Source organism: Marinobacter gelidimuriae (assembly GCF_000372805.1).
GTDB lineage: Bacteria > Pseudomonadota > Gammaproteobacteria > Pseudomonadales > Oleiphilaceae > Marinobacter > Marinobacter gelidimuriae.
Map to the genome: position 1 here is coordinate 57,672 of NZ_KB889886.1, position 57,671 is coordinate 115,342.

51 protein-coding genes, 1 tRNA gene and 1 pseudogene (2 of these 53 cut by a window edge) are annotated in these 57,671 nt (G+C 55.2%); 22 read left to right on the forward strand and 31 right to left on the reverse strand.

Going from position 1 to position 57,671, the window contains the following annotated elements; all coding sequences use genetic code 11:
• The 6 genes from paaD to A3OI_RS0109820 all read left to right on the forward strand — a co-directional run.
• On the forward strand, window positions 1-106 hold the final stretch of the coding sequence (paaD, locus tag A3OI_RS0109795; protein WP_018404102.1) for a 1,2-phenylacetyl-CoA epoxidase subunit PaaD. 452 nt of this gene lie to the left of the window's left edge; the window shows 106 of its 558 coding nt (coding positions 453-558); its start codon lies beyond the left edge, outside the window; its stop codon occupies window positions 104-106.
• A 12-nt stretch (window positions 107-118) separates the two neighbouring features.
• Window positions 119-1,198: a 1,2-phenylacetyl-CoA epoxidase subunit PaaE gene (paaE, locus tag A3OI_RS0109800; RefSeq protein ID WP_018404103.1), complete on the forward strand. Its 1,080-nt coding sequence runs from the start codon at window positions 119-121 to the stop codon at window positions 1,196-1,198.
• A gap of 17 nt (window positions 1,199-1,215) precedes the next feature.
• The gene (paaZ, locus tag A3OI_RS0109805) at window positions 1,216-3,261 is read left to right on the forward strand and encodes a phenylacetic acid degradation bifunctional protein PaaZ (RefSeq protein WP_018404104.1); all 2,046 of its coding nucleotides are present in this window, start codon (window positions 1,216-1,218) and stop codon (window positions 3,259-3,261) included.
• A 132-nt stretch (window positions 3,262-3,393) separates the two neighbouring features.
• The gene (locus A3OI_RS0109810; RefSeq protein WP_018404105.1) at window positions 3,394-4,389 is read left to right on the forward strand and encodes a TRAP transporter substrate-binding protein; all 996 of its coding nucleotides are present in this window, start codon (window positions 3,394-3,396) and stop codon (window positions 4,387-4,389) included.
• The gene (locus A3OI_RS0109815) at window positions 4,390-4,908 is read left to right on the forward strand and encodes a TRAP transporter small permease (protein WP_018404106.1); all 519 of its coding nucleotides are present in this window, start codon (window positions 4,390-4,392) and stop codon (window positions 4,906-4,908) included.
• Complete coding sequence (locus tag A3OI_RS0109820) at window positions 4,905-6,179, forward strand: TRAP transporter large permease (RefSeq protein WP_018404107.1); 1,275 nt, start codon at window positions 4,905-4,907, stop codon at window positions 6,177-6,179. The genes A3OI_RS0109815 and A3OI_RS0109820 overlap by 4 nt, the downstream gene beginning before the upstream one ends.
• On the opposite strand, the gene A3OI_RS23815 is transcribed toward A3OI_RS0109820, so the two are convergent.
• From A3OI_RS23815 to A3OI_RS0109845, 6 genes and pseudogenes are all read right to left on the reverse strand, one after another.
• The gene (locus tag A3OI_RS23815; protein ID WP_007349343.1) at window positions 6,164-6,868 is read right to left on the reverse strand and encodes an ABC transporter ATP-binding protein; all 705 of its coding nucleotides are present in this window, start codon (window positions 6,866-6,868) and stop codon (window positions 6,164-6,166) included. The two genes, A3OI_RS0109820 and A3OI_RS23815, sit on opposite strands and share 16 nt — an antisense overlap.
• A 210-nt stretch (window positions 6,869-7,078) precedes the next feature.
• Window positions 7,079-7,534, reverse strand: a pseudogene (locus A3OI_RS23820) (hemerythrin domain-containing protein); the annotation flags it as partial.
• A gap of 15 nt (window positions 7,535-7,549) precedes the next feature.
• Window positions 7,550-8,308 (reverse strand): ABC transporter ATP-binding protein, encoded by a 759-nt coding sequence (locus A3OI_RS0109830; protein WP_018404109.1) that lies wholly within the window; start codon window positions 8,306-8,308, stop codon window positions 7,550-7,552.
• Window positions 8,305-9,312, reverse strand: coding sequence for a branched-chain amino acid ABC transporter permease (locus tag A3OI_RS0109835; RefSeq protein WP_018404110.1), 1,008 nt, complete (start codon window positions 9,310-9,312; stop codon window positions 8,305-8,307). Before A3OI_RS0109835 ends, A3OI_RS0109830 begins: the two co-directional genes overlap by 4 nt.
• The gene (locus A3OI_RS0109840) at window positions 9,312-10,187 is read right to left on the reverse strand and encodes a branched-chain amino acid ABC transporter permease (protein ID WP_026224120.1); all 876 of its coding nucleotides are present in this window, start codon (window positions 10,185-10,187) and stop codon (window positions 9,312-9,314) included. Before A3OI_RS0109840 ends, A3OI_RS0109835 begins: the two co-directional genes overlap by 1 nt.
• A 76-nt stretch (window positions 10,188-10,263) precedes the next feature.
• Window positions 10,264-11,424 carry an ABC transporter substrate-binding protein gene (locus tag A3OI_RS0109845; protein WP_018404112.1) on the reverse strand — a complete coding sequence of 387 codons (1,161 nt, stop codon included), beginning with the start codon at window positions 11,422-11,424 and terminating at the stop codon, window positions 10,264-10,266.
• 443 nt (window positions 11,425-11,867) lie between these two features.
• On the opposite strand from A3OI_RS0109845, the gene paaX reads away from it, so the two are divergent.
• The 3 genes from paaX (at window position 11,868) to A3OI_RS19800 (ending at window position 14,268) form a co-directional block, all read left to right on the forward strand.
• A complete protein-coding gene (gene paaX, locus A3OI_RS0109850; RefSeq protein ID WP_018404113.1) occupies window positions 11,868-12,794 on the forward strand; it encodes a phenylacetic acid degradation operon negative regulatory protein PaaX in 927 nt (308 codons plus the stop codon).
• A 198-nt stretch (window positions 12,795-12,992) separates the two neighbouring features.
• On the forward strand, window positions 12,993-13,298 hold the full coding sequence (locus tag A3OI_RS23825) for a hypothetical protein (RefSeq protein WP_018404114.1): 306 nt from the start codon (window positions 12,993-12,995) through the stop codon (window positions 13,296-13,298).
• On the forward strand, window positions 13,255-14,268 hold the full coding sequence (locus tag A3OI_RS19800) for a DcaP family trimeric outer membrane transporter (RefSeq protein WP_018404115.1): 1,014 nt from the start codon (window positions 13,255-13,257) through the stop codon (window positions 14,266-14,268). Before A3OI_RS23825 ends, A3OI_RS19800 begins: the two co-directional genes overlap by 44 nt.
• A 68-nt stretch (window positions 14,269-14,336) precedes the next feature.
• Here A3OI_RS19800 and A3OI_RS0109860 read toward each other — a convergent pair whose 3' ends face one another.
• From A3OI_RS0109860 to A3OI_RS0109875, 4 genes are all read right to left on the reverse strand, one after another.
• The gene (locus tag A3OI_RS0109860; protein ID WP_018404116.1) at window positions 14,337-14,891 is read right to left on the reverse strand and encodes a DUF2478 domain-containing protein; all 555 of its coding nucleotides are present in this window, start codon (window positions 14,889-14,891) and stop codon (window positions 14,337-14,339) included.
• Between the two features lie 182 nt (window positions 14,892-15,073).
• Window positions 15,074-16,426 carry a dihydrolipoyllysine-residue acetyltransferase gene (gene aceF / locus A3OI_RS0109865; protein WP_018404117.1) on the reverse strand — a complete coding sequence of 451 codons (1,353 nt, stop codon included), beginning with the start codon at window positions 16,424-16,426 and terminating at the stop codon, window positions 15,074-15,076.
• A 10-nt stretch (window positions 16,427-16,436) separates the two neighbouring features.
• On the reverse strand, window positions 16,437-19,103 hold the full coding sequence (gene aceE, locus A3OI_RS0109870) for a pyruvate dehydrogenase (acetyl-transferring), homodimeric type (RefSeq protein ID WP_018404118.1): 2,667 nt from the start codon (window positions 19,101-19,103) through the stop codon (window positions 16,437-16,439).
• Between the two features lie 477 nt (window positions 19,104-19,580).
• The gene (locus A3OI_RS0109875) at window positions 19,581-20,444 is read right to left on the reverse strand and encodes a thioredoxin family protein (protein ID WP_018404119.1); all 864 of its coding nucleotides are present in this window, start codon (window positions 20,442-20,444) and stop codon (window positions 19,581-19,583) included.
• Between the two features lie 192 nt (window positions 20,445-20,636).
• Here A3OI_RS0109875 and lon point away from each other — a divergent pair, with 192 nt between their 5' ends.
• The gene (gene lon, locus A3OI_RS0109880; protein WP_018404120.1) at window positions 20,637-23,093 is read left to right on the forward strand and encodes an endopeptidase La; all 2,457 of its coding nucleotides are present in this window, start codon (window positions 20,637-20,639) and stop codon (window positions 23,091-23,093) included.
• 62 nt (window positions 23,094-23,155) lie between these two features.
• Here lon and A3OI_RS0109885 read toward each other — a convergent pair whose 3' ends face one another.
• On the reverse strand, window positions 23,156-23,653 hold the full coding sequence (locus A3OI_RS0109885; RefSeq protein WP_018404121.1) for a MarR family winged helix-turn-helix transcriptional regulator: 498 nt from the start codon (window positions 23,651-23,653) through the stop codon (window positions 23,156-23,158).
• A 241-nt stretch (window positions 23,654-23,894) separates the two neighbouring features.
• Between A3OI_RS0109885 and A3OI_RS0109890 the strand changes: the two genes are divergently transcribed.
• The 10 genes from A3OI_RS0109890 (at window position 23,895) to A3OI_RS0109930 (ending at window position 31,753) form a co-directional block, all read left to right on the forward strand.
• The gene (locus A3OI_RS0109890) at window positions 23,895-25,010 is read left to right on the forward strand and encodes a branched-chain amino acid ABC transporter substrate-binding protein (protein ID WP_018404122.1); all 1,116 of its coding nucleotides are present in this window, start codon (window positions 23,895-23,897) and stop codon (window positions 25,008-25,010) included.
• A 193-nt stretch (window positions 25,011-25,203) separates the two neighbouring features.
• A complete protein-coding gene (gene livH / locus A3OI_RS0109895; protein WP_018404123.1) occupies window positions 25,204-26,127 on the forward strand; it encodes a high-affinity branched-chain amino acid ABC transporter permease LivH in 924 nt (307 codons plus the stop codon).
• Window positions 26,127-27,398, forward strand: coding sequence for a high-affinity branched-chain amino acid ABC transporter permease LivM (gene livM / locus A3OI_RS0109900; protein ID WP_018404124.1), 1,272 nt, complete (start codon window positions 26,127-26,129; stop codon window positions 27,396-27,398). Before livH ends, livM begins: the two co-directional genes overlap by 1 nt.
• A gap of 6 nt (window positions 27,399-27,404) precedes the next feature.
• Window positions 27,405-28,160 (forward strand): high-affinity branched-chain amino acid ABC transporter ATP-binding protein LivG, encoded by a 756-nt coding sequence (gene livG, locus A3OI_RS0109905; protein WP_018404125.1) that lies wholly within the window; start codon window positions 27,405-27,407, stop codon window positions 28,158-28,160.
• A gap of 9 nt (window positions 28,161-28,169) precedes the next feature.
• Complete coding sequence (locus tag A3OI_RS0109910) at window positions 28,170-28,871, forward strand: ABC transporter ATP-binding protein (protein ID WP_018404126.1); 702 nt, start codon at window positions 28,170-28,172, stop codon at window positions 28,869-28,871.
• Window positions 28,872-29,267: 396 nt separating this feature from the next.
• Window positions 29,268-29,618: a hypothetical protein gene (locus A3OI_RS0109915; RefSeq protein ID WP_007352704.1), complete on the forward strand. Its 351-nt coding sequence runs from the start codon at window positions 29,268-29,270 to the stop codon at window positions 29,616-29,618.
• A gap of 262 nt (window positions 29,619-29,880) precedes the next feature.
• Complete coding sequence (locus A3OI_RS24800; protein ID WP_456085381.1) at window positions 29,881-30,063, forward strand: DUF7843 domain-containing protein; 183 nt, start codon at window positions 29,881-29,883, stop codon at window positions 30,061-30,063.
• A gap of 93 nt (window positions 30,064-30,156) precedes the next feature.
• Entirely contained in the window at window positions 30,157-30,375 is a 219-nt protein-coding gene (locus A3OI_RS23830; protein WP_267283295.1) for a lipoprotein N-acyltransferase Lnb domain-containing protein, read from the forward strand.
• The gene (locus A3OI_RS23835) at window positions 30,309-30,836 is read left to right on the forward strand and encodes a DUF7840 domain-containing protein (protein ID WP_228702942.1); all 528 of its coding nucleotides are present in this window, start codon (window positions 30,309-30,311) and stop codon (window positions 30,834-30,836) included. Before A3OI_RS23830 ends, A3OI_RS23835 begins: the two co-directional genes overlap by 67 nt.
• A complete protein-coding gene (locus tag A3OI_RS0109930) occupies window positions 30,806-31,753 on the forward strand; it encodes an alpha/beta hydrolase (protein ID WP_018404127.1) in 948 nt (315 codons plus the stop codon). Before A3OI_RS23835 ends, A3OI_RS0109930 begins: the two co-directional genes overlap by 31 nt.
• A 48-nt stretch (window positions 31,754-31,801) precedes the next feature.
• Here A3OI_RS0109930 and pnp read toward each other — a convergent pair whose 3' ends face one another.
• The 13 genes from pnp to ftsH form a co-directional block, all read right to left on the reverse strand.
• Window positions 31,802-33,922 carry a polyribonucleotide nucleotidyltransferase gene (gene pnp, locus A3OI_RS0109935; RefSeq protein ID WP_018404128.1) on the reverse strand — a complete coding sequence of 707 codons (2,121 nt, stop codon included), beginning with the start codon at window positions 33,920-33,922 and terminating at the stop codon, window positions 31,802-31,804.
• Between the two features lie 173 nt (window positions 33,923-34,095).
• On the reverse strand, window positions 34,096-34,365 hold the full coding sequence (gene rpsO / locus A3OI_RS0109940) for a 30S ribosomal protein S15 (protein ID WP_018404129.1): 270 nt from the start codon (window positions 34,363-34,365) through the stop codon (window positions 34,096-34,098).
• A 76-nt stretch (window positions 34,366-34,441) separates the two neighbouring features.
• Window positions 34,442-35,371 carry a tRNA pseudouridine(55) synthase TruB gene (gene truB, locus A3OI_RS0109945; RefSeq protein ID WP_018404130.1) on the reverse strand — a complete coding sequence of 310 codons (930 nt, stop codon included), beginning with the start codon at window positions 35,369-35,371 and terminating at the stop codon, window positions 34,442-34,444.
• Window positions 35,368-35,814: a 30S ribosome-binding factor RbfA gene (rbfA, locus tag A3OI_RS0109950; protein ID WP_018404131.1), complete on the reverse strand. Its 447-nt coding sequence runs from the start codon at window positions 35,812-35,814 to the stop codon at window positions 35,368-35,370. Before rbfA ends, truB begins: the two co-directional genes overlap by 4 nt.
• 15 nt (window positions 35,815-35,829) lie before the next feature.
• Window positions 35,830-38,364 (reverse strand): translation initiation factor IF-2, encoded by a 2,535-nt coding sequence (infB, locus tag A3OI_RS0109955; RefSeq protein ID WP_018404132.1) that lies wholly within the window; start codon window positions 38,362-38,364, stop codon window positions 35,830-35,832.
• An 18-nt stretch (window positions 38,365-38,382) separates the two neighbouring features.
• Complete coding sequence (gene nusA / locus A3OI_RS0109960) at window positions 38,383-39,876, reverse strand: transcription termination factor NusA (protein WP_018404133.1); 1,494 nt, start codon at window positions 39,874-39,876, stop codon at window positions 38,383-38,385.
• A gap of 103 nt (window positions 39,877-39,979) precedes the next feature.
• The gene (gene rimP / locus A3OI_RS0109965) at window positions 39,980-40,441 is read right to left on the reverse strand and encodes a ribosome maturation factor RimP (RefSeq protein WP_018404134.1); all 462 of its coding nucleotides are present in this window, start codon (window positions 40,439-40,441) and stop codon (window positions 39,980-39,982) included.
• A 317-nt stretch (window positions 40,442-40,758) separates the two neighbouring features.
• Window positions 40,759-40,843, reverse strand: a tRNA-Leu gene (locus tag A3OI_RS0109970).
• Between the two features lie 7 nt (window positions 40,844-40,850).
• Window positions 40,851-41,204: a preprotein translocase subunit SecG gene (gene secG, locus A3OI_RS0109975; protein ID WP_018404135.1), complete on the reverse strand. Its 354-nt coding sequence runs from the start codon at window positions 41,202-41,204 to the stop codon at window positions 40,851-40,853.
• Between the two features lie 18 nt (window positions 41,205-41,222).
• Window positions 41,223-41,981, reverse strand: a complete 759-nt coding sequence (gene tpiA, locus A3OI_RS0109980; protein ID WP_026224123.1) for a triose-phosphate isomerase — start codon at window positions 41,979-41,981, stop codon at window positions 41,223-41,225.
• Window positions 41,982-42,086: 105 nt separating this feature from the next.
• Complete coding sequence (glmM, locus tag A3OI_RS0109985; RefSeq protein ID WP_018404137.1) at window positions 42,087-43,430, reverse strand: phosphoglucosamine mutase; 1,344 nt, start codon at window positions 43,428-43,430, stop codon at window positions 42,087-42,089.
• A complete protein-coding gene (folP, locus tag A3OI_RS0109990; protein WP_026224124.1) occupies window positions 43,430-44,260 on the reverse strand; it encodes a dihydropteroate synthase in 831 nt (276 codons plus the stop codon). Before folP ends, glmM begins: the two co-directional genes overlap by 1 nt.
• A 100-nt stretch (window positions 44,261-44,360) precedes the next feature.
• Window positions 44,361-46,325 (reverse strand): ATP-dependent zinc metalloprotease FtsH, encoded by a 1,965-nt coding sequence (gene ftsH / locus A3OI_RS0109995; protein WP_018404139.1) that lies wholly within the window; start codon window positions 46,323-46,325, stop codon window positions 44,361-44,363.
• A gap of 374 nt (window positions 46,326-46,699) precedes the next feature.
• Here ftsH and yhbY point away from each other — a divergent pair, with 374 nt between their 5' ends.
• Window positions 46,700-47,011, forward strand: a complete 312-nt coding sequence (gene yhbY / locus A3OI_RS0110000) for a ribosome assembly RNA-binding protein YhbY (RefSeq protein ID WP_018404140.1) — start codon at window positions 46,700-46,702, stop codon at window positions 47,009-47,011.
• Window positions 47,012-47,097: 86 nt separating this feature from the next.
• On the opposite strand, the gene greA is transcribed toward yhbY, so the two are convergent.
• The 7 genes from greA to grpE form a co-directional block, all read right to left on the reverse strand.
• Window positions 47,098-47,577, reverse strand: coding sequence for a transcription elongation factor GreA (gene greA, locus A3OI_RS0110005; protein WP_081622905.1), 480 nt, complete (start codon window positions 47,575-47,577; stop codon window positions 47,098-47,100).
• A 4-nt stretch (window positions 47,578-47,581) separates the two neighbouring features.
• Window positions 47,582-50,800 (reverse strand): carbamoyl-phosphate synthase large subunit, encoded by a 3,219-nt coding sequence (gene carB, locus A3OI_RS0110010; protein WP_018404142.1) that lies wholly within the window; start codon window positions 50,798-50,800, stop codon window positions 47,582-47,584.
• A gap of 95 nt (window positions 50,801-50,895) precedes the next feature.
• A complete protein-coding gene (gene carA, locus A3OI_RS0110015; protein WP_018404143.1) occupies window positions 50,896-52,026 on the reverse strand; it encodes a glutamine-hydrolyzing carbamoyl-phosphate synthase small subunit in 1,131 nt (376 codons plus the stop codon).
• Window positions 52,027-52,253: 227 nt separating this feature from the next.
• A complete protein-coding gene (gene dapB / locus A3OI_RS0110020; protein ID WP_018404144.1) occupies window positions 52,254-53,057 on the reverse strand; it encodes a 4-hydroxy-tetrahydrodipicolinate reductase in 804 nt (267 codons plus the stop codon).
• Window positions 53,058-53,116: 59 nt separating this feature from the next.
• Window positions 53,117-54,244 (reverse strand): molecular chaperone DnaJ, encoded by a 1,128-nt coding sequence (gene dnaJ / locus A3OI_RS0110025; RefSeq protein WP_018404145.1) that lies wholly within the window; start codon window positions 54,242-54,244, stop codon window positions 53,117-53,119.
• 83 nt (window positions 54,245-54,327) lie between these two features.
• Window positions 54,328-56,253, reverse strand: coding sequence for a molecular chaperone DnaK (gene dnaK, locus A3OI_RS0110030; protein WP_018404146.1), 1,926 nt, complete (start codon window positions 56,251-56,253; stop codon window positions 54,328-54,330).
• 91 nt (window positions 56,254-56,344) lie between these two features.
• Window positions 56,345-56,953, reverse strand: coding sequence for a nucleotide exchange factor GrpE (gene grpE, locus A3OI_RS0110035; RefSeq protein ID WP_018404147.1), 609 nt, complete (start codon window positions 56,951-56,953; stop codon window positions 56,345-56,347).
• Between the two features lie 261 nt (window positions 56,954-57,214).
• On the opposite strand from grpE, the gene recN reads away from it, so the two are divergent.
• Window positions 57,215-57,671: the start of a DNA repair protein RecN gene (gene recN, locus A3OI_RS0110040; protein ID WP_018404148.1), read on the forward strand. It continues 1,220 nt past the right edge of the window; 457 of the gene's 1,677 nt are visible here — the first part of the coding sequence; the start codon lies at window positions 57,215-57,217; the stop codon falls past the right edge of the window.

Below are 57,671 nucleotides of genomic sequence, written 5' to 3' on the forward strand. Positions count from 1 at the left end.
CAGTAAGCACACCGAACGAGTCAGCGAATTCGGTTCTACAGCCTGCAAGGCGCTTTACCGCTGCCGCGACTGCCTTGAACCCTTCGACTATTTCAAATGCATATAGAGCCGATACGCCATGAATAAATTCTACTCACTGGCCCTCAAAGAGGTCAGGCCGGAAACAAGAAACGCCGTATCCCTGTGCTTTGAGCTGCCCGCTGAAGGGGCCGAAAAGTTCAAGTACAAGCAGGGCCAGCACTTGGTGGTGCGCACCACAGTTGATGGCGAAGAAGTGCGCCGCACCTACTCCATCTGTTCCAGTGTGAACGATCAAGAACTGCGTATTGCCATCAAACGTGTACCCGGTGGCGTATTTTCCAGTTTCGCTAACGACCTGCTGAAGCCCGGATCCGTTCTGGACGTTATGCCGCCGCAGGGCCATTTCTCCGTTGAGCTGGACCCAGAGCGGAAAGGCGACTACCTGGCGGTCGCCGCCGGCAGTGGCATCACGCCTATTCTGTCCATTATTAAAACCACTCTGGAAACCGAGCCCAGAAGCGAGTTCACCCTGTTCTACGGTAACAAGGGCACCAGCAGCACTATGTTCCGTGACCAGCTCCAGGATCTTAAAAACGAACACATGACCCGTTTCAATCTGGTGTACATCTTCACCCGTGAAGAACAGGACATTGATCTTTACAACGGCCGCATTGATTCAGACAAGTGCGACCGGTTGTTCGACCATTGGATCGACGCCAGGAACTTGACCGCTGCCTTCCTTTGCGGCCCCCAGATGATGACCGAAACCGTGAGCGATTCACTGGTACGCCACGGCATGGAAAAAGCGAAAGTTCATTACGAACTCTTTACGCCTGTTGGTGGCGTGCCCAAGGCACGCAAAGACCGCGCTGAAACCAAAGTCGACCTGCAAGCTGTCAGCGTTGTTACGGTAAAAGCCGATGGCCGCTCCCTGACCTTCGATCTGGTGCGCGATACCAAGAGCATTCTTCAGGCAGGCAACGACGAAGGCGCCGACCTGCCCTACTCGTGCCAGGCCGGCGTGTGTTCAACCTGCCGCGCCAAGGTCATTGAGGGCGAAGTGGAAATGGACCAGAACTTTGCGCTGGAAGATTACGAAGTGGCCGCAGGCTATGTGCTGTCATGCCAGTGCTACCCCGTTAGCGACAAGGTCGTTCTTGACTACGACGAAATGTAATTCTGGAGTTTTCTTACATGTCAGTTCTTAAAAGCTTTATTGCCGGTAAGTGGGTTGGTGAACGGCAGGCCAAAGCCCTTCCCAGCGCCATCAACGGCGAGATTGTGGCGCACACGCACGACGACACCCTGGACTTCAAAGAAGCCGCGGAATACGGCCGCAAAGTCGGTGGCAAAAACCTGCTGGCCATGGATTTCCAGGAACGTGCTCTGGCGCTCAAAGCCATGGCGATGTACCTGCAGGAGCACAAGAAAGAGCTGTACGCGTTGTCTATGCACACCGGTTCCAGCAAAGCGGATAACGGCTTCGACATCGACGGCGGCTTTGGCACTATGTTTTCCTACGCCAGTATGGGCCGCCGCGAGCTGCCGTCTGGCAACGTAGTGCACGAAGGCCCGGTAACGCAGTTGGGCAAGAACAACCACTTCGCCGGCACCCACATTCTGGTGCCCCGTGGTGGTGTTGCGCTGCACATCGACGCCTACAACTTCCCGGTGTGGGGCATGCTGGAAAAGTTTGCGCCAACCTTTTTGGCGGGCATGCCTTCCATTGTTAAGCCGGCCACCTCCACTTGCTACGTAACCGAACTGGCCGTGCGCCTGATGCACGAATCCGGTGCGTTGCCAGAGGGCAGCCTGCAGCTGATCATTGGCAGCACCGGCGACCTGTTCGAGCACCTGCAGGAGCAGGATGTGGTGACTTTTACCGGTTCGGCAAAAACCGCACGCATGTTGCGTAACCACCCGAACATCGTCCAGCGCTCGATTCCGTTCAACGCCGAAGCCGACTCGCTGAACAGCGCGGTTCTGGCCCCGGATGTTACCCCGGAACACGAAGAATTCGATCTGTTTGTACGTGAAATCGGCCGCGAAATGACCGCTAAAGCCGGCCAGAAGTGCACCGCGATTCGCCGGGTTATGGTTCCACAAAACCAAGTGCAAGCCGTGTGCAATAAGCTTACAGAACGGCTGTCGAAGATTACCGTCGGCGACCCTTCCGTTGAAGGCGTGCGCATGGGTGCTCTGGCGTCCATGGATCAACTGGAAGACGTGAAAGCCAACATCCAGGAACTGCTGAAAACCAGCGAACTGGTGATGGGCGGAGACGGTAGCTTCAAACCCACCGGCCCGGGCACCGACAAAGGCGCGTTCATCGAACCGCATCTGCTGGTGTGCCGTAACCCGGAAAACGGTTGTGGTGCCCACGACATCGAGGCCTTCGGCCCGGTTGCTACCATTATTCCTTACGATACCCTGGATGACATGGTGGAACTGGTCGCCAAGGGCCGCGGCTCATTGGTGACCACAGTCACCACCCGTGACCCGGCGATCATTGCCAAACTGGCACCGGCACTGGCCGCCTATCACGGCCGCCTGCACCTGCTGGATGCGGAAGCAGCCAAAGAATCCACGGGGCACGGTTCTCCCCTGCCTATGCTGAAACACGGCGGCCCGGGCCGCGCTGGTGGTGGTGAAGAACTCGGTGGCATTCGCGCGGTGCATCACTACCTGCAGCGCACGGCTATTCAGGGCTCGCCCACCATGCTGGCGGCGGTCACCGGCGAATACGTTCGCGGTGCCAAACTGATTGAAAACGACGTGCATCCGTTCCGCCGTCACTTCGAAGACCTGCAGATTTGTGAATCACTGCTAACACACCGCCGTACCGTCACCGAAGCAGATCTGGTGAACTTCGGCTGTTTGTCCGGCGACCACTTCTACATGCACTTTGATGAAATCGCGGCCCGCGAAAGCCAGTTCGGCAAGCGCATTGCCCACGGCTATTTTGTGCTATCTGCTGCTGCAGGCTTGTTCGTGTATCCGGGTGAAGGCCCGGTGTTGGCGAACTACGGCCTGGACACCCTGCGCTTTATCGAACCGGTAGCACCGGGCGATACCATTCGTGCCCGCCTGACCTGTAAGCGCAAGATTGATCAGGGCCGGATGTCACCAGATGGCCATCCACAAGGCGTGGTGGTGTGGGATGTTCAGGTCACCAATCAAGACGACGTGCTGGTTGCCAGCTACGACATTTTGACCCTGGTTGCGAAAAAGCCGGAGTAGCTTATCCGGCCATAAAAAAACCGCCAGCAGCGTTCAGCTCTGGCGGTTTTTTTGTATCATTGGACGCTGGGCTTTAAACTGCGCCGCTCTGGCACATCCTTTCGGATGCTTCATCACTTGAGGAAAACTACAATGAAAAAACTCGCGTTGAATACACTGGTGCTTGGCCTTTCCCTGTCGCTGGCCGCTACGGCTTTTGCGTCTGAATTTACCAACATGGATCCGATTACTCTGCGCTTGGCTCACGTGGTCAATGAACAGGATGGCTTTCATATTGCAGCCGTCAAATTTCAGGATTTGGTAGCAGAGCGAACCGAAGGTGCGGTGAACATTGAACTTTATCCTAACGCTTCGCTAGGTGACGAGCGCACCCTGCTGGAAGGCATGCAAATTGGCACCGTTGATATGGGCGTGATCACCAACGGCCCGGTCGCTAACTTTGTCGAAGAAATGGCGGTTTTTGAGCTGCCGTTTTTGTTTCCTTCACCGCAAGCCGCTTACGATGTGCTCGACGGCCCCATTGGTCAGGAACTGCTCGACAAGCTTTCCGAGGTCAACCTGAAAGGCCTGGCCTACGCCGAACGCGGCTTTCGTAATTTGACCAACAGCGAGCGCCCGGTCAACACACCAGAAGACATGAAAGGCCTGCGTATTCGCGTAATGGAAAATCCGGTGTATGTGGACACCTTCCGCGCATTGGGTGCCAACGCCATTCCGATGGCGTGGACGGAAGCCTTGACCGCCATGCAGCAGGGCACCATTGATGGACAAGAAAATCCCGCCAATGTCATTCATTCCTTCAAACTCTACGAAACCCAGGATTATATGACCCTCTCGCGGCATACCTACGCCCCGGCCATCTTCGTGATGGGTCTGCCGGTCTGGAATAAGCTTCCAGAAGCGGCACAGGCTGTGGTCGTCCAGGCAGCCCAGGAAGCCGCCGAACATGAGCGCCGGGTAAACGCCGAGATGGAATCCCAGCAATTGGCCGAACTGCGCGAAGCCGGCATGCAGATTAACGACACTCCAGATATAAAGGCTTTTCAAGCCGCCGTGGTGCCGGTCTATGCAAAGTACGGTGAGAAGTTCGATGATTACCTGCCACGTATTCTGGAGGCGCTCAAGTAAGTGACCATCACAACCCAATCGCTTTTAAAGCCACTAAAGCGAATTGAGCAAGGGCTGGATGCGATCATCCAGCCCTTGGTGTTTGCGGGCATGGCGGCGCTGATTGGGGTGATTACCCTGCAGATTATCTCCCGAGTGATGTTCAGCGCAGTCGGCTGGACCGAAGAAGTCGCTCGTTTTCTGTTGGTGTGGATCACTTTTTTTGCAGGCACCCTGGCTTTTCAGCGTGGCCGGCACATCGCCGTAACATTTGCCGTAGACGCCCTGCCCGTGCGCCTGCGACAAGCCGCGCGCATTGCCGGCACCCTGGCGGTATTGGCTTTTATGGTGGCACTGGTGGTGATCGGCTATCGTTACATGCAAGTTCAGAGCTTTCAGAAATCTGCTTCCTTAAGGCTCTCCATGACCTACGTTTACGCCGTGATTCCGCTCTGCGCGGCCGTGATGAGTTGGTACGCTTTGGTCGATCTATTGGAGCTTTTAATAGATGGCGAGCGTCGTGAGGAACCCGTTCCATGACGCTGCTACTGTTTGGGCTGTTCTTCGGGCTCATGCTACTGGGTATACCTATTGCCCTGGCGATAGGTGCCAGCACCATGATCGCGCTCAGCCAGGCTGGGGTCCCTTTGATGGTGGTTACCCAGCAGATGTTTCAGGGCATCAATTCTTTTGCCTTGGTGGCCATTCCCATGTTCATACTGGCCGGCGACCTGATGGCTCAAGGCAAGGTAAGCGAGAGGCTCGTCAATTTTGCCAACTCTTTGTTCGGCTTTCTACGGGGAGGCTTATCGATAGTTTCGGTGATGGCAGGGATGTTCTTCGCTGCAATTTCAGGCTCCGGGGCGGCGACCACAGCGGCGGTGGGAGCAAGTCTGGTGCCGGAGTTACGCAAAAAAGGTTATGACCCCGCGTCTGCTGCCAGCCTGATTGCCGCAAGCGGTACCATCGGAGTGGTCATCCCGCCGTCCGTGCCCATGATTATTTATGCAGTGATTGCCCAGCAATCGGTATCTGAGCTGTTCCTGAACGGCTTTTTGCCAGGGCTAGCCATGGGGCTGGGGCTGATGGCAATTGCCATTACCCAAGCCTACAAGCGCCAGTATCCCAAAGGCACGCCTTTCTCCCTGGCCACCATCTGGCGCACATTAAAAAGCGCGAGTTGGGGACTGATGACGCCCGTCATCATTCTGGGGGGCATATTCTCGGGAATCTTTACGCCCAGTGAAGCCGCGGTGGTGGCTGTCAACTACGCGTTGCTGGTCTCGCTGTTCATTTACCGTGACCTCAAGCTAAGCGATGTGTATCGCATCTTGATTCGCTCGGCGATTACCACCTCAGTGATCATGCTTGTGATCGCCACCTCGGCGGTGCTGAGCTGGACGCTATCCAGCTGGCAGGTGCCCGGCGCTATTGCTGAAGCGGTGCTGTCTATCTCCACCAACCCTTACGTGATCATGCTGTTAGTGGTAGGCATAATCCTGCTGACCGGTGTATTTCTCGAGACGGCCAGCGCATTGATTATTCTAACGCCGGTTTTGCTGCCGCTGGTGCTTCAACTGGGCATTGACCCGATTCACTTTGGCCTGATCATCGTGGTCGGGTTGGCGATCGGAATGATCACCCCACCGGTAGCGATCAACCTTTATGTGGCCTCCTCAATCACGCAGTTGCCTTTGGAGCGAATCACTCGGGCAATCATCCCTTACTTGCTGGGGTTGATCAGCGTGCTGCTAATGGTCGTGTATATTCCTATTCTGGCCGGCTGGTCAGGGCCTTACATACCCAGATAAGCCTCGCGCACTTTCTCGTTGCTCAACAACTCACGGCCAGAACCTTCCACCACTACGCGGCCCGTTTCCAGTACATAGCCTCGATCGGCCAGCGCCAGCGCCTGGGAGGCGTTCTGCTCTACCAAAAAGATGGTCATGCCTTCGTTTTTGAGCTCTTTGATGATATTGAAAATTTCTTCAATAATCAGCGGTGCAAGCCCCATGCTGGGCTCGTCTAGCAGCAACAGTCTGGGCTTTGCCATCAGCGCCCGGCCCATGGCCAGCATCTGCTGCTGGCCGCCAGAAAGTTCGCCCGCCAGGTTGCGGCGTTTCTGGCGCAGTATGGGAAACTTCTCGTACATGCGCTCGATGTCGTCTTCCACTTCGGGGCTACGGCCACGGGTATAAGCGCCCAATAGCAAGTTATCTTCAACGCTCAGATCTTTGAACACCTGGCGGCCTTCAGGCACCTGCACGATGCCGTTGGCAACCCGCTGATCGGTCGGTATCTTTAGCAGATCTTTGCCTTCAAAGGTGATGCTGCCGGCGTCTGTCGGTTGCAGCCCGGAAATGGTCATCAGCAATGTGGACTTGCCGGCACCGTTGGCGCCCACCAGTGACACAATCTCACCGCTGTTGATGCGGATATCAACGCCATGGAGTGCTTCAATCTGGCCGTAGGAGGTCTTCAGGCCCTTGATCGTGAGCATCTCCTCGGCAACGTGCTGCGCAGTTCGGCGTGGCGCGTGACGCAACCCCAGGCCACCCAGGCGCTCCGGTGTGTAGCTTACGATACGGTGCCGGAGCTCACGGAACTCATCCCGCACCCGCTCGCCAAACAGCGGATCATTGGCCTGATCACGGGATTCGGTAATCAGGCGCCAGTCGTCCTCACTGAGGAGCTTGCGCGCCCGCGGGATAACAACGCCTTCCTCTTTTTTAATGTGCTTGCGCAAGGCTTCAGTAAACCGTGCCAGCGCATGGCTAAATTCCTCACGGCCGTCGGGCCAGCGCTCCATGCACACCATCAACAGATGACGCAGCTCGTTGATTTTCTGGTCACCAATCACGTAACCATGAGCGAGCTTGTCTAGCAGCGGCTTGGTTTCCGGCGACTTTTCTCCCAGCAATCGATACAGAATTATCTCAGCGGGGGAGCTGTGTACGCGCCGTGCGAAGTGCTGTACGTAATCGAAAATGTTGTTGAACAGGGTCTCATCAGGCTGCTGTTCGTTGATGTTCATATCGTGCTGAAGCTGGTCCAGCAAATCCAGTATGCGCCACAGGGCCTGGTGTTCCTGCACGATGGTACTGATGGCCTGCACACTGAAACTGTCTTCAGGCGCCGTGTTGGTCGGTGTTTGTGTCATTGTCATTATTCCTCGCTCCGTTTAACCGCCCAAGTAAGCTGCAATTACGTCCGGATTGGCACGAATCTGCTCCGGTGAACCTTCCGCCAGCACGCGCCCGTAATTAAGTACCAGTAAACGGTCGGAAATGTTCATTACCAGCTTCATGTCGTGCTCTACCAACATCACGGTAATGCCCTGCTCGGCAATTTTGCGGATCAGATCCTCCAGTGCCGTGGTTTCCACCGCGTTCAAACCGGCTGCAGGCTCATCCAGAAGGATAATTTTCGGCTCTGCCGCCAACGCGCGGGCAATCTCCAGTCGTTTCAGCGCACCGTAAGGCATTGCCGAAGCCTCGGCATTGATGTACTCGCCACAACCCACAAACTCCATCAGTTCGGCGGATTTGGCGTGGGCGGCTTTTTCACCCCGGGTCAGCGCCGGCAAGCGGAAAAGCGTGGTCAGCAGATTGCTTTTCAGGGTCAGGTGACGGCCCAGCATCACGTTTTCAATCGCCGACATATTCATGCAAATCTGCATCTGCTGAAAAGTGCGACACATACCCCGCTCTGCGAGCTGGCTGGGCTCCAGTTTCGCGATGCTTTCGCCGTTCAGCTTTACGTCGCCCCCCGTGGGCGTATACAGACCGGTAATCAGGTTGAACAGCGTGGTTTTGCCAGCGCCATTCGGCCCAATCACCGAATACACTTGTCCCGCGTCTACCGCGAAGCTCACGCCTTCTACAGCATGCACACCGCCAAACGCCTTGGACAGGTCATTCACTTCCACCAGAGCCGTCATGCGTCACCTCCGGCGGACTTTGAGCGTCGTTTTGCCAGGAAATTAGCCACCGTTGGAAGCAGCCCTTTGGGCATGAAAATCATCGTCAGCATCAGAATCAAACCAAACAGCACCATCTCAAACTCTTGAAAATCGGCCAGCACTTGCGGCAGTAACTCCAGCACCACAGCGCCAATGATTACCCCTATGGTCGACCCCATGCCACCCAGCACCACCATCGTGATCAACAAAATGGAAAACTCAAAACCTGCCACCGCGGGCGTTATAAAGCCCTGAAAATGCGCGTAAAGCGCACCCATTACGCTGGCGTAAACCGCCGAGATAACAAACACCAGGCTCTTGTACTTCGTGGTGTTAACGCCCACCACGCTGGCTGCCACCTCTGAGCCGTGTACCGAGCGCAAGGCGCGACCGATAGGCGAGTCAATCAGGTTCTGTGCCAGCCAGACGGCGACCAACAGCACCACGCCTGCAAAAAGGTACCAGGCCAGATCACCGCTGATATCCATGCCAAACAGGGAGTATTGGCCAAATGGGCTAAGCTCCCAGCCAAACACATCAAAGGCAGGCACCGGCATACCATCCGGCCCACCCGTCATCTCCCGCTCATTATTCAAAATGATGGCAATAATGAAGCCCACGGCGAGGGTTGCCATAGATAGGTAATGGCCTTTCAGGCGCAGAATCGGGCGGCCGACCACCCAGGCAATAATGCCCACACCAAAAGCGCCAACAATCAGCGCCGGTATGGCAGACCAGCCATAATGACTGGTCATGATCGCGCTGAAATAGGCACCCAGACCAAAAAAGCCAGCATGCCCCAGGCTGATTTGGCCGGCAAAGCCTACTAGCAGGTTAAGCCCCACCACGGCACCGGCAATCAACGCGATTTGCGTGGCCAGGCTGTAATGAAACGGGTTGGAAATGAACAAAGGCAAAGCAAAAACCACAATGGCCAAAAACACCAAGCCCTTCAAACGGAATTCAGAGAGTTTCACGATCATCACACCCGCTCCACAACTTTGGCGCCAAACAGGCCCCGGGGCATGAAGAACAACACCAGCAGAATCATCGAGAAGGCCACCGCGTCTTTGTAATCAGACGACAGATAGCCCGCGGCCATGGCCTCAACCACGCCCAACGCCAAACCACCCACAACGGCGCCCACACCACTGCCCAGGCCGCCAATGGCCGCTGCCACAAAGCCTTTCAAACCAAGGATGATGCCAATATCGTAAGAAGTGAACGTAATAGGAGCGACCACAATGCCGGCGATTGAACCCAGCAGTGCAGACACCATGAACGCCAGCATCAGCACCATCTGGGTGCGAATACCCACCAGGCGGGCGGCGTCTTTGTTCATGGAAGTGGCAAGAATCGCTTTGCCCGTCATGGTGCGGGTGAAGAAATACACCAATACCGCGACCAGCACCGCACCCACGCCCAGCACCCACAGACTTTGACTGTTCAGTACAGCGCCAAATACTTCAATCGGTTCGTCGCCGCTGAAGTTAGGCATCACGTGGTACTTTTTGCCCCAGACTAATTGAGCCAGACCACGGATAAAAATAGACGCGCCGATGGTAATAATGATCAGCGTGACAACGTTTGCATCTTTTGCCGGTGCAATCGCCAGGCGCTGCAGGGCAATACCCATAAGACCGGCAAGAGCAACCGCCAACACGATGGCAAGCAACATCGGCACACCCATGGCCGTTAAGGACACGGTCGCCATACCACCAATCATCAAAAATTCGCCCTGGGCGAAGTTGATAACATGACTGGCGTTATAAATAAGGGTAAAGCCCAAAGCGATCAGGGCGTAAATCGCACCGATGGTGATACCGGTAAACAGATATTGCAGAAATTCAGAGAACATAATCGGGTCCGCTCGCGCAGCGGCCATCTGCCGCCCCTAAGGGCGGCAGATGGCCTGTGGTACGGATGAGAAAGGTTTAGTTGACCAGCTTCCAACTGCCATTCTGGACTTCCAGAATGCGGAATGAATCAGCAGTAAGGCCGTTATGGTCATCAGCAGACATATTGTAGGTGCCGGTTACGCCGACGTGGCCCTGAATATTTTCAAGGGCGTCGCGCACGGCTGCCTTATCTGTGGTACCGGCTTTTTCGATGGCTTCTACTGCCAACATCAGGCCGTCATAGGCGTAGGCGCCAAAGGTGGATACCTTAGCATTCCAGCGAGCTTCGTATTCACTTTTGTACGCTTCTACAATCGGTTTCTGGGGGTCGGAATCCGGCAGGGATGCTGGCACCAGCAAGGGTGACGCTGGCAGTCTCAGGCCCTCAGCGCTGTCACCCGCCAGTTCAAGGAAACCGTCAGAGGCAACACCGTGAGACTGGTAAAATGGCAGATCAATACTCAGCTGGGCGTAGTTGCGAGTAACAATGGCCGGGCCCTGCCCAAAGCCGAAGTTCAGAATGGTCTGCACACCGTCGGCGCCACGAATATTGGTCAACTGCGCGGTCATGTCGGTGTCGGAACCGCCGTAGGTTTCATCTGCAACCACTTCAATATTGCCCATTTCCTTGGCCACAGCCAGGGTTTGCTCCCGACCGGAACTGCCAAAGCCACCGGTGCCGGAGATCAGGCCAATTTTTGTAAGGCCGCGGGATTCCATATCGGTAAGAATGCGCTCAGCAGCCATACGGTCAGACTGCGGTGTTTTAAATACCCACTTCTTCACCGGCGTTGTAATAACCGTCGCGCCCGCTAACGAGATGAAAGGAATCTGAGCCTGCTCAATCAAAGGCACAGCCGCCATGGTGGCGCCTGTGGTGCTGCCGCCCACAATAATGTCTACGCGGTCTGAACGAATCAGCCGGCTTGCGAAGTTACGGGCTTTAGACGCATTGCCAGCGTCATCGTAGTGGATCAACTCAAGTTGGCGGCCAAGTACCCCGCCTTCTTCATTGATTTTCTCGACGTACATTTCCAGGGTTTTGAGCTCCGGGTCACCCAGAAAGGATGCAGGGCCGGTCACTGATAAAAAAGATCCAATGCGGATGGGATCGGCAGCCTGGGCACTCATCGCCAACAGTCCAGCTGCTGTGATGGCTAAAAATTTCTTCGTATAACGAGCCAGTGTTCCATTCATTGTTTTTTTTCTCCACAGAATAAGGTCGGAACCATTTTGTTTTATATGCGATTGATTTACCGACTATTACAACAAGTTTTCAAGACAGAGTTGAGCATTTTCGTATCACTTAACCCCACCTGGAAGCCTCTCTCATTAATGCTATATGCCCGCTATCTTGCTTCAAAAACAGAGCTTACAACACTCCACTAGCAGAATACGATACCAACAATATGTGCAATTGGAAAATATTGTATCATTACGTCGGTGTCAACTGCGGCGCTCGTACTGGCCGCTTTTTTTCGATTACCACCTGTAGCTTAGATGAATGCTCAGAAAGTGCGCGATGATGACCTGGCCCGCCGCCTTTACCTGATGACGCCGGCAAGATAAGGTTCGTTCCTTGCAATATTAAGCACTCTGATAGCGCCGAACGCTGCCGGAAAACCCTCTAAGAGAAGAACATGTCAGCAAAAAGTCAGCTTGCCAGTCTGATACAGGAATTTCAGCAACAGCGCCCGGTACGTGCAGGTTCTCTGATCATTACCATTTACGGCGATGTTATCCAGCCGCGCGGCGGTAATGTGTGGTTAGGCAGCCTGATGAAGCTGGTCGTGCCTATGGGCATTAACGAGCGCCTGGTCAGAACGTCGGTTTACCGGTTGGTGCAAGAAAGCTGGTTGCAGACTGAAAAAGTGGGTCGCTGCAGTTATTACAGCATAACCGGGGACGGCCTCCGGCGTTTCCGGCAGGCGTTCGAGCAGGTTTACAGCATTGGTGATGACGACTGGAACGGAGGTTGGAGCCTGGCGTTGCTAAATCAGCTCGAACCTGACCTGCGTTTAAAAGTACGCGAAGAGCTCAAGTGGCTGGGTTTTGGCAACCTGTCACCTACAATTATGCAACATCCGCGCTTCAAGCCCGAGCAATTAACCCCGTTATTGCAAGAATGGGGCGCCTCCGATGACGCCATTGTGATGCAAACCCACCCCATAGAGCCACGCAACTCAAAAGCGCTGCGCAGGCAGGTTAAAGAAAGCTGGAATCTGGATGAGCTGGGTTTACGCTATAAACGCTTCCTGGAAAAATTTCGCCCGCTTTGGAGGGAGCTCAGCCATAATGACAACCTCAACGCCGAGGACTGTCTGGCTGCGCGGCTTTTACTCATTCACGAATACCGAAAAATATTGCTGCGCGACCCTTTACTGCCTGACGAACTACTGCCCAGTGACTGGGAAGGGCGCAGCGCCAAGCAGCTGTGCCGAAACCTTTACCTCGCAATGTACGCGCGCTCTGACGAATTCCTGGCCTGCGATCTGGAAAATGCATCCGGCCCGCTGCCTGTCCCGGGGGCTGGGTTCTATCGCCGCTTTGGGGGGTTAGAGCCGTAAAATTAAGCCTTCTACCCTCGTATTTAAGGCGACAATGTTCGCTCAAAATGCCACTTCCGGGTCAGCCCAAACAGCCCAAACAGCCCAAGAACGTAGACGATAGTCTAATAAACAAAAAATAGTGGTTGAATTATGTACGCTTGGTAACTAACTTAGTGCCCGAGACTGACAACAATAAAACAATATGTGGAGCTAACAATGCAAAGCAACAAACCTAATATTACCAGTCCCTTTACTATGCGCCGTCTTGCGGTGGGTGTAGGCAGCGCTTTGCTACTGGCTGCACAGCCTGGTTTGGCACAGACTGTGAACGCTGACGACATGCAGGCGAAACTGGACGATATGCAGAGGCAAATCAACCAGATGAACGCCAGTCAGGCGGCTTCCAGCGACGGCATCAAAATAGGCAATACCACCGTGGACATTGGTGGTTACGTCAAGCTGGACATGATTTACGATTTTGACCAGCAGCAGGGCGGTTTTACGGACAGTTACCGCTCTTGATACGGCAAACAACAAGAGCAATGGCGCCTTCCAGGCCCACGCACGACAGTCCCGAATCATCATTGGTACTGCCACGCCCACGGATGCGGGTGTCGTCAAGACGCGCTTCGAGGGTGATTTCTTCGGCGGTGGCGGTAACGAGATCTTCTCCAACTCCAACGGCCTGCGTATTCGTCACGCCTACGGCGAACTGGGCGGCTTACTGGCCGGTCAGACCTGGAGTAACTTCATGCACTTCACGGCCTACCCGACCACCGTCGATTTCAACGGACCTGTGGGCGTAAGCTTCATTCGCCAGGCTCAGGTTCGTTACACCATGCCCATGGGTGGCGGTGCATTGTCCGTCTCTGCCGAGAACGCCGAGACAACCGGCTTTAAGGGCTCCAGGGACGTACTGCCAGACTTTACGGCCAGGTATAAGTGGGCCGGCGATGGCGGCGGCATTGAATTCGCCGGTCTTGCCCGCCAGCTGCAGACAGATGACCCAGCCGCGACGGGCGACGACTCAGCCTTCGCCTATGGCCTGATGCTGGCCGGCCGACTCAACGTCACCAACAGCACCACGCTGATGGCCGGTGCCATCTTTGGCGACGGTGTCGGGCGCTACCTTTACACCTCGTTCAGTAACAACGACAGTGGTGTCGGCCGAAGCGGTATTGGTGAAGGCTACATCGATCCCAACGGTGACCTGGAAGCGATCGAAGCCTTCGGCTTCAACGTCGCGGCCTCCCAGCAGTGGACCCCGAAGTTCAAGTCCGGCCTCAGCTACGGTCGCGTGGAAGGGGACCAGCCGGAGAATCTGTTCCCGAACTCGTTCGAAACCCTGCAGAGCGTGCACTTCAGCAACTTCTATCAGGTTGCTGACCCTGTCACCCTGGGCCTGGAACTGTCCTTTGTGGACAAAGAGCTGATGAACGGCGATTCTGCCGACAACACCCGTCTGCAGGCTTCCGCCCAGTTCAGCTTCTAATCCCGAAATCTTTTAGGGAAACAAAGCCCCGGCCCCGTGCCGGGGCTTTTTATGGCGCACTCCCGGCATTACGCCTCATCTTGGCTCTTAATCGACCTGACCGGGCTACGCGCAAACACCCCGTCACACCACTCTTTAACGTCGTTCTCTGAAAATGCCAGATCGGTTGCCGCACCGCCGTTGAATTCATGCCACTGAAACAGAAATTTTCGTTTCACAACGGTCAGCACCGGTACCCCCGCTTCCAGCAATTGCAGTAACTCGGCACGGCAACCCTTGCCGTCAATTTCTTGCTGCCCGAAACGGTTCACAATGGCCAGCCTGGGCGGATTATTCAGTGCCCCGCGCAAAACGCCGGTCGCATCCGCCAGGCCAGACGGGTCCAGGCAGCAGGATTGCGATTCTTTGCCCAGATTCTGGGCTATAGAGTATTCGGTGCCGGTTTCCACATCTTGCACCGCCATGGGCTCACGGCGCAGGCCCTGCTCGTTCAGCGCCATGGCCAGGCCCGCCACGCGGATGCCCTTACGGTTGTAATGATTCGCCAGGCTGTGCAGCAGCGCGTCTACGGGCTGGCTGTCGTTGTCGTAGATAATCGCTGCCAACTGTAATGGGTGTGCCATGAAGACCGTCCTGAAGCGTGTGCCGGCGCTTTCTGTTGAAACCACCCGCGCTGTAAAACAGAAAAAGGGCGCAGATTGCTCTGCGCCCTCCAGCGTATAACCAGTGTACTAGCTTGCACCGCCAAAGCGGTTGCTTTATATCAGGGACCGGTGCGGTTAGGAGCCGGCCCCCTCACTCTTGCTTACAGCAACAGGGTACGAATATCACCCATCAGCCGAGCCAGCGCTGAGGTAAAGCGCGCTGCGTCGGCCCCGTTCACCGCACGGTGATCGTAAGACAACGACAGCGGCAGCATTAGCCGTGGCTGGAAAGCCTTGCCGTCCCAAACCGGCTTCATCGCCGCTTTGGACACACCCAGAATCGCCACTTCCGGCGTATTCACAATCGGCGTAAAGGCCGTGCCGCCAATACCACCAAGGCTGGTAATGGTAAAACAGGCACCCTGCATTTCTGCCGGCTTCAGCTTCTTGTCGCGGGCTTTCTGCGCCAGCTCTGCGCTTTCGGCCGCCAGCTCCCACAGGCCTTTCTGATCCACATTACGAATCACCGGAACCATCAAACCGTAGGGCGTATCCACCGCAATACCGATGTGAATGTACTTCTTGTGTACAACTTCTTTGCGATCCATATCCAGGGCGACGTTGAACTGGGGCAATTCAGCCAGGGCCGCGGCACAGGCCTTGAGCATGAACGGCAGCGGCGTCATTTTCACGCCTTTCTTCTCGCCCAATGGCTTCAACGATTTACGGAAATCTTCCATATCGCTGATGTCGGCGTCTTCGAACTGGGTGACGTGTGGCACATTCAGCCAGCTGCGGTGCATGTTCAACGCCGTAACAGACATCATGCGCGACATGCCTTCCCGTTCAACTTCACCAAACTGGCTAAAATCTGGCAGTTTCACGCCAGGAATGCCGCTACTGCCAGTGCCGGGCACTACGGCGCCCTGCTGTGCCTGTTGCAGCTGATCCTTCACATAACCGTGCACATCGTCTTTAATAATACGGCTTTTCGGGCCGGAGCCTTTCACCCGGGCCAGGTCTGCACCCAGTTCACGGGCCAGCTTGCGAACCGCAGGGCCGGCGTGCACTTTGCTCCCGGCGGCGGGCGCTTCATAGGTTACAGAACCGGTGTCTGCAGGCTTGGCTTTGTTATCGCTGGCCGCAGCCGGCTTGCGGGCGCTGTCGTCAGACTTAGCCGGTGCGTCATCTTTGGCTTTGGGCTCGGGCTCTGGCGCGCTGTTGTTATCTGAAGCGTCATCTGAAGCGTCATCTGAAGCGCCATCAGAACTTGCACCATCAGAGCTAAGCATGCCAACAACGTCGCCCTCTTTGATCTTGTCGCCCACTTTGACGATGATCTTAACGATCTTACCCGCACTCGGTGACGGCAACTCAACCGATGCCTTGTCGGTTTCAACCGTCAAAATCGGATCTTCTTCGGCCACCGAGTCACCGGCGCTGACCAGTATTTCAATAACTTCAACTTCATCTGCCCCGCCTAAATCGGGGACCCTGATTTCTTGCTCGCTCATAGCGGTCTCCTTAGCGGTGCGCCGGGTTCGGTTTGTTGCGATCGATTCCGTACTTGCGCATGGCTTCAAGAACCTGCTCGTGCTTGATCTCGCCGTCTTTCGCCAGAGCAGACAGAGCCACTACGGCAACGTGGTAACGATCAACCTCAAAGAAATCACGCAGTTTTTCACGAGTGTCGCTGCGGCCAAAGCCATCCGTACCCAGAGTCAGGAAGGTTTTGGGGATAAACGCCCGTAACTGTTCAGAGTGCAGCTTGATGTAGTCGGTAGACGACACAACCGGACCCGTCTGGTTTTCCAGGCACTGGGTAACATAGGCTTTGCGGCCTTTGTCATCCGGGTGCATCAGGTTCCAGCGCTCTGCGTGCTGGCCGTCGCGGGCCAGTTCGTTAAAGCTGGTCACACTCCACACGTCAGAGCTGACGCCCCAATCGTCTTTCAACAGCTCGGCCGCGGCATTTACTTCGTTCAAGATAGCGCCGGAGCCCAGCATCTGAACCCGCAACTTGGTTTTGCCTTTACCTTTTGCTTCCACCGAACTGAACTTGTACATGCCTTTGATGATGCCATCTGCACACCCTTCCGGCATCGCTGGCTGAACGTAGTTCTCGTTCTCCATGGTGATGTAGTAATAAACGTTGGTGTTCTTTTCGTACATTTCCTTCATGCCGTGATGAATCACCACCGCCATTTCGTAGGCGTAAGCCGGATCGTACGCTTTGCAGTTAGGAATGGTGTTGGCCAGAATATGGCTGTGCCCGTCCTGGTGCTGCAAGCCCTCGCCGTTCAGCGTGGTACGCCCTGCGGTGCCGCCAATCAGGAAGCCGCGAGCCTGAATGTCGCCAGCGGCCCAGGCAAGGTCGCCAACGCGCTGGAAACCGAACATGGAATAAAACGCGTAGAACGGAATCAGCGGAAAGTTGTTGTTGCTGTACGATGTAGCAGCCGCAATCCAGGCCGCCATGGCGCCGCCTTCGTTGATGCCTTCCTGCAGAATCTGACCCTTTTTGTCTTCACGGTAATACATGATCTGATCGCGATCCGGCGGCACGTACTTCTGCCCTTCCGAGGTATAAATACCCAGCTGGCGGAACATGCCTTCCATACCAAAAGTACGGGCTTCATCAGGAACAATCGGCACAACCCGCTTGCCCACACGCTTGTCTTTTACCAACGCGCTCAGAATGCGCACGAACGACATGGTGGTGGAGATTTCACGGCCGTTGGAACCGTCCAAAACCTGCTTGAAGATGTCCAGGTCAGGAATCTGCAGAGGCTGGCTGTCTTTACGACGCTTGGGAAGGAAGCCCCCCAGATCCTGCCGGCGCTTCTTCATGTACACCAGCTCGGGGCTGTCGGGCGCCGGGCGATAGTAAGGCACGTCTTCAATCTCTTCGTCTTTCACCGGAATCGCGAAACGGTCACGGAATGATTTAAGCGTTTCCACATCAAGTTTTTTCAGAGAGTGAGTGGTGTTGTTGGCTTCGCCAGCGGCACCAAAGCCATAACCTTTGATGGTGTGGGCCAGAATAACGGTTGGCTTACCATTGGTTTCGGTTGCCGCTTTTTTGTAAGCCGCATACACTTTGTACGGGTCGTGGCCGCCGCGATTGAGCGTTTGAATGTCGTCGTCGGTCCAGTTTTCAATCATCTTGGCCAGCTTCGGATACTTGCCGAAAAACTGCTTGCGGGTTGCCGCCGGGCCACCGTTGGTGAAAGCCTGCAGTTCGCCGTCAACCACTTCGTCCATGGCGCGCTGCATGGTGCCGTCTTCGTCTTGCTCAAACAGCGGGTCCCACATGCGACCCCAAACCACTTTGATCACGTTCCAGCCAGCACCGCGGAACGAACCTTCCAATTCCTGGATGATCTTGCCGTTGCCGCGCACCGGGCCGTCCAGGCGCTGCAGGTTGCAGTTCACCACAAACACCAGGTTGTCCAGGTTTTCACGGCTAGCCTTGGAAATACAGCCCAGAGTTTCCGGCTCGTCACATTCACCATCACCAACGAAACACCACACTTTGCGGTTTTCCATTTCGACCAGCTCGCGGCTGTCGAGGTACTTCATGATGTGAGCCTGGTAAATGGCCTGAATCGGGCCCAAGCCCATAGAAACTGTGGGGAACTGCCAGTAATCAGGCATCAGCCAGGGGTGCGGATAGGATGACAGACCGCCACCGTCGACATCTTCGCGGTACTTGTCCAGTTGCGCTTCTTCAAACCGGCCTTCCAAAAAGGAACGGGCGTAAATGCCCGGCGAGGCGTGGCCCTGGAAATACACAAGGTCTGACTCGCGTTTTTCGTCGCCACCGTGGAAGAAATAGTTAAAGCCCACGTCGTAAAGCGTTGCCGCAGACGAGAAAGTGGAAATATGACCACCCAGATCACCCGGACGTTTGCCGGCACGCACGACCATCGCCATGGCGTTCCAACGGATCAGGGAACGAATACGGCGTTCCATGAACAGGTCACCCGGCATACGTGCTTCTTGTGCAAGCGGGATAGTATTACGGAATGGTGTGGTGATGGCATACGGCAGCTGGGTGCCGTCACGGCTTGCACGTTCAGCAAGGCGCTCCAGAATGTACTTGGCTCGGTCTACACCCTCCTGCTCGATCAGTGATTCGAGCGCGTCAATCCACTCCGTGGTTTCAATCGGATCGTCGTCCTGGTACATCAAATCCTCCCGTAGGCGTCTATATAAATGCGGCCCAGCGCCATGTATCACGGGCTGCGCTGCTGAGTCAGTCAGTGGGGCTTGCGGCGTTGGGGCCGTAGCGCCTTTTAATTATTTATAAACAAGCATAGATCAGGTTTCACAATTTGCGTTTAACAGATTGCAAATCTGCTTCTGGAATTGACCGGTATTGTAGTTTTTTTACTACAATTTATCGAAATTTTTTCGATTGACCCTCAAAAACTCTGGGAAAATGGGGGTTAATTTCGATTCCTTACGGAATAATGACGCTTTTACACCCTCCAGACAAGTCGCATCTGACCAAGGTCGAACACCGCTAACTCTACGTGATTTCGTTTGTAAACTTAAACCTTCTACGTTTCACTTTGAATAATACGCAAAAAACGGGCTTACCGTGAGGTGAACCCGTTTTTGGATTTAAGACCAGATTGCTGTTTAATGCATCAATTTATACCGCTAGTGCATAAAGGTATACAGTTTCCGCCGATAAGTGCGCACATCGGCATTGTTGTTGCCCAACTTTTCAAACAGCTCCACCAGCGTTGTCTTGGCCACTTCATTTTTATACTTGCTGTCTACCTGCATCAGGCGAATCAGCAGTTCCATGGCCTCGGCGTTGTTTTCTTTTAACACGTTATGCAACGCCAGCATGTGCAGCGCGTTGGGGTCTTTCGGGTCTTGCTCCAGAGCCATTTCCAGGTCGGTCTGGGGCGGCAGCTCTGCGGACTGTTTCAAAAACTTGATGCGGGCCGCCAGCTGTTTGGCCTGGTGCTGCAATTTTTCTTCCGGGGGCAAGCTGTCGTAAATCTGCTCGGCGGTGTCCAGCTCACCCATTTCGGCTTTGATCTGGGCCAGATCAATCAGCACTTTCAGGTTTTCCGGATCTTTCTGGTTCATGTCGCCCAGAATGGCCAGGGCGCCATCCAGATTGCCTTCTTCCCAGAGCGCGTGAGCTTTTTCGTACGGGTCCTCGGCGGGCGCCTCCACATACTTGTCCAGCACTTTGCGGATCTCGCTTTCCGCTAACGCGCCGTTAAAACCGTCTACCGCCTGGCCGTCTTTCACCAAAATAACGGTTGGCAGGCTGCGCACGCCCAGGCTGGAGGTAAGCTGCTCTTGCTGGTCGGCGTTTACTTTGGCCAATAAAAAAGCGCCCTGATACTCATTGGCCAGCTTTTCCAGCAGCGGCATCAGCTGTTTGCAAGGCGCGCTCTGTTCTGCCCATACGTCTACCAGAACGGGTGTTGTGGAAGAGGCTTCCATCACCTGCTGCTGGAAGTTTTCCATTGTGGCTTCGAAACTATAAGGGGAGCTGCTCATCGGGACACCTGAATCTGTCGCTGTTTATAGATACAGCTAAGATGGGGAGCCCGGCGGCGAAATTCAAGAGGAACAGGCCAAAGGGGTTAATAAGCGGCCTTGAAAATCAGAGTTTTGGCAGCAAGTAAACAGCAAACGTTCGACACCGAATACACGACGCCGAACACACCCAGTACCGGGAAGCCAAGTAGCATGACAGACGACAACAGCAATGACTCTCTGGAACAGCTCGAAGAAGATATAACCGAGTACATAGGCAAAGGCAAAGACGAACACAGCAAAGACCTGGCACTGTCTGAACAGACGCTGCCCAAGCGCCTGTACCTGCTGCCGGTGTCTAACCGGCCGTTTTTCCCCGCCCAGGTACAGCCCGTCATGGTCAATCAAAACCCCTGGCACGAAACCCTGAAAAAAGTGAGGGAGACCGATCACGGCATGCTGGGCATTTGCTACGTTGACAACGAAGCCAGTGAAAAGGGCGTGCCTGACAGCAAAGATCTGGCCACCATGGGCTGCGCCGTGCGCGTGCACCACGCCCAGCAAAAAGACGGCAAGGTTCAGTTTATTGCACAGGGCTTACAGCGCTTTCGCATTGTGCGATGGCTGCGCCGCCGCCCACCCTACCTGGTTGAAGTGGAATACCCGCAAGAACCTGCCGAAGACCTGGATGAAACCAAGGCCTATACAATGGCTGTTATCAGCGCTATTAAAGAGCTGCTGCGCACCAACCCGCTGTATGGCGAGGAAGTGAAGCAGTACCTGACGCGCTTCGGCCCGGAGGACAGTTCACCGTTGACCGACTTCGGCGCCTCGATGACCAGCGAACCTGGCGCGAAATTGCAGGAGGTACTGGATACCGTGCCGCTGTTGCAACGCATGGATAAAGTGCTGCTGCTCATGCGTAAAGAGCTGGAAGTGGCCAAGCTGCAGTCTGAAATTAGCGCGGAAGTGAACCAAAAGGTACAAAAGCACCAACGTGAGTTCTTTCTGAAAGAACAGCTGAAAGTGATTCAGCGCGAACTGGGCATGTCGAAAGACGACAAAACCGCCGACGCCGAACGTTTCGAAGCGCGCATGGCGGAACTAGACCCGCCCGAAGCGGTGCGCGAACGCTTTGATGAAGAACTGCAAAAACTGCGAATTCTGGAACAGGGCTCGCCAGAATACGGCGTTACTCGCAATTATCTGGATTGGATAACCCAAGTGCCCTGGGGCCAACACTCACAGGATCATTTCGACCTAGCCGAGGCGCGGCACATTCTGGACAAAGACCATGACGGCCTGGGCGATGTAAAAGACCGCATTATCGAGTTTCTGGCAGAGGGCAGCTTCAAAAAAGAAGTCAGCGGCACCATCCTGCTGTTGGTGGGCCCGCCGGGCGTGGGCAAAACGTCCATCGGCCACTCGGTAGCAGACGCGCTGGGGCGCAAGTTCTATCGCTTTAGCGTAGGCGGCATGCGTGACGAAGCCGAAATTAAAGGCCATCGCCGCACCTATATTGGCGCCATGCCCGGCAAATTTGTGCAGGCACTGAAAGACGCAAAAGTGGCAAACCCGGTCATTATGCTGGATGAAATCGACAAGATTGGCGCGTCTTACCAGGGCGACCCGGCCTCTGCCCTGCTGGAAACTCTAGACCCGGAGCAGAACCGCGAGTTTCTGGACCACTATCTGGATGTGCGCATGGATTTGTCGAAGGTCCTGTTCATCTGCACCGCCAACCAGCTGGACACCATACCGCGGCCGCTGCTTGACCGCATGGACGTGATTCGCCTGTCTGGCTACATAGCGGAAGAAAAGCTGGCGATCGCCAAGCACCACCTGTTACCGAAACTGCTAAAACGCGCCGGACTGCTTAAAAAGCAGATGAACATTTCTGACGCTGCCATAAAACAGGTGATTGAAGGCTATGCCCGTGAAGCCGGGGTGCGTGGTCTGGAAAAGATGCTGCACAAAATTATCCGCAAAGGCATCGTAAAACTGCTGGAAAATCCTGGTTTACCCATTCGCGTTGGCATTGCCGACGTACAGGAATACCTGGGACAGCCTATATTCCGCAAAGAAAAATCCATGAAGGGCATGGGCGTAGTCACGGGTTTAGCCTGGACCGCCATGGGCGGCGCTACGCTCAGCATTGAGGCCTCACGCATTCACAGCAGCCAGCGCGGTTTCAAACTGACCGGGCAACTGGGGGATGTGATGCGCGAATCCGCCGAGATTGCCTACAGCTTTGTGGCGTCTAATTTGAAACGTTATAAAGGCGACCCTGTGTTTTTCGACAAATCTCTGGTGCACCTGCACGTGCCGGAAGGCGCCACGCCGAAAGACGGCCCAAGCGCAGGCGTCACTATGGCCACGGCGCTGCTGTCGATTACTCGCCGTGAAGCGCCGCAGCAAAACATCGCCATGACCGGTGAACTGACACTGACCGGGCAGGTACTGCCAGTCGGGGGAATACGGGAGAAGGTGATTGCCGCCCGGCGGCAGAAAATCAACCAGTTGATTCTGCCAGAGGCCAATCGAGGCGATTACGACGAGCTACCGGGGTACTTGAAAGAAGGCATTGCGGTCAGTTTTGCGAAACACTACAGCGATGTGTTTCAGGTTTGCTTTGGCCAACAACCGAAGAAGGGTGCGGTTATGCACTAACGCGTCTGGCGCTGCTCTTCATCCCAAGGTGCTACCTCGACCCGCCATCGCGACAGGTAGCACTATTTAGAGGTGTCCTTCCAGCCGTCTTCACGCGTCACCGCGCCGACATCCAGAACCGGTGATGCGTCTATGTGGTCTGCGTCCATCATATTAGCCACTCGCTGCAACGAGGCCAGAATCATGGTTTGCTCCCACTCCGCCAAAGCCTGATATTTTTTGATGAAGTCTTCTTGCAGCGGGTTGGGCGCACGGGCCAGAATCTCGCCGCCGGCGTCGGTCAGGTGGGCGTGCACTTTGCGCTTATCCTGAGTGCTGCGAACCCGGTACACCAATTTGCGCAATTCCAGGCGGTCTAAAATAGTGGTTACTGTGGCCTGGCTAAGGCTGATTTTATCAGCGATGGTGCCAATAGTGACCTGGCCCAAATCCCGTATGGTCCGCATAATCAGCAGCTGTGGAGCGGTCAGCCCGGCGCTCTTGCTCAATCGTTTTGAGTGCAGATCTGTTGCGCGGATTACCCGGCGTAATGCTACTAATACTTCGTCATAATTGGTCAACGCGCCGCTCCTGCCATGCTTATACCACTAACATTTAGAGTTGTTTATATCACGATCCACTGCAAAAACCATCAATCACCAACAACTTTTATATGGCCTGGCAGCGATCAAATAGAAGACAAACGGCGATTTTCACGGCAAGATAACGCCCTTGCATAGCCACCGCTTGACAACAACCAAGCGGTAGTGTTTTGTTGATGCCTGAGTATTACAATAAAAATCTGATTACAGGAAACTAATAATGCAAAACAACGTTAAAAAACTCGTAACAGCGATCGCCGCATCCGTTGCCCTGCTGGGCGCAGGCGCCGCCGTAGCAGAGATTAAAGTAGGCATTGCCGGCCCCATGACAGGACCGGTTGCGCAGTACGGCGACATGCAATTTTCTGGCGCGCGGATGGCCATCGAACGCATTAATGCCGCTGGCGGCGTTATGGGTGAAAACCTGGTAGCGGTTGAATACGACGACGTATGCGACCCCAAGCAGGCCGTGACCGTTGCCAACGCTCTGGTCAACGACGGTGTGAAATACGTGGTAGGTCATCTGTGTTCCAGCTCTACACAGCCGGCGTCTGATATCTACGAAGACGAAGGTATTCTGATGATCACCCCGGCCTCCACCAGCCCGGGCATCACCGCTCGCGGCTATGAACTGGTATTCCGCACCATCGGCCTGGACAGCATGCAGGGCCCGGTCGCCGGAGGGTATTTGGCCAGTCTGAACCCCAAGAAAGTCGCGGTTATCCACGACAAACAGCAATACGGTGAAGGCATTGCCACCGCCGTGCGCGACACCCTGAAAGACGCTGGCGTTGAAATAGCCATGTTTGAAGGCATTACCGCAGGCGGTAAAGACTTTTCATCGCTGGTGACCAAACTCAAACAGGCCCAGGTCGATTACGTGTACTACGGCGGCTATCACCCCGAACTGGGTCTGATTCTGCGCCAAGCTCGTCAAGCAGACCTCGACGCTGTATTTATGGGCCCTGAAGGCGTTGGCAACAAAGACATCAACACCATTGCCGGCGAAGCCGCTGAAGGCCTGCTGGTTACCCTGCCTCCGGCCTTCGATGAAAAAGAAGAGAACAAAGATCTGGTTGCCGCGTTTGCGGATAAAGACCAAGACCCCTCCGGCCCGTTTGTACTGACTTCCTACGCAGCGGTTCAGCTGGTAGCTGAAGGCATCGAGAAAGCAGGTTCCAAAGACCCGTTTGAAGTGGCCGCCGCACTGCGCGCCAACAGCTTCGAAACGCCCATTGGCACCGTTCAGTACGACAAAGCCGGCGACATGAAGTCGTTCGAATTTATAGTTTATGAATGGCACTCAGACGGTAGCAAGACTCCGGTCAGTAACTAACGCGGGCCCCCAACCCGCCGCTGTCGTGCGGGTGCAAGCCCGGCGGCAGCGCTGAAAGAGACGACACCCCGCAGCCTGCCGACGGCTGAGGGGTGTCTTTCCAAGCTTCTGATCCAAACGTTAATTGCGCGGCGCCCTTGCCTGCTGCGCGCTTCGCTGCCCGTCAGAAGTCGATTTCCGGAGATGGCACCCCATGCAAGACCTTCTATACTTCTCTCAGCAGCTTATTAACGGGCTGACAATAGGCAGCGCCTACGCCCTGATTGCCATTGGCTACACCATGGTTTACGGCATTATCGGAATGATCAACTTCGCCCACGGTGAGATTTATATGATTGGCGCCTACACCGCGCTCATCGCCATCACCGGTTTGACTGCCCTGGGCATTGCCTGGCTACCGCTGGTGCTGGTTGTGGCTCTGGTTTGCGCTATCCTTGTATCCAGTTCTATGGGCTGGGCAGTGGAACGAGTGGCCTACCGGCCTGTGCGCGGCCGGCACCGCCTGATCCCGCTGATTTCCGCTATTGGTATGTCCATCTTTTTGCAAAATTACATGCACCTGGCCCAAGGTTCCCGCAACGTCGGTTTTCCCATACTGATCGAAGGCGGTTTCAATTTTGGTTCGGACGGCGCCTTCCAGATGTCGCTGTCGTACATGCAAATCACCATCTTCGTGACCACCCTGATCTGTATGACCGTGCTATCGACGTTTATATCGCGCTCACGCACCGGTCGCGCTTGCCGTGCCGTATCCCAGGATCTGGGCATGGCCAACCTGCTGGGCATAGACACCAACCGCATCATATCCGCCACCTTTATTATTGGCGCCGCATTGGCGGCGGTTGCCGGCCTGCTGCTGGGCATGTACTACGGCTCGGTTGATCCGTTGTTTGGGTTTATCGCTGGCTTAAAGGCGTTTACCGCAGCGGTACTGGGCGGTATTGGCAGCATTCCGGGTGCGATGCTGGGCGGGCTTATTCTAGGCATTGCTGAAAGCATGACGTCAGGCTATCTGAGTGGTGAATACAAAGACGTCATCTCGTTCAGCTTGCTGATCCTGATTTTACTGTTCAAACCGACCGGCCTACTGGGCAAACCGGAGGTTGAAAAAATCTGATGGCGACGTCCAATGTTCGGCACGCACTCTTTTGTGCCATCGTAACCATTGTTATCTCTTACCCCATTTTGGGGCTGAATCTGGAAGCCGAAGGGATCAATATTGTCCTGACTGGCACCGACGCCACCACCATCGTCGCCATTGCGTGTGCGGCCCTGATCGTGTTTTTGTTTCAGCTTTTCCGCGACAGCGTGATGGGCAAGCTGGGCGCCGTGAGCGACCTGAACCCGCTGACCGGCCGCAAGCCCATGGAGCAAGACAAACGGGCAAAGCTTGAAAGCTGGGTACTGACCGGGCTGGTCGTTGTGGCGCTGTTCTGGCCATTTTTCTCGTCCCGCGGCGCGGTTGATCTGGCCACCCTGGTGCTGATTTACGTGATACTGGCGCTGGGCCTGAACGTGGTGGTGGGTCTGGCTGGCCTGTTGGACCTGGGCTACGTGGCTTTTTACGCTGTAGGCGCCTACACCTTTGCCTTGCTGTCGCAGTATTACGGCATCTCGTTCTGGATGGCGCTGCCCCTGGGCGCTTTGCTGGCAGGGCTATTCGGCCTGCTTCTGGGTTTTCCGGTGCTGAGGCTAAGGGGCGACTACCTGGCCATTGTGACCCTGGGTTTTGGCGAAATTATCCGCATACTTCTGAACAACTGGACCAACGTGACCGGCGGGCCTAACGGCATTGGCGGCATTCCCGACCCTACCCTGTTCGGAATGGAATTTGGCCGGCGTGTTAAAGAAGAGGGTAATACCTCGTTTCACGAAACCTTCGGCATCGCCTACAGCGGCGAACACAAAGTCATATTCCTGTACTTGATTGCCCTGGTACTGGCCATTATCACCGCGCTGATTATTCGCCGGTTGATGAAAATGCCGGTAGGCCGCGCTTGGGAAGCTCTGCGTGAAGATGAAATTGCCGCACGTTCCCTGGGCCTCAGCCGCACCGCGGTAAAGCTGTCGGCGTTTACCATCGGCGCCTTCTTTGCGGGTTTTGCCGGCACCATATTTGCCTCGAAACAGGGTTTTATAAGCCCGGAATCTTTCGTGTTCCTGGAATCAGCCATTATTCTGGCCATTGTGGTGCTGGGCGGCATGGGCTCGCAAATTGGCGTAATACTCGCGGCCATTGCCGTCACCATACTGCCCGAGCTGGCACGGGAGTTTTCTGAATACCGCATGCTGATCTTTGGTGCCGCCATGGTGCTGATGATGATCTGGCGACCCCAGGGATTGGTGCCTATGCGCCGTCTTCACATCACCCTAAAAACGCAGGAGTAACAGGCAATGCTTGAAATACAAAACCTGGCCATGCGTTTTGGCGGTCTACTGGCGGTAGACGGCGTAAGTCTGGATGTTCAGGAACGGGAAATTCACTCTATTATCGGCCCTAACGGCGCCGGCAAAACCACCGTATTCAACTGTATGAGCGGGTTTTACAAGCCCAGCGGCGGCAAGATCATCTTTCAAGGCAAGGAAATTCAGGGCAAACCGGATTATAAAATCTCGCGCATGGGAATGGTGCGCACGTTTCAGCACGTGCGGCTGTTTACTCAAATGTCGGTGGTGGAAAACCTGTTGGTGGCACAGCACCGGCACTTGAACACCAACCTGCTGGCCGGTCTGGTAAAAACGCCGAACTATCGTGAGCGAGAGCGCAAATCTCTGGATCGCGCCGCCTACTGGCTAGAGCGGATAGGCATGCTAGACCAGGCCAACGTCGATGCCGGAAACCTGTCTTACGGCCAGCAGCGGCGCCTGGAAATAGCGCGTTGCATGGTCACCAAGCCGCAGCTGTTGATGCTGGACGAGCCCGCAGCCGGCTTGAACCCGGCGGAAACCCTGGAGCTGAACCAGCTGATTGTCAGCTTAAAAGAAGACTACAGCGTGTCGGTGGTGCTGATTGAGCACGACATGAACCTGGTAATGGATATTTCCGACCGGATTACGGTAATTAACCAGGGCCGCCCACTTGCCAGCGGAACACCGCAGGAAGTGCGTGCAAACAAAGACGTTATCAAAGCCTACCTGGGCGAGGCCTGAGGACCAGCCATGTTGATACTGGAAGATATACACACCCACTATGGCAAAATCGAAGCCCTGCACGGCGTATCGGTTGAAATAAATGAGGGCGAAATTGTCACGCTGATCGGCGCCAACGGCGCCGGCAAAACCACGCTGCTGATGACCGTATGCGGTAGCCCCCAAGCCAGTGCTGGCCGGGTGGTGTTTGAAGGCCGCGACATCACCAAAGAGCCAACCTCGCAAATCATGCGTTCCGGCATTGCCATAGTGCCCGAAGGCCGACGCATTTTTTCTGGGCTGACGGTGAAAGAGAACCTGCACATGGGCGGGTTTTTCAACACCAAGTCAGAAATCCGCGAAAGCCAGGAGCATGTTTACGAACTGTTCCCGCGTCTGAAAGAACGCGAAAGCCAGCGCGCCGGCACCATGTCTGGCGGCGAGCAGCAAATGCTGGCCATTGGCCGCGCGCTCATGAGCAAACCGCGACTGATCATTCTGGACGAGCCGTCCCTGGGCCTGGCACCGCTGATTATCAAGCAGATTTTCGAGATTATTGGAAAACTGCGCGATGACGGAATGACGGTATTTCTGGTAGAACAGAATGCTCATCAGGCGCTGAACTTGGCCGACCGGGGTTACGTGCTGGAAACCGGGCGCATTCGCCTGCATGACACGGGAGCAAACCTGCTGGTGAATCCACAGGTGCGGGAAGCGTATTTGGGCGGGTGAAATAACTATATAGATCAAAGCGGGGGACAGAGTTGAAGCCTGTCCTCCGCCTTCAACTCTCAAATCATCAGGCAATAAGAGAAGCGTATTTGGGTGGCTAAACTGACTTCTATCATTCAACACTGGAACAATCGGCCAAACTGATTGCACGACTCAGACAAGAACTCTTCTTTATGTTGCATAGGTCTCTTATATTACAACTTGCTCACAGAGTCGTATTCAAGCAATCCGAAGCTTTTATTTTTTTAAAATAATTGTTGAGACTATTGATAGAGACAATCAGACCAGAAGACTCTTGATGGAATTGCGGCTCTGATCGTAAGATCAGCGACGCCACGCGGTTGTTTTTCACACATCAAGGCACATAAAATTCACAAAATTTTAAAGGCATAATTGATGAAGATATTTGCTGTTCTCCTCTTTACATCAGTAATTTTTGGTTGCGCTTCTTCGTCTAAGGATCTTACACCTACCTATGTTTCACCGTTACAGTATCAAACTTATAACTGTGAGCAATTGGCAGCGGAAGAACAGAGACTCAGAGTAAGAGTAAGTGAACTCGGCGGGCGAATTGATGATAAAGCCGACAGAGACAAACTTCTGGTGGCGACACCTTATACAGTGTGGTTCGTTGGAGGAAACAAAGAGCAGGAAGCCGAGTTTTCAAGACTTAGCGGAGAGCTAAACGCATTACAACAAGGGGGAATATTAAGAACTTGCGTGGCGCCAGATCCGGTAAGGCAGTAGATGCTGTTGTGGCCCTGCTGGAAACAGACAAAACCCTGAGCAAATATGTAGCAGCCTGAGCTTTCGGCTCGAAAAGGATATCGCGCGCCACTGACGAAGCCACGCTTCCTAAACCGTCCACCCGAAGCCCAAACTGGAACTAACTGACTATCGATACGCACTTAGCTTAATTTCGTGCTGGTCCCGTTTTAACTGACGCCAGGTTTAAAGCCTTTTGCTGCTCTTCTGTCCGACTCAGACAACCTTCATAAGCACCTAAACTTTGGTTCACTACCAATCCAATCGGTTCGATAACGGTCTCACCAGCCAGGCAGACGATGAAAACTTCTTCCTCACTAAAGTAGGAAAAACCTCACCAAAGGCAGAGTTCGAAGCGACACTAAGCGCCATCACAAAGCCCGGAGGAGGACATGCCCGCTGCCGTTTCCCTGCAGGAGATTATTAACTGAGACAACAACTTGGCTTGCTCCAGCAACCGGTAAAGCACCCAACCTTTTACCAGTTGGCCAATGAGCTGAATACCGACACTGTCGGCCTTGTGTTCGCGGCGTCCTATTTGAACAGCCCCTCGTCCATGTTTAGCCATACATTTCTGCGGCTGGCCCCGCCCCGGGGTGACGAAGAGACCAACCTGCTGCTGGCCGACACATTTCCTACGCCGCGGACGCTGCGGCCCACGATGACGAACGATTGTTCGCTTACCGCGGCATTTTTCTTAGTTACACCAACAACAGGGAGCTACAGCTGGAAAAACTGACTGGCGTGGAAATACGCTCTATCAGCCCCCGCAATCGCTTTTTCTCGCCGCTGTCGTGGCAGGTCAGCTTTGGTGGTCGGCGCACGGATACGGGGCGTGAAAGGGTTCTGGCACCCTATCTGGACGGCGGCGCCGGTGGCAGCTGGCGTATCGCCAGCAATACGCAGGCTTTTGCCCTGGCAACGGCGGATCTTGAAATCGATGATGACCTGGGTCGCGGTTACGATGCAGCACCCGGCGCTGACCTCGGACTCCTGCACCAGACCCCCCGCTTCAGCCTGTTGGCCGGGGTGAAAACCAAAGCCTGGATTGTCAGCAGCCAACATCGCCAGGACCGGCTTTATGGCAAAGCCAGCTGGCACCTTGGCCGCGAATTCAGCGTGTTCGCCGAGTTTAACCGTGAAGACCACTTCGACAGGATGCAAAACACATGGCAAGCCGGCCTACACGCCTACTTCTGATTGGCTTAATGGCTGCTAGTTTCTCGCTGAGCGGTTGCAGTGGCCTGTTCTTTTTCCCCGACCAGATCACTTACATAACACCGGATCGGCTGAATCTGGAATACAGCGATGTCTTCATCAATACCGCAGACGGCGAAGTGTTACACGGCTGGTGGTTACCAGCCGCAGCCAAACAGCTGAGCGAAGGCAACATAGCATCGGGAAAAAACGCGAAAGGCACGGTTTATTACCTGCACGGCAACGCCCAGAACATCAGCAGCCACATCATGAACGTTGCCTGGCTGCCGGCAGAAGGCTACAACGTATTTGCGCTGGATTACCGCGGCTATGGCCGCTCAACCGGTACGCCGGATATTGAAGGTGCCCTGCACGATGTGGAAAGCGGAATGCGCTGGCTAATCCAACAACCACAAACCCAAGGCAAACCCATCTTCTTACTCGGTCAAAGCCTGGGCGGCGCCCTCGCCATCCCCCTGGCGGCCGAGTGGCAGCAACGCAACGAACAACCACCGTTAAACGGAGTAATCCTCGACGGCACCTTCGCTGGCTTTCGCGCCATTGCACGGGACAAACTCGCCAGCTTCTGGCTCACATGGCCGTTGCAGGCCCCTCTGAGCTGGACCATCCCCAACGGCTACGAAGGGACCGACTATATCGGCCGTATAAGTCCCACGCCGCTACTAATGATTCACAGCGCGCGCGATGGCGTTATCCCTTTTGCCAACGGCGAAACCCTGTACCAGGCGGCGAAAGAGCCAAAGAAGTTTCTGCAGACCGACACGCCCCACGCGGCGACTTTTGCCCTGCCGGAATACCAAAAGAGCCTGGTTGATTTTCTGATGACGAAGAGGTCAGCGACAGACCAAGCAAAGTCGGGGACAGACTTGAAGTCTGTCCCCAAGCTGAGCAAAGAGTAAGACAGGGACAGACTTGAAGTCTGTCCCCTCCCCCCCACCATCAAACTATCAGGCAGAAAGGTCAGTCGGCTTTTCGCCTTCTTTCACTTCCTTCATAGACAGCTTAACGCGGCCACGGTTGTCTACATCCAGCACTTTAACCAGAACTTCCTGGCCTTCTTTCAGTTCGTCAGTCACGTTTTCGATGCGACGGTCAGAAATCTGGGAGATGTGCACCAGGCCATCTTTGCCCGGCAGAATGTTTACAAACGCGCCGAAGTCGACGATGCGCTCAACGCGACCCTGGTAGATAGCACCCACTTCGATTTCAGCGGTAATTTCCATGACCCGCTTAACCGCAGCCTGTGCCGCTTCCATGTTGTCGGCGTAGATTTTCACGTTGCCGTCGTCGTCCAGATCAATAGACGCACCGGTTTCTTCACAGATAGAACGGATGGTAGCACCGCCCTTGCCGATCACGTCACGGATTTTCTCCGGGTTGATCTTGATGGTGGTGATGCTAGGCGCACGTGATGACAGCTCGGTACGCGAAGCCGCAATCACCTTGTTCATCTCGCCAAGGATATGCTGGCGAGCGCCGTAGGCTTGCTCCAGGGCCAGTTCCATGATCTCGTCGGTGATGCCGTTGATCTTGATGTCCATCTGCAGCGCGGTGATACCTTCTTTGGTACCGGCTACTTTGAAGTCCATGTCACCAAGGTGATCTTCGTCGCCCAGGATGTCCGTCAGGATGGCGAACTTGTCACCTTCTTTAACCAGACCCATGGCAATACCGGCTACGGCGGACTTGATAGGTACGCCTGCGTCCATCAGTGCCAGACTGGAACCACACACCGATGCCATAGAGCTGGAACCGTTGGATTCAGTGATTTCAGACACCGCACGAATGGTGTACGGGAACTCTTCAACGGTTGGCATTACGGCCAGAAGGCCACGCTTGGCCAAGCGTCCGTGACCAATTTCACGACGGCCGGGGCCCATCATACGGCCAGCTTCGCCAACGGAGTACGGAGGGAAGTTGTAATGGAACAGGAACGGGTCTTTGCTTTCACCTTGCAGCGCATCGATGATCTGCATGTCGCGTGAGGTACCCAGCGTGGTAGTCACGATGGCTTGGGTTTCGCCACGGGTGAACAGCGCAGAGCCGTGGGCACCCGGCAGAATGCCGACTTCGATTTTGATCGGGCGCACGGTTTTGGTGTCGCGGCCGTCAATACGCGGCTTGTCGTCAATGACCTGCTGGCGAACAACGTGCTTTTCGGTCTTACCGAAGCACTTTTTGACGTCTTCAGCAGAGTGCTTGCCTTCTTCGTCACCGGCCAGTTTTGCAACGGCGGCGGCTTTGATCTCGCCCAGGCGCGCGTAACGATCCATTTTATCGCGGATGCTGTAGGCCTCTGCGATAGCATCAGCAAAGTCAGCCTTGATCGCGCCCATCAGTTCGGCGTTTACGGCTTCAGCCTGCCATTCCCAGCGGGGCTTGCCAATTTCAGCGGCAAATTCTTTAATGGCGCTAACGGCCGTCTGCATTTCCTGGTGGGCAAACAGCACGGCGCCCAGCATTTGGTCTTCAGTCAGGCTTTTGGCTTCGGATTCCACCATCAGCACGGCGTCTTCGGTGCCGGCAACAATCATGTCCAGCAGCGAGGTTGAACGCTCTTCGTGAGTCGGGTTCAGGAAGTAACCACGCTCGTTGGTAAAGCCAACGCGGGAAGCACCAATGGGGCCTTCAAATGGAATGCCAGAAATAGCCAGGGCCGCAGAAGCTGCCAGCATGGCAGCAATGTCCGGATCCTGAGTTTTGTTGGCTGACATAACGGTCAGCACAACCTGGACTTCGTTCATGAAGCCATTGGGAAACAGCGGACGAATCGGGCGGTCGATCAGGCGTGACGTCAGCGTTTCTTTTTCGGTAGGACGCGCTTCGCGCTTAAAGAAACCACCGGGAATTTTACCCACAGAGTAGGTTTTTTCGGTGTAGTTAACGGTCAGCGGAAAAAAGCCCTGACCGGGTTTGGCTTCTTTGGCACCTACAACGGTGCCCAGCACAGAAATATCGTCGATGGTTACGAGTACGGCACCGGTGGCCTGGCGAGCGATACGGCCAGTTTCCAAAGTAACGGTTTTGCCACCAAGTTCGAACGTTTTAGTTACGGGATTAAGTTCCACAAAAAACTCCTGAATATCTTTCCGATTGATTCAGTTACTCACCCATGTGGGTAACTGCTGTTCTGCGCTACACAAAAAAAACACAACCGGCGGTAGCGCTCTTGCAAGCACCACCGCCGGTTGGTCAGCCAGGGCAAATAACCATGCCCCAGCTCTCAGGCCGTCGAAACAGATTAGCGACGCAGACCCAAACGCTTGATCAGCTCAAGGTAACGATCAGCATTCTTGCCTTTCAGGTAATCCAGCAGCTTACGACGCTGGTTTACCATACGGATCAGACCGCGGCGTGAATGGTGGTCTTGCTTGTTGATCTTGAAGTGACCTTGCAGCTTGTTGATGTTAGCGCTAAGCAGTGCCACCTGAACTTCAGGAGAACCGGTATCGCTTTCAGCCTGCTGGTAATCTTTAACAATCTGAGCTTTCTCGTTGGCAGAAAGTGCCATAAACCACCTCAATATATTGCGATGCTTAAGAGTACAGCCGAACCGCGCATCTCTACAGCTCGGCTAAACGGCTCGCCTAAAGGCGGCCGTCGGTTTTAACCAGACGCTTGGGCACCAGCTGGGTGCCCTCGCTGTCCGGGAATGCTTCTGCCAACCCAACAAAGTCTTGATTGCCATAAACGCGCACGTAACCCTGTTCAAGCTGTGCTTCTATTCTAACTGCTTGGCCATTCAATATCGACACCAGCACCGGTCCACTCAGGCGGTGTTCGGGAAACATGCTAAGTGCCGCGTCTGGCGCTACCAGCAAGCCGTCCAGGCTTTCATCACGCTCGCGCATGGCTTCCATACCCGGTACGTCGTGGGCGTCGGCCAACGTGAAGCCTGCGGCCAGGGTACGGCGCAGTGCAATCACATGGGCGCCACAACCGATGGCTTCACCGATATCTTCCACCAGTGAACGGATATAGGTGCCTTTTGTGCACTTAACCGCAATGTCCATTTCGTTATCGCGAATAGCCAACAATTCCAGACTGTAAATAGTGACCGGGCGCGCTGGGCGCTCAATTTCGATGCCTTGACGAGCGTACTCGTACAACGGGCGGCCCTTGTGCTTGAGCGCCGAATACATAGAAGGCACCTGCTGGAGATCGCCACGAAAGCGGTCCAACAGGGGCTCTAAAATGTCAGCAATCAGGCCTTCCGGCACGGGTCGGGTTTCTACCACAGAGCCTTCGCTATCTCCAGTTTCGGTGCGTTCGCCCAAGCGGGCGGTCGCAATGTAGGCTTTGTCGCTGTCTAGCATGGTCTGCGAAAACTTGGTGGCCTCGCCGAAGCACAGCGGTAATACACCGGTGGCCAGCGGATCTAAGGCTCCGGTGTGGCCGGCTTTGGCCGCCCCATACAACCGTTTAACCTGCTGCAAAATGCCATTGGAGGTTAAACCCTGAGGCTTGTCGATCACCAGAATGCCATTAACGTCGCGGCCTTTGTGTCGGCGGCTCAAACGCTGGACTCCGGATTGTTTTGGCCATCAACGGCACTATTGTCAGCGCTGTCGCTGTCATCACTGACCGCGGGCTGATCGCCCACGGCTTTGCGAATCAGGCCATCCAGGCGGCGGCTGTAACCCTGCAGTTCATCAAAGCGAAAGCGCAGAAGAGGCACCACACGCAGCTTCATCGCACGGCCAACCTGGCCGCGCAGAAACCCGGAGGCCTTGTTCAGCACCGCCAGAGATTCTTTCACCTCTGGCGACTCTGCGCCAAGCTCTTCAGTAGTCAGCAAGGACACGTAAATGTCGGCGTAACCCAGATCACGGCTTACCTTAACGGCATTGACCGTAATCATGCCCAACCGCGGGTCTTTAATTTCCCGCTGGATGAGCTGGGCCAGTTCACGCTGCATCTGATCGCCAATGCGATCAATACGACTGAATTCTCTAGCCATTGGACCCCCTAGCCATTACGCCCCCGTGGATTCAAGCTTGCGCTCAACCCGAATGCGATCGAATACTTCGATTTGGTCGCCCATTTTCACGTCGTAGCCTTTCACGCCAATACCGCATTCCATGCCGTTACGCACTTCTGGCACGTCGTCCTTGAAGCGGCGCAGGGATTCCAGCTCGCCTTCAAAGATCACCACGTTGTCACGCAGTACGCGAATCGGTTTGTTACGGTACACGTTGCCTTCAGTCACCATACAACCGGCCACCTGGCCAAACTTCGGCGAACGGAACACGTCGCGTACGTCGGCAATGCCGATGATGTCTTCGCGGAATTCCGGTGCCAGCATGCCAGTCAGAGCCGCTTTCACGTCGTCCAACAGGTTGTAGATAATGCTGTAGTAACGCAGATCCAGGCCTTCCTGTTCAACCAGGCGCTTGGCGGCGTTATCGGCGCGCACGTTAAAGCCAAAGATCACGGCACTGGTGGCCACGGCCAGGCTGATGTCGGTTTCGGCTATACCGCCCACACCGGAAGAGACAATCTTCACCTGTACTTCTTCGTTGCCCAGATCCTGCAGCGAACGGGTAATGGCTTCCAGCGAACCACGAACGTCGGTTTTCAATACCACGTTCAGGGTTTTCACCTGGTCTTTGCCCATGTTCTCGAACAGGTTTTCCAGTTTGGCTGCCTGCTGACGCTGTAAACGCTGCTCGCGCTCACGAACGTGGCGGAACTCAGCCAGCTCTTTGGCCTTGCGCTCATCGGCTACAACGAAGAATTCGTCGCCAGCGTTGGGCGTGCCATTCAAGCCCAGAACCTCTACCGGAATAGACGGGCCTGCATCTTTAACCTGCTTGCCAGCTTCGTTGGTCATTGCGCGCACTTTCCCGAAGAAAGAACCTGCAACAACCATATCGCCCCGGCGCAGAGTACCGTTCTGAACCAGTACGGTAGCCACTGAACCGCGGCCACGCTCAAGGCTGGATTCAACCACAACGCCTTGGCCGGGTGCAGGCGGAGACGCCTGCAGCTCAAGAATTTCAGCTTGCAGCAATACCGCTTCCAGCAGATTGTCTACGCCGTCACCGGTCTTGGAAGAAATAGGCACGAACTGTACGTCGCCGCCCCATTCTTCCGGAATCACGTTAATGGTAGACAACTCGTTTTTGACGCGATCCAGATCGGCATCTTCTTTGTCCATCTTGGTAATAGCTACCACGATGGGCACACCGGCCGCACGAGCGTGTTCAACCGCTTCTTTGGTCTGCGGCATAACGCCGTCGTCAGACGCCACCACCAAAATCACGATGTCGGTACACTGGGCGCCGCGAGCACGCATGGCGGTAAACGCCGCGTGGCCCGGGGTATCCAGGAAGGAAACCATGCCGTGGTCGGTTTTTACGTGGTACGCACCAATGTGCTGGGTAATACCGCCAGTCTCGCCAGACGCAACCTTGGTGCGGCGGATGTAATCCAGCAGCGAGGTTTTACCATGGTCAACGTGACCCATTACGCTCACAACCGGTGCGCGTTTCACTTGTTCCTGGCCTTCCTGGCTGCTGAATTCACTCAGCACGGCCTCTTCAAAGGCGTCGTCACTGATTGCTTTGGCGGTATGGCCCCGCTCGGTCACCACAAGGACTGCAGTTTCCTGCTCCAGGGGCTGATTAATAGTGGCCATTATGCCCATACCCATCAGGGTTTTGATCACGTCAGCGGATTTAACAGACATGAGATGGGCAAGATCGCCCACTGTGATCAATTCGGGAACTTCTACTTCTTTGACCATAGGTTTGGTCGGCCTCTCGAAGGCGTGTTGCTTCTCTTTAGGTTTCTTTTTCGAACGCAGCGGCTTGCGCAGCTTGGTGTCTTCTTCGTCCGAAGTAGCCCGCGGCGAATCCTGAGCGCGGCTACGAGGGCCACGATGGCCGGCCGATTTCTTCTTCGGCTTGCCGTCGTCGTTATCGTCACTACGTTCGCGAACGTTTTCTTTCTTTTTCTTCGGCTTGCGGTCTTTACCATCGCCTTCAGGCGGCGGTACCGGCATGTCTTCCGGCGCTACTACGGCCGGCTTTTCTGCCTTCGCTGCCGCTGGCTCAGCCGCAACAGGCTCTGCCTTGACTGCTTCAGAGTTGCTGCCTTCAACCTTGGCTTCGACCACAGCTTCCGTCGCTGTAATCGGTGTTTCAGTCGCTGTGGTTGCTTCAACTGAAGTGACCGGCGCTTCCACCACTGCCTCTTCCGCTTCGTCTGACTGCGTTTCGGCGCGTTTGATGTACGTGCGGCGCTTGCGAACCTCAACATTCACGGATTTAGCCTTGCCGGCTTTCAACGTGGTGGTTGTTTTGCGCTTCAGGGTGATTTTCTGAGGCTTGGCCTCACTGTCACCGTGGTTCTTACGCAGATACGTCAGCAGCTGCTGTTTCTCGTCGCTGGAAACTGCGTCGTTCTCAGAACGCGCCTTCAAGCCTGCTTCCACAATCTGCTTCAGTAAACGATCCACGGGAGCGCCTACATCTTCGGCCAGTTGTTTTACCGTTACTTCCGCCATACTGGTCCTCCTCCCGAATTAGGCCTGGTCTTCAAACCAGGGGGCACGTGCTGTCATGATTAACTGACCTGCACGCTCTTCATTCATACCTTCAATTTCGATCAAGTCACCGACCGACTGCTCCGCCAGATCTTCCATGGTGCGTATACCCATGCCTGCGAGCTTGAACGCCAAGCCGCGGTCTATGCCTTCCATTGCCAGCAAATCTTCAGCCGGCTCGGCACCATCCAACGCTTCTTCGCTGGCCAGAGCCTGATTCAATAATGCGTCTTTGGCACGCTTGCGCAGTTCGGTGACGGTTTCTTCGTCGAATCCCTCAATTGCCAGCATTTCCTCCATCGGAATGTAAGCCACTTCGTCAATTGAGCTAAAGCCTTCATCAATCAACACGCCGGCGAATTCTTCGTCGATATCCAGATGCTTGGTAAAGTGCTCCAGCAGGCGGCCCTGCTCTTGTTCCTGGCGCTCACCAGCTTCCTCTTCGGTCATTACGTTCAGAGTCCAGCCGGTTAGCTCGGTGGCTAAGCGCACGTTCTGACCGTTACGGCCAATGGCCTGAGCCAGATTGTCCGCTGCAACCGCTACGTCCATCGTGTGACGGTCTTCGTCCATTACAATAGAGGCCACTTCGGCCGGCGCCATGGCGTTAATGACCAGTTGCGCGGGGTTGTCGTCCCACAGCACTATGTCAACACGCTCGCCATTCAACTCGTTAGATACGGCCTGAACCCGAGAACCGCGCATGCCTACGCAAGCGCCCACCGGATCAATGCGGCGATCGTTGGTTTTTACCGCAATTTTTGCGCGCGAGCCAGGATCACGGGCAGCGCCACGGATCTCGATCAGCTCTTCAGCAATTTCGGGCACTTCAATACGGAACAGCTCAATCAACATCTTCGAGTCAGAGCGGGTCAAAATCAGCTGCGGGCCGCGGTGGTCGGTGCGGATTTCCAGCAGCAAAGAACGAACCCGGTCGCCCATGCGGAAAGTTTCCCGTGCAATCAGGTGTTCGCGGGGCAGCAACGCTTCAGCGTTGTTTCCCAGGTCAACAATCACGTTGTCGCGGGTCACTTTCTTCACGGTGCCGGAAACCAGCTCACCAACGCGACCGCGATAGCTGTCTACAATCTTGGTACGCTCGGCTTCCCGCACTTTTTGGAAGATGATCTGTTTAGCCGCCTGGGCGCCAATGCGGCCGAAAGCGACCGAGTCGATCTGTTCTTCGTGCATGTCGCCAGGCTGCAAGTCAGGGCTGATGTCTTCAGCTTCCTGAAAGGTCAGCTCGGTGCCTAGCGCCGGAACGGCGTCATTATCGACCACCAGCCAGCGGCGAAAGGTATCGTATTCGCCGGTACGGCGATCAATCGAAACCCGGATATCGGCGTCTTCGTCTTCGAAGCGTTTTTTGGCGGCGGTGGCCAGCGCCAATTCGATGGCTTCAAAAATCACGTCTTTCTCGACACCTTTTTCGTTCGAGACGGATTCGACCACCAGCAAGATCTCTTTACTCATTGAATTACCCTGCCTTCAAAATATTCTGTGCGTCCATTTAATGTATTCGCATGCATCACTCAAATAAAAGGTCACTCAAATAGAGTGTTACTCAAAGAGTGCGTCACTCGAATACCGGAACGATGTTCGCCTTGTCGATACTGTCGAATGGCAACAGATATTCGTGGTCATCTACCACCACAATCACCTCGTCGCCTTCAATACCGTTCAGCAAACCCTGAAACTTGCGCCGACCTTCAAACGCCATACGCAAACGGATTTGCACTTTGTGCCCGACGAACGCCTGATACTGAGCCAATTCGAACAACGGACGATCCATTCCAGGCGATGACACTTCCAGCGTGTATTCGCTCTGTATAGGGTCTTCCACATCCATGACACTGCTGGCCTGGCGACTGACTTTTTCGCAATCTTCAATCCCGATGCCTTTTTCGACATCGTCAATAAAAAGCCGCAACAATGATTCGTGGCCGCGAGCGCGGAATTCAATACCCCAGTATTCATAGCCGAGGCCTTCAACCACCGGCCGCAGAATGTCTTCCAACTGTTTGATCTTGGCTGACAAGTTACGCCATCTCCGTATTCAGAATTTGCTGACGACAAAAACAAAAAAAGGGCTGTCTATCAGCCCTTTTCATGCACCAGAACCTGATGCGCCAGGCCCCTTAGTCAAACAGCCCACAATATAAAGGCTGTTTGTTGCAAGAACTCGCAAAAAGCACGATTAAACAGCGCTTGATGCTAGCAGACACTTTGCCTGCCGGACGCCAGCCAAACTTCGACTGCACCCAATCTGCGGCGGAGTATAGAGCCGCAGACCTCACTGGTCAAGGACTGACCAAAAAAACGGCCTGGAAAACCAGGCCATTTTTTCACTGCATATGGTGCCCAAGGCCGGACTCGAACCGGCACAGCTTTCGCTACCACCCCCTCAAGATGGCGTGTCTACCAGTTCCACCACTTGGGCAATTCGGTTACTCCAGGCCAGGCAGATCGCTCTGCCCGCCGTCGGTTTCGCTGGCAGGATCTACAGCGGAAGGTTGGGATTCCTGAACCATCGGAATACCAGCTTGACCCGCTACTTCAGCGCGCTGCTTGGCAAAAATCGCCAACGTGAAACTTGTTACAAAAAACGCAATGGCCAAAAAGGTCGTGAAGCGGGTCAAAAAGCTACCGCTACCCTGGCTGCCAAATACGGTCTGCGACGCTCCGCCGCCAAAGGCTGCACCGGCGTCAGCGCCTTTGCCTTGCTGGATCAGAACCAGACCCACCAGGGCCACGGCAATAACCACGTGCAGGACAACGATCAAAGTTTCCATCAAATCCATAAAGACGCTCGCAAACCTTTAACAATGGGTATCTGCCGGCAGCGCCTGGCAGATACTGACAAAATCTGTTGCACTCAAAGACGCACCGCCGATCAATCCGCCGTCTATATCCGGCTCAGCGAAAAGTGCGGCTGCATTATCCGCTTTTACGCTGCCGCCGTAAAGCAAAGAAATGGATTCGGCTGGAGCACCCATATTTGCCAGTACGCCACGAATGGCCTTATGCATGGCCTGGGCGTCTTCGCCGGTGGCCGTCTTGCCAGTGCCTATGGCCCAAACCGGCTCATAAGCAACTACAATCTGCCCCCATTGCTCTGGCGTCACTTTGCTCAAACCGTCACGCACCTGGGTAGCAACGACTGTTTCGGCCTGCCCGGCTTCGCGCTGTTCCAGAGTCTCCCCCACGCACACAATGGCGTTCAAGCCTGCACTGAGCAACTGCTCGGTTTTCACCGCCACTTGGGCATCGGTTTCGCCAAACAGCTGACGTCGCTCGGAGTGGCCCACCAGACCATAACGGCAACCGACATCGGCCACCATAGGCGCGGAAAGCTCGCCGGTGTAGGCGCCCTGCGCTTTTTCACTGACATTTTGCACGCCCACTGCCATTGCGTTATCGGCAGCCTGAATCACCGCGGAAACATAGAGCGCGGGCGGGAAAACAACCGCCTCAATACCCAATTCACGCACCTGTTGTGCAACCGGGCCAACCAACTCGTTGGCCAGGCTTTGGGACCCGTTCATTTTCCAATTTCCGGCTACAATGCGACGACGCATAACACACCTTTATTCATTCGCAAGCGGCGGCGTGAGTCCGCCGAAAAGAGAGGCGAACTATACCCCACACCCCAAGGCCAAACAACTGCTTGCCGCCGACTCTGATCAGGCAATCGAGCTTTCCACCACCTTCGCTAATTGCCGGGCAATGCGCTCAATCACCTCGGCATCCTGGCCTTCTGTCATGACTCGAATCAGCGGCTCGGTGCCAGATGCCCGCAACAACACCCGGCCGTCGCTGCCGAGTTCGGCTTCGGCGCGACTTACGGCGGCCACAATATCTTCGCGCTCAAGTGGGTTGAAGCGCTTGGTTACTCGCACATTGATCATGGTCTGCGGCAGTTTGCTCATACCCCGGCGAATTTCAGCCAGGGTTTTACCGGATTTCCAGATAGCCAGCATCACCTGAAGCGCCGACACAATGCCGTCGCCGGTGCTGGTACAGTCACGAATCACCATGTGACCGGAACCTTCGCCACCCAGCACCCAGCCCTTCGCCAACAGGCGCCCCATCACGTAGCGGTCACCCACGTTGGCGCGTTCGAACTCAATGCCCAGCTCCTTCAAGGCCAGCTCAACGCCAAGATTGGTCATCAGGGTACCCACCACACCGCCTTTCAGGCGGCCTTCGGCATGGCGCTGTGAGGCAATCACATACAACAGCTCATCGCCGTCTACTTCGGACCCGTCACGGTCGACCATAAGCACGCGGTCACCGTCGCCATCAAAGGCTATCCCCAGATCGGCTTTTCTGTCTAGAACCGCTTGACTCAGACCTGCAAGGTGGGTGGAGCCCACATTGAGGTTAATATTAAGACCATCGGGTGCTGCGCCAATCACCGATACGCTCGCTCCCAACTCACGAAACACTTTTGGGGCAACGTGATAGGTGGCTCCGTGAGCGCAATCCAAAACAATGTTCATGCCTTCCAAAGTAAATTCGTTGGGCACTGTGCTTTTGCAAAACTCTATGTAGCGGCCAGGGGCATCATCAATGCGTGACGCTTTGCCGAGTTCTGCCGAATCACACACCGTCAGCGGTTGTTCCAGCCAGTGCTCTATTTCAGCTTCCAGAGCGTCATCCAGCTTGGTGCCGTCTGCCGAGAAAAACTTGATACCGTTGTCGTAATGGGGATTGTGCGAAGCACTGATCACAATACCGGCCGAAGCGCGGAATGTGCGCGTAAGGTAGGCGATAGCCGGTGTTGGCATGGGGCCCAGCAGCTTTACGTCTACCCCGGCAGCAGCCAGGCCGGCCTCCAGCGCAGATTCAAACATGTAGCCTGACAGCCGGGTGTCTTTGCCGATCATTACGCTGTTACGCTGGCCTTCGCGTTTAAACGCCTGGCCTGCAGCCCACCCCAAACGCAGCATGAACTCAGGAGTAATAGGGCCCTCACCGACGTGGCCGCGAATTCCATCGGTACCAAAATACTGCATGCCTGACATCACACCGCTCCTTTGACCGCCGCCGCCATTTTAACGACATCTACCGTTTCCCGAACGTCATGCACACGCACAACACTCGCGCCTTTCATGGCACATATTGTCGCGGCAGCAAGGCTTGCCGGCAACCTTTCTTCCACATTGCGACCGGTAATAGCACCCAATATAGATTTGCGCGACAGCCCCAACAACAGAGGATACCCCAAAACAGTAAATTGCTCTGCCCGCGCAAACAGCTGCAAATTATGCTCCAGGCTTTTGCCAAAACCGAAGCCCAGATCCAGCATGATTCTTAAAGAATCAATGCCGGCGCCCTGTGCCGCGAGTATTCGCTGTGCCAGAAACAAACTGACCTGTGCGCACACATCCTGATACTGCGGGTTGTTCTGCATGGTATCCGGCTCGCCCTGGCTGTGCATCAGGCACACCGGCAAACCGGTGTTTGTAGCGGCCTGCAAAGCGCCTTCACGGGTTAGCGCTCGCACGTCATTAATCAGACCGGCACCCAGGGCCGCAGCTTGAGTCATCACCCGCGGCGAGCTGGTGTCTACGGAAATCACCACGTCCAGTTCGCCGGCGATGGCCTCTACCACCGGGCACACCCGGTCCAGCTCTTGTTGCAGGCTGACAGGCTTGGCACCAGGGCGGGTAGACTCGCCGCCCACATCAATAAAACGGGCGCCGTCTTCCACCATCTGGCGCGCATGGGCCAAGGCCTGCTGCGGGCGATCAAACCGACCACCGTCGGAAAACGAATCAGGCGTTACATTCAGCACGCCCATTACGTGGCACTGAGTCATGTCCAGCGTGCGCCCGGCAAAATTCATCTTCATTCCAACCTCGGCAAATAATTTGGGGGTCTTACAATGAAAAACGCCGCCCTAAAGCGGGCGGCGTTTTTTACTTCTTCCTAACGAGCGCGTTACAGATCGCTCAGTGCTCTCCCGCCGGGCGGCCAACGCCACCTTGAGACTCGTCGCCGGCTTTGCCCTTCACTTTGCCTTCGGTGGAAGTATCTTCTTTGTCAATTGAAGTAGCCTCGCCACCCGAAGAACCACCCCGATCGTCCCAGCCTTTTGGCGTACGGGCATCACGGTCTTCCATGATATCGTCGATCTGGAGCCGATCAATAGTCTCGTACTTCATCAGAGCTTCGGCCATCAAGTCCAGCTTATCGCGATTCTCGACCAATACGTTGCGGGCGGTCTCGTAACAGGTATCAATGATGTTACGCACTTCTTCATCGATACGCTGCGCGGTTTCCGGCGAGTACACGGTTTGATGTTGCCCGGCGGTACGGCCCAGGAACGGTTCATCATTCTCACTACCGTACTGCAGCGGACCCAACTTTTCTGACAGACCCCAGCGGGTCACCATGTTGCGAGCCAGACTGGTCGCCCGCTCAATGTCATTAGAGGCACCGGTGGTGACACCGTCTGCGCCCAATGTCAGCTCTTCGGCGATGCGGCCACCAAACAAACTGCTGATCTGGCCATGAAGGAAGCGCTTGGAATGGCTGTACCTGTCTCCTTCCGGCAAGAACATAGTCACACCCAAAGCACGGCCGCGAGGTATGATACTCACTTTGTACACGGGATCGTGCTCTGGCATCAGGCGCCCCACAATGGCGTGGCCAGATTCGTGATACGCGGTGTTCAACTTCTCTTTTTCGCTCATCACCATGGACTTGCGTTCCGCGCCCATCATGATTTTGTCTTTCGCCAGTTCCAGTTCTTCCATAGACACCAAACGCTGGTTGCGACGGGCTGCGAAGAGCGCTGCCTCGTTCACCAGGTTAGCCAGGTCGGCACCGGAGAAGCCAGGCGTACCACGGGCAATAACGGCAGGATTGATGTCGTCATCCAGCGGCACTTTCTTCATGTGTACTTTCAAGATCTGCTCGCGACCCAGAATGTCTGGCAGGCTCACCATCACCTGACGGTCAAAACGGCCGGGGCGCAGCAACGCGGGGTCTAGAACGTCCGGGCGGTTGGTGGCGGCAATCACGATAACGCCTTCGTTACCCTCAAATCCGTCCATTTCCACCAGCAACTGGTTCAGCGTTTGCTCGCGCTCGTCGTGCCCGCCGCCCATGCCGGCGCCACGGTGGCGGCCGACCGCATCAATCTCGTCAATAAAAATGATGCACGGACTTTGCTTCTTGGCCTGCTCGAACATGTCGCGTACACGGGATGCACCCACGCCGACAAACATTTCGACAAAATCTGAACCGGAGATCGAAAAGAATGGCACCTTGGCCTCACCGGCAATGGCTTTTGCCAGCAAGGTTTTACCCGTGCCCGGAGGACCGATCATCAGAACGCCGCGGGGGATACGGCCGCCCAAGCGCTGGTATCGACTGGGATCACGCAGGAAATCCACCAGTTCTTTTACGTCTTCTTTGGCTTCGTCTACGCCTGCCACATCCGCAAAGGTGTTTTTAATCTGATCTTCGCTCACCAGGCGGGCTTTGCTCTTGCCAAACGACATGGGACCGCCTTTGCCGCCGGCACCACCCTGCATCTGCCGCATAAAGAATACGAACAGCGCAATAATGATCAGGATCGGGAATGCAGCGACCAGCAATTGGGTCCACAGGCTCTGGCGCTCGGGTTCTTTACCGATCACCTCAACGCTGTTGGCCAGCAGGTCGTCCATCAGCTTGTTGTCGGCCACTTGCGGGCGGACCGTCTGGAACTGTGAACCGTCGGGGCGTGTACCCTCAATCTGCAGACCGTCAATCGTGACCTGGTTTACCCGGCCCTGTTGAACCATCTCCACAAACTGGGAGTAGTTGACTTGTTGGCCACTGGTGGTAGGAGTGAAATTTTGAAACACCATCAGTAGCACTGCGGCTATTACCAGCCATAAAACCAGATTTTTTGCCATATTGTTCAAGGATCACCACCTGTGAATTGCCGGGCTGCGCCATGGCACGCCCTTTTTTGACACCTTACACCATTTCTACGGCCGTTCACCAGAAATGGCCTTGCTGTCACCAAACTTGCCGGTCATTTCTGGCTGCGGGTGCCAACAACCGAAATACCTGAATTCTTTAAGTGGGGGACTTGATAACGAATTGCAATACCACCACTAAATGAATTGACTGATTGAAGCAGGTATCGTTCCACTGATGGGCAAAAGGCCCGCGCGATAAGTGTTAACGGCAATTTTTCTCGCTGCGCTTTCTGCTACAATCGCGACATTATACGTTGACGGCAGCACAACGAGTGCTGCCCCTTTGTTAATTGCCGCTATAAAGAGATTGCATCATGAGTCTTTCACCAGAACAGCGCCGGGAATACCGGGCGATCGCCCACAATCTGAAACCGGTCATTATTGTAGGTGACAAGGGCCTGACCGAGAACCTTCAGGAAGAACTGGAGCGGGCATTGAACGACCACGAACTGATCAAGATAAAAATCGCCAGCCAGGATCGCGAAGCACGCCAGCAGGCAGTGACCGAACTGTGCGCCGGCGCCAAGGCTGAAGTCGTTCAGACCATTGGTAAAATTGCAGTGATTTTGCGCCGCGCCGAGAAACCCAATCCCAAACTGTCTAACTTGTTGCGCCTTAAGCACTGACCAAGGTGCAGGTTGCGCAAACAGCAGACACAAAAAAGCCGGTCGGGAATTCCAGACCGGCTTTTTTGTGTGAGTCACATCGCTGATCAGATGTATTCAACCTCTTCAATTTCGTATTCCACGGTGCCAGACGGCACGCGAATAGCCACTACGTCATCCGCTCTACGACCAACCAAGGCGCGAGCAATCGGTGACGACACCGAAATTTTGCCGTCTTTGATATCCGCTTCGTCTTCACCCACAATCTGGTATTTAACCTGTTTATCGGTATCCGTATTCAACAGGTGAACGGTGGTACCGAAAATCACTTTACCGGTGTTTTCGATGGTGGTGACATCAATCACCTGAGAGCCACCGAGCTTGCCTTCAATTTCCTGAATCCGGCCTTCAATAAAGCTCTGCTGCTCGCGGGCGGCGTGGTATTCCGCGTTTTCCTTCAGATCGCCGTGTTCACGTGCGGTAGCGATGGAAGCGATGACGCGCGGACGATCTTCCGATTTCAGCTTCTGCAGCTCGGCACGCAGGCGTGCTTCGCCCAACGTGGTCATTGGTACTCTTGCCGACATAATCTTATTTTCCTGAGTGCAAATCCTGAAGGCGGCGAACCGTACGCTCCGGACCAAACTTGATGGCCCGACAGAAGGCTTCGCCACCTGCCAGGGTGGTGGTGTAACTGATTTTAGCCTGCAACGCGGACTGGCGGATCTGGGATGAATCCGACACCGCTTTACGGCCGTCGGTGGTATTGATCACCAGCTGGACCTTGCCATTTTTGATGGCATCCACAATGTGCGGGCGACCTTCGTGAACTTTGTTCACCAACGCTACCTCTACGCCCGCTTTACGCAGGGCGGCGGCGGTGCCGGCGGTGGCAATTATTTTGAAACCACATTCAACCAGCGAACGCGCTACGTGCTCGGCGCCATGCTTGTCGACATCGCGCAGTGACATGAAGGCAACGCCCGTGGATGGCAAGCGCTCGCCAGCGGCCAGCACGGCTTTGCCGAAGGCTTCGTTAAAGCTGTCGCCAATCCCCATCACCTCGCCGGTGGACTTCATTTCCGGCCCAAGAATCGGGTCAACCGCGGGGAACTTGTTGAACGGGAACACCGACTCTTTCACCGAGTAATGCGCCGGTATGATTTCCTGGGTGAAGCCCTGGTCCGCCAACGATGTGCCCGCCATAACACGTGCGGCCACTTTGGCCAAAGACACGCCGATGGCCTTGGACACAAACGGCACGGTACGCGACGCACGGGGGTTCACTTCAATCACGTAAATTTCACCGTCTTGCCAGGCTAACTGCACGTTCATCAGGCCGACCACGTTCAACGCCAGGGCCATCTGTTTGACCGCGTCACGCATGGCGTTTTGAACATCTGCGGGCAAGCTGTAGGGCGGCAGTGAACACGCCGAGTCACCGGAGTGAATGCCGGCCTGCTCTATGTGCTGCATGATACCGCCAATGACCACGTCTTTGCCGTCGCAGATGGCGTCTATATCCACCTCAATCGCGGCGTTCAGGAAGTGGTCCAGCAATACCGGGCTGTCGTTGGATACCAGCACAGCGCTGCGCATATAACGCTCAAGCTCGGCTTCGCCATAGACAATTTCCATGGCGCGGCCGCCCAGCACGTAAGACGGGCGGACCACCAGCGGGTACCCAATCTTGCGGGCAGCAACAATACCTTCTTCGTGGCTGCGCACGGTGGCGTTTTCGGGCTGTTTCAGGCCCAGGCCCGCAATCAGCTTCTGGAACCGTTCGCGGTCTTCGGCGCAGTCAATGGCGTCCGGGCTGGTGCCGATAATGGGTACACCAGCGGCTTCCAGGCCGCGGGCCAGCTTCAACGGGGTTTGACCACCGTACTGCACAATCACACCTTTGGGTTTTTCAACGTGGATAATTTCCAGCACGTCTTCCAGGGTGATCGGCTCAAAATACAGGCGGTCAGAGGTGTCGTAATCGGTCGACACGGTTTCCGGGTTGCAGTTGATCATGATGGTTTCATAACCATCTTCACGCATCGCCAGGGCCGCATGTACGCAACAGTAATCAAACTCGATGCCCTGACCAATACGGTTGGGGCCACCGCCAATGACCACGATCTTTTCACGGTCAGTCGGGTTTGACTCGCATTCTTCTTCATAGCTGGAATACATGTAGGCCGTGTCTGAGGCAAATTCCGCAGCACAGGTGTCTACACGCTTATACACGGGGCGAATACCCAACCCGTGGCGCATGGCGCGGAAGGCGTCTTCTTTCACGCCCATCAGCTTCGCCAGGCGCGCGTCGGAGAACCCCTTACGCTTCAAGCGAAACAGGGTAGCGCGGTCCAGCTCGGCCTTGCCAGACGCCTGCAGCGCCTGCTCTTCTTTAATCAGGTCTTCAATCTGCACCAGGTACCAGGGGTCTACGTGGGTCTGGCGAAATATATCCGCCACACTCTGGCCCGCGCGAAAGGCATCACCGATGCACCAGATGCGCTCGGCACCGGGCACATTCAGCTCGCGGGTCAAAGTTTGCCGGCTTTCTTCGCTGTCAAATTCCGGCAGCATTTCGTCAAAGCCGTCAGAGCCTACTTCAAGACCGCGCAGAGCTTTCTGCAGCGATTCCTGGAAGGTGCGGCCAATGGCCATCACCTCACCCACCGATTTCATCTGGGTGGTCAGGCGGGCGTCGGCCTGGGGGAATTTTTCAAAGGTGAACCGTGGAATCTTGGTCACCACGTAATCAATGCTGGGCTCGAACGAAGCGGGGGTAATACCGCCGGTGATGTCATTCTTCAACTCGTCCAGGGTGTAACCGATCGCCAGCTTGGCCGCCACTTTGGCAATGGGGAAGCCGGTGGCCTTAGACGCCAGCGCCGAGGAGCGCGACACCCGCGGGTTCATCTCGATCACCACCATGCGGCCGGTGTCCGGATGAATGCCAAACTGCACGTTGGAGCCGCCGGTTTCCACACCAATTTCACGCAGAACCGCCAGCGAGGCGTTACGCATGATTTGGTATTCTTTGTCGGTCAGGGTTTGCGCCGGTGCCACGGTGATAGAGTCGCCGGTGTGCACGCCCATGGCGTCGAAGTTTTCAATGGCACACACGATAATGCAGTTATCGTTTTTGTCGCGCACCACTTCCATTTCGTATTCTTTCCAACCGATCAGGGATTCGTCGATCAACAGTTCGTTGGTGGGCGACAGATCCAGCCCGCGAATGCAGATTTCTTCGAACTCTCCACGGTTGTACGCAATACCGCCGCCGGAGCCGCCCATAGTAAACGAAGGCCGAATAATGCACGGAAACCCCACCTTGTCGGCAATGCGGTGGGCTTCTTCCAGATTGTGAGCAATGTCGGCACGGGGGCATTCAAGGCCAATGGATTTCATAGCCTTGTCAAAACGACTGCGGTCTTCAGCTTTGTCGATGGTATCGGCGTTGGCACCGATCATTTCAACGCCGTATTTAGCCAGTACGCCGTGCTTTTCCAGATCCAGCGCACAGTTCAACGCGGTTTGCCCGCCCATGGTCGGCAGCAGGGCATCGGGCTTTTCTTTTTCGATAATCTTGGCAACCGTTGACCAGATTATCGGCTCGATGTAGGTGGCATCGGCCATGGCCGGGTCGGTCATGATGGTTGCCGGGTTGGAGTTAACCAGTATCACCCGGTAGCCCTCCTCGCGCAGAGCCTTACAGGCCTGGGCGCCGGAATAGTCGAATTCGCACGCCTGCCCGATCACGATGGGGCCTGCTCCCAGGATCAGGATGCTTTTAATGTCGGTACGTTTTGGCATGTCTTGGTCAACCTGTCAGCAACTTTAATTTCTTGCAGCGCGGTGCGCAGCGCCTGTTTGCGCGAGGCCATTGGCCGACCTCGCTTGCCTACACTTTAAGCGCGCCGGGCTTCCATCGAGCGGATAAACTCGTCAAACAGTGGCGCAACATCGTGGGGGCCAGGGCTGGCTTCCGGGTGGCCCTGAAAGCTAAACGCGGCTTTATCGGTGCGGCGCAAACCTTGCAGGGTGCCGTCAAACAGCGACTTGTGAGTAGCCTCCAGATTCGCCGGCAGGCTGGCCTCGTCTACAGCAAAACCGTGATTCTGGCTGGTGATCATGACGGTGCCATCAGCCAGGCACTGCACCGGATGGTTGGCACCGTGGTGCCCGTGGTTCATCTTCATGGTTTTAGCACCACTAGCCAAGGCCAGAAGCTGGTGACCCAGGCAGATACCAAACACCGGCAGGTCGGTTTCCAAAATGTCCTGAATGGCTTTTATGGCGTAATCGCAGGGCTCAGGATCACCGGGGCCATTGGACAGGAACACGCCGTCCGGATTCATCGCCAACACCTTGGCGGCAGGCGTTTGTGCCGGCACAACGGTGATGTCGCAACCGCGCGATGCCAGCATGCGCAGAATGTTCAGTTTAATACCGTAATCGTAAGCCACGATTTTAAAGTGCGGGCTGTCCTGCTGACCGTAACCATTGCCCAGGTCCCACTCCGTTTCTGTCCAGTGGCGAACGTCTTTCGAGCTGACTTCTTTCGCCAGGTCCATTCCTTTCAAACCCGGGAAGGCGTTGGCTAATTCCAGAGCGCGTTCTGCAGTAGCGCTTTCGCCGGCGACGACGGCGCCGTTCTGGGAGCCTTTGTCGCGCAGAATTCGGGTGAGGCGACGGGTGTCAATATCGGCAATACCCACAATATTGTTGTCGCGTAAATAGCCATCAAGACTCTGAGTGCTGCGCCAATTGCTGGCTGCCAGCGGCAGGTCGCGGATGATCAGAGCGGCGGCGTGTATGCGGTCTGATTCCACGTCTTCCGGGTTTACGCCGGTGTTACCAATGTGCGGGTACGTCAGTGTAACCAGCTGGCGAGCGTAGGAAGGATCAGTCAGTATTTCCTGATAGCCGGTCATGGCGGTGTTAAACACCACTTCGCCGCTGGTTTCGCCGTCAGCGCCAATAGCGGTGCCGTAAAACAGGCTGCCGTCTGCGAGTGCAAGGATTGCGGGTGTGCTCAAGGCTTCTATCCTCATCGAGTGGCGTCATGTTCGTCATGAACAGGAGCGTAGGCGCAAATTCAGGTCGCAAAAAAGCGAGAGGGAGTTATGGCTCCGTCCCGCTGTTTTGTCCTACGGGAACGAAAGATGTTTCCCGTGGCGCTGTAAAAGCTACGCTTGATGCAGTTAAAGCGCCTTATTGTAGAAAATAAGGCGCTTTTTGTCCACGAAGAATCCACCCGATGGCGTTATTGCTTCAATTCCAACACATCCTGCATATCGTACAAGCCGGCCGGCTTGTCTTTCAGCCACAGCGCGGCACGCATTGCGCCTTTGGCGAAAGTCATGCGACTGCTGGCCTTGTGGGTGATTTCGATTCGCTCACCTTCGGTGGCGAACAGGACGGTGTGATCGCCCACAACGTCGCCCGCGCGAATGGTTTCAAAGCCGATTTCTTTGCGGGTACGTTCGCCGGTGAAGCCTTCGCGGCCGTAAACAGCGCATTCTTTCAGGTCGCGGCCCAGCGCATCGGCAACCACTTCGCCCATACGCAGCGCAGTGCCTGACGGAGCGTCTTTTTTGTGGCGGTGGTGGGCTTCGATGATTTCAACATCGTAGTCGTCACCCAGCGCGGCCGCCGCAGTGCGCAGTAAGTTCAGCACCACATTTACGCCCACACTCATGTTGGGGGCAAACACCACCGGTACATTTTCGGCGACTTGTGCCAGTTGTTGCTTTTCGGCGTCAGACAATCCAGTGGTACCAATAACGTGGGATTTGCCGTGGGCCAGGCAGAAGCGGGCGTTTTCCAAGGTAAGATCTGGAAAGGTGAAGTCGATCAGCACGTCGAAATCATCTTTCACGTCCGCAAGGCTGCCGGCCATGGCGACACCGGTTTTTCCGATGCCGGTCATGTCGCCGGCGTCAGCGCCGATCAGGCTATTGCCGGGCTCAACAATAGCCGCGCCCAGTTGCAGGCCATCAGTGCCGTCAACGGCTTCGATCAGTACTTTTCCCATGCGGCCCGCAGCGCCGATGATGGCTACCTTCATCTATAAACCCTCAGTGCTTGCATCTATTATAAGTCCTCAGTACTCGCATCTGCGTACCCTCAGAACTTGGCTTCGTCGAAGAAGCTCTTCACACCTCTAAACCACGATGTTTTCTTCGGGCCGTGCTGGTCGCCGTCACCGCTGTCGAGGGTATCCTGAAACTCGTGCAACAGTTCTTTCTGGCGTTTGGTCAGGCGTACCGGGGTTTCGATGGTCACCCGACACAGCAAATCGCCAGCACCGCCACCACGCACAGGTGCCACGCCTTTGTTGCGCAGGCGGAACAATTTTCCGGTTTGGGTCTCGGCAGGTATTTTTAGCTTCACGCGGCCATCCAGCGTTGGCACTTCCAGCTCACCACCCAAAGCGGCATCAACAATGCTGATGGGCACTTCGCAATACAGGTTACGACCGTCGCGGGTGAAGATGGAGTGCTCGCGCACGGCCATTTCCACATACAGGTCGCCAGGAGGGCCGCCCTCTATGCCCATTTCGCCTTCACCAGACAAACGGATGCGGTCGCCGGTATCCACGCCGGGGGGCACTTTAACCGATAGGGTTTTCTCTTCTTTCACCCGGCCCTGACCGTGGCACTTGCTGCACGGATTCTTGATAACCTTACCCGCGCCACGGCAGGTAGGGCACGCTTGCTGCACGGTGAAAAAACCCTGCTGCATACGCACCTGGCCCATACCTTTACAGGTACCACAGGCTTCGGGGCGCGAGCCTTTCTCGGCACCACTGCCATCACAGGTTTCGCATTCACGATGGCCAGGAATGGTGATTTTAACCGTTCTGCCTTTAACGGCTTCTTCCAGGTCCAGTTCCAGGGTGTAGCGTAAATCGGAGCCGCGGGTGTTGCGGCCACGGCCACCACCGCCTCCAAAAATATCGCCAAATACGTCGCCAAAAATATCCGAGAAATTCCCGTTACCGCCACCAAAGCCACCGCCGCCCTGGCCGTCAACGCCGGCATGACCAAACTGGTCGTAGGCCGCTCGTTTGTTGGCGTCTGCGAGTATTTCGTAGGCCTCGCTGGCTTCTTTGAATTTGTTGTCGGCGTCTTTATCATCCGGGTTACGGTCCGGGTGATACTTCATCGCAAGCTTGCGGTACGCCCGCTTTACTTCTTTGTCGTCCGCGTCCCGGCTTACGCCGAGAGTCTCGTAATAGTCGCGCTTGGCCATGCTTCAAATCCCGTGGTTATAACGAGGAAAACGCGGGAGCGACCCGCGTTTTCCAACTACTGGCAAAAATCTAGGTCAATCGATTAACGCTTCTCGTCGTCCTTCACTTCTTCAAACTCAGCGTCAACAGCGTCATCAGCGGTGTTCGACTGGGCTTTTTCCTGCCCTTCTGCCGGCTGGCCCTGCTCCGCCTGATCGGCGTACATCTTCTTGGCCAATTCGCCGGAAACCTCAGTCAGCTTCTCGGTCTTGGCCTGGATGTCGTCCTTATCAGAACCTTTCAGCGCTTCTTCCAGTTCAGTTACAGACGCTTCAATCGACTCTTTCTCGCTGTCGCTGACTTTATCGCCGGCGTCCTTTAAGGTTTTACGCACCGCGTGAACCATGGCATCGCCCTGGTTGCGAGCCTGAACCAACTCTTCAAACTTGCGGTCTTCGTCAGCGTTGGCTTCGGCGTCACGCACCATTTTTTCGATTTCTTCCTCGTTCAGGCCGGAAGAGGCCTTGATCACGATGGACTGCTCTTTACCGGTCGCCTTGTCTTTGGCAGACACGTTCAGAATACCGTTGGCGTCGATGTCAAAAGTCACTTCGATCTGCGGTACGCCGCGCGGTGCAGGCGGAATGTCAGCCAAATCGAAACGGCCTAGTGATTTGTTCTGCGTGGCTTGCTTGCGCTCGCCCTGAACCACGTGAATGGTTACCGCTGTTTGACTGTCGTCCGCTGTCGAGAAAGTCTGCGACTTCTTGGTCGGAATCGTAGTGTTCTTGTCGATCAGCGACGTAGCCACACCACCCATGGTTTCGATACCCAGGCTCAGAGGAGTTACGTCCAGCAGCAGTACGTCTTTCACATCGCCAGACAATACGGCGGCCTGAATGGCGGCGCCCATAGCAACAGCTTCATCCGGGTTGACGTCTTTACGAGCTTCTTTACCGAAGAACTCTTTTACTTTTTCCTGCACCAGCGGCATACGGGTTTGGCCGCCTACCAGAATAACTTCGTCGATCTGATCGAGGCTCAGACCCGAGTCTTTCAAAGCGACTTTACACGGCTCGAGAGTGCGCTGCACCAGGTCTTCTACCAAGGACTCCAGCTTGGCACGAGTCAGCTTGACGTTCATGTGCTTGGGGCCGCTGGCATCAGCGGTAATGTACGGCAAGTTCACGTCGGTCTGCTGGCTGCTGGAAAGCTCGATTTTAGCTTTCTCGCCGGCTTCTTTAAGGCGCTGCATGGCCAATGAATCGCCGCGCAGATCAATACCGCTGTCTTTCTTGAACTGGTCGGCCAGGAATTCGATGATTTTCATATCGAAATCTTCACCGCCCAAGAAGGTGTCGCCGTTAGTGGCCAACACTTCAAACTGGTGTTCGCCGTCTACATCGGCAATTTCGATGATTGACAGGTCAAACGTACCGCCGCCCAGGTCGTAAACCGCGATGGTGCGGTCGCCGCCTTTCTTGTCCATACCGTAAGCCAGAGCTGCCGCGGTCGGCTCGTTGATAATACGCTTAACGTCGAGACCGGCAATTTTGCCTGCATCTTTGGTCGCCTGGCGCTGGCTGTCGTTAAAATACGCAGGAACGGTAATAACGGCTTCAGTCACTTTCTCGCCCAAGTAATCTTCGGCGGTTTTCTTCATTTTCTTCAAAATTTCCGCGGAAATCTGCGGCGGAGCCATTTTCTGGCCTTTTACATCGACCCAAGCATCGCCGTTGTCGGCCTTGGCAATTTTATAAGGCACCATCTTGATATCTTTTTGCACAACATCGTCTTCGAACCGACGGCCGATCAAACGCTTGATCGCATAAAGGGTGTTGTACGGGTTGGTAACAGCCTGACGCTTGGCAGACTGACCCACCAGAATTTCGTTGTCGTCGGTGTAGGCGATGATCGATGGCGTGGTGCGATCGCCTTCGGAATTTTCAATAACCTTAACCTTGCCACCGTCCATAACGGCAACGCAGGAATTGGTTGTACCTAAGTCAATACCGATAATCTTGCTCATTGAGTCACTCCAAATCTTTCTGAATGCTGGGGCCGGAGGATCGCTCCGGACTGTTCTGGTTAAAAGCTATATTGGCGCTTTAAGCTATTTTTCAAGCCTGCTCATCAATTTTTGGTGCATCCTGGGGCTTGGCCACCATCACCATGGCCGGGCGCACAACCCTGCCATTCAACAAATAGCCTTTCTGCATAACCGCAACCACGCTGTTGGGCTCGGCGTTGGGCGCTGGCACCATAGACATCGCCTCGTGGTATTGCGGATCAAACGGTTCGCCTACAGGATTCAGGCGCTCGACGTTAAACTTCTTGAGACCAGACAGGAACATGTCGAGGGTAAGCTCTACGCCCTGGCGAATAGACGCCACCAAGTCACCAGAAGATTCGTGGCCTTCGGTGCTTTCAACCGCTTTTTCCAGACTGTCTACCACCGGCAGCAGTTCCTTGACGAACTTTTCTACCGCAAATTTGTGGGCTTTTTCGACGTCGTTTTCGGCGCGACGGCGCACGTTCTGCATCTCTGCCTGCGAACGCAGCACCTGCTCCTGAAACTCCTGGACCTTTGCCTGCAGTGCCTCAAGGTCTGCGGATGGCGAGCTTTCTGGTGCCGCCTCGGCTGCTTCTGCGTTTTCTTCTGCGGCATTGTCTACAGCTTGTTGCAGCTCGTCTGCAAATTGCTCGTTGCGCTTTTCGTCAGTGCTCATGACTACTCCTGGTTAATAAACACGACCGGTATGACCACGGCCTACTATCTATATTCGGATAACCGCCATAACGGCCGGAACGAGGTGTTTGCAAGTCGATATGGGGCCCCGCGACGCAGTTTCAACCGATGCGCGACGCATTTTGCAACAAAGTTGACGCCACAGAGTTTGCAACAATCAAAAAGCCTGTATATATTCACAGCTACTGTATGAAAAACAGTGTTCAGGCACATAGCATATAGATAGAGCGGAGGTTTCGGCATGCTCACACAGCTAACGGTTTCCAATTACGCCATCGCGGAACGGGTGGAACTGCACTTCCATAAAGGAATGACCGCCCTTACCGGGGAAACCGGAGCCGGCAAATCGATTGTGCTGGATGCGCTTGGCCTTGCCATGGGCGGGCGCGCAGACGCCGGCGCCGTGCGTTATGGCGCGAAGCGGGCTGACATTACCGCCACCTTCGATATTTCAGCTATTACGGCTGCACGCAGCTGGCTGGAACAGCAAGAGCTGGACGATCATAACGACTGCATCTTACGCCGCGCCATCAGCCGCGATGGCCGCTCCCGCGCCTACATCAACGGCCAACCCTGCCCGCTAAGCCACCTGAAAGAACTGGGCGGCCTGCTGATGGACATTCACAGCCAGCACCAACATCAATCCTTACTGCGCAAGGATACCCACCGCACCTTGCTGGATGAATACGCCGGGGCCG

Excerpts from the sequence above, each read along its gene's own strand:
- paaE (WP_018404103.1), top strand. The coding sequence starts at position 119 with ATGAATAAATTCTACTCACTGGCCCTCAAAGAGGTCAGGCCGGAAACA.
- paaZ (WP_018404104.1), top strand. The coding sequence starts at position 1,216 with ATGTCAGTTCTTAAAAGCTTTATTGCCGGTAAGTGGGTTGGTGAACGG.
- A3OI_RS0109810 (WP_018404105.1), top strand. The coding sequence starts at position 3,394 with ATGAAAAAACTCGCGTTGAATACACTGGTGCTTGGCCTTTCCCTGTCG.
- A3OI_RS0109820 (WP_018404107.1), top strand. The coding sequence starts at position 4,905 with ATGACGCTGCTACTGTTTGGGCTGTTCTTCGGGCTCATGCTACTGGGT.
- A3OI_RS23815 (WP_007349343.1), bottom strand. The coding sequence starts at position 6,868 with ATGCTCACGATCAAGGGCCTGAAGACCTCCTACGGCCAGATTGAAGCA.
- A3OI_RS0109830 (WP_018404109.1), bottom strand. The coding sequence starts at position 8,308 with ATGACGGCTCTGGTGGAAGTGAATGACCTGTCCAAGGCGTTTGGCGGT.
- A3OI_RS0109835 (WP_018404110.1), bottom strand. The coding sequence starts at position 9,312 with ATGATCGTGAAACTCTCTGAATTCCGTTTGAAGGGCTTGGTGTTTTTG.
- A3OI_RS0109840 (WP_026224120.1), bottom strand. The coding sequence starts at position 10,187 with ATGTTCTCTGAATTTCTGCAATATCTGTTTACCGGTATCACCATCGGT.
- A3OI_RS0109845 (WP_018404112.1), bottom strand. The coding sequence starts at position 11,424 with ATGAATGGAACACTGGCTCGTTATACGAAGAAATTTTTAGCCATCACA.
- paaX (WP_018404113.1), top strand. The coding sequence starts at position 11,868 with ATGTCAGCAAAAAGTCAGCTTGCCAGTCTGATACAGGAATTTCAGCAA.
- A3OI_RS23825 (WP_018404114.1), top strand. The coding sequence starts at position 12,993 with ATGCAAAGCAACAAACCTAATATTACCAGTCCCTTTACTATGCGCCGT.
- A3OI_RS0109860 (WP_018404116.1), bottom strand. The coding sequence starts at position 14,891 with ATGGCACACCCATTACAGTTGGCAGCGATTATCTACGACAACGACAGC.
- aceF (WP_018404117.1), bottom strand. The coding sequence starts at position 16,426 with ATGAGCGAGCAAGAAATCAGGGTCCCCGATTTAGGCGGGGCAGATGAA.
- aceE (WP_018404118.1), bottom strand. The coding sequence starts at position 19,103 with ATGTACCAGGACGACGATCCGATTGAAACCACGGAGTGGATTGACGCG.
- A3OI_RS0109875 (WP_018404119.1), bottom strand. The coding sequence starts at position 20,444 with ATGAGCAGCTCCCCTTATAGTTTCGAAGCCACAATGGAAAACTTCCAG.
- lon (WP_018404120.1), top strand. The coding sequence starts at position 20,637 with ATGACAGACGACAACAGCAATGACTCTCTGGAACAGCTCGAAGAAGAT.
- A3OI_RS0109890 (WP_018404122.1), top strand. The coding sequence starts at position 23,895 with ATGCAAAACAACGTTAAAAAACTCGTAACAGCGATCGCCGCATCCGTT.
- livH (WP_018404123.1), top strand. The coding sequence starts at position 25,204 with ATGCAAGACCTTCTATACTTCTCTCAGCAGCTTATTAACGGGCTGACA.
- livM (WP_018404124.1), top strand. The coding sequence starts at position 26,127 with ATGGCGACGTCCAATGTTCGGCACGCACTCTTTTGTGCCATCGTAACC.
- livG (WP_018404125.1), top strand. The coding sequence starts at position 27,405 with ATGCTTGAAATACAAAACCTGGCCATGCGTTTTGGCGGTCTACTGGCG.
- A3OI_RS0109910 (WP_018404126.1), top strand. The coding sequence starts at position 28,170 with ATGTTGATACTGGAAGATATACACACCCACTATGGCAAAATCGAAGCC.
- A3OI_RS0109915 (WP_007352704.1), top strand. The coding sequence starts at position 29,268 with ATGAAGATATTTGCTGTTCTCCTCTTTACATCAGTAATTTTTGGTTGC.
- A3OI_RS0109930 (WP_018404127.1), top strand. The coding sequence starts at position 30,806 with ATGGCAAGCCGGCCTACACGCCTACTTCTGATTGGCTTAATGGCTGCT.
- rpsO (WP_018404129.1), bottom strand. The coding sequence starts at position 34,365 with ATGGCACTTTCTGCCAACGAGAAAGCTCAGATTGTTAAAGATTACCAG.
- rbfA (WP_018404131.1), bottom strand. The coding sequence starts at position 35,814 with ATGGCTAGAGAATTCAGTCGTATTGATCGCATTGGCGATCAGATGCAG.
- infB (WP_018404132.1), bottom strand. The coding sequence starts at position 38,364 with ATGGCGGAAGTAACGGTAAAACAACTGGCCGAAGATGTAGGCGCTCCC.
- nusA (WP_018404133.1), bottom strand. The coding sequence starts at position 39,876 with ATGAGTAAAGAGATCTTGCTGGTGGTCGAATCCGTCTCGAACGAAAAA.
- secG (WP_018404135.1), bottom strand. The coding sequence starts at position 41,204 with ATGGATTTGATGGAAACTTTGATCGTTGTCCTGCACGTGGTTATTGCC.
- tpiA (WP_026224123.1), bottom strand. The coding sequence starts at position 41,981 with ATGCGTCGTCGCATTGTAGCCGGAAATTGGAAAATGAACGGGTCCCAA.
- glmM (WP_018404137.1), bottom strand. The coding sequence starts at position 43,430 with ATGTCAGGCATGCAGTATTTTGGTACCGATGGAATTCGCGGCCACGTC.
- folP (WP_026224124.1), bottom strand. The coding sequence starts at position 44,260 with ATGAAGATGAATTTTGCCGGGCGCACGCTGGACATGACTCAGTGCCAC.
- yhbY (WP_018404140.1), top strand. The coding sequence starts at position 46,700 with ATGAGTCTTTCACCAGAACAGCGCCGGGAATACCGGGCGATCGCCCAC.
- greA (WP_081622905.1), bottom strand. The coding sequence starts at position 47,577 with ATGTCGGCAAGAGTACCAATGACCACGTTGGGCGAAGCACGCCTGCGT.
- carB (WP_018404142.1), bottom strand. The coding sequence starts at position 50,800 with ATGCCAAAACGTACCGACATTAAAAGCATCCTGATCCTGGGAGCAGGC.
- dapB (WP_018404144.1), bottom strand. The coding sequence starts at position 53,057 with ATGAAGGTAGCCATCATCGGCGCTGCGGGCCGCATGGGAAAAGTACTG.
- dnaJ (WP_018404145.1), bottom strand. The coding sequence starts at position 54,244 with ATGGCCAAGCGCGACTATTACGAGACTCTCGGCGTAAGCCGGGACGCG.
- dnaK (WP_018404146.1), bottom strand. The coding sequence starts at position 56,253 with ATGAGCAAGATTATCGGTATTGACTTAGGTACAACCAATTCCTGCGTT.
- grpE (WP_018404147.1), bottom strand. The coding sequence starts at position 56,953 with ATGAGCACTGACGAAAAGCGCAACGAGCAATTTGCAGACGAGCTGCAA.